This is a genomic window from Pseudonocardia sp. Ae717_Ps2, from assembly GCF_001932475.1.
Taxonomy (GTDB): Bacteria; Actinomycetota; Actinomycetes; order Mycobacteriales; family Pseudonocardiaceae; genus Pseudonocardia.
Map to the genome: position 1 here is coordinate 1234442 of NZ_MCIS01000001.1, position 56240 is coordinate 1290681.

The following is a 56240-nucleotide window of genomic DNA, read 5'->3' on the forward strand; positions in this document are numbered from 1 at the left end:
CGTGGTCAGGGAGCAGTCGAGGATGTTCTTCCGGTGCCCGGGGGACTCCATCCAGTCCGCGACCACGGTCGCGGCGTCCGGCTGTCCCATCGCGATGTTCTCCGCGCCGGGGGAGGGGTAGCCCGCCGCGGTGATGCGGTCGGCGAAGTCGCGCCCGTCGCGGCTGTCGTGGGCGAAGTAGCCCTGGGCCGCCATGTCCTCGCTGTGGCCCTGGGCGGCCGCGCTGATCCGCGGGTCGGCCCGCAGCGCGCCGCATCCCGCGGCGGCCCGCTCGGCGTTGGTGAGCGCGACGACCCGGGCGAGCTCGCCGGACAGCCCGGCCACGACACCCGTCGCCGACGGGGCAGCCGGGCGGGCCGCGGGGGCCTGACCGGCGGCGGGGCCGGTCGTCCTCGCGGCGGCCGCGGTGGCGGCGGCCTCGTGCGCGGCGAGCGCGTCGAGTGCGGTGCGGACGGAGGAGCCCGGGGCGGCCGGGGCCGCGGCGAGCGCGCCGCGGACGAGCGCGGCGCCGTCGACGGGGGCGCCGTCGACCGCGGGGCGCGCACCGGTGCCGGTCGGGGCCGTCGTCGCGTACGCGGCACCGACCGCCCGGAGGGGCACGGTGTCGGACGCCCGTCCACCGGCCCGTTCGGCGTCGGTCCAGCCGGCCGCGGTGAGCGCCGGTGCGGCGAGCGGGGCGGCCATGGCCAGCACGGCGCCGGCCCCCACCCCGCCGAGCACGGCGCTCGTGGCGCGCGGTGTGCGTCGTCGGGTCACGGCCGGTAACGTATCAGCACTGTGAGTGGCAACACAGATTCGACCGTTCGGCTGATCGCATGGGTCCAGGGGGAGGTACAGGGCGTCGGTTTCCGCTGGTGGACGCGGTCGCGGGCGCTCGAGCTCGGCCTCGTCGGCCAGGCCCGCAACCTGTCCGACGGCCGGGTCGCGGTGACCGCGGAGGGTGACCGCGCCTCCTGCGAGCGCCTGCTGGAGCTGCTGCGCGACGGGGACACCCCGGGGCGGGTGACGTCGGTGTCGGAGCAGTGGGCTGAGCCGTCCGGCGCATTCTCCGGGTTCGTCGAGGCCTGACCGCTCAGTTCTGTCGGTGCCGGGGTCTACACCTGTGTCCACACCGAAGCCGCCGACACCGATCCCCGGAGGTCCCGATGCCCGTCCAGATGACCCCGTACCTGCACTTCGACGGCCGTGCGCGCGAGGCGATGGAGTTCTACCGCTCCGTGCTGGGAGGGGAGCTGCAGATCATGACCTTCGGTGACATGGGGGCCGAGGGCCCCGTCCCGCCGCCGGACGGCGTGATGCACTCCTACCTCGGCACCCCCGACGGGTTCGCCCTGATGGCGTCCGACGGTGACCCGCAGCGCCCGACCGGGGCGCCCTCGGGCATCTCGGTCAGCCTCTCCGGCGACGAACCGGAGAAGCTGCGCGGCTTCTTCGCCGGGCTCGCCGAGGGCGGCGTCGTCGACGTCCCGATGGAGAAGCAGACGTGGGGCGACGAGTTCGGCCAGCTCACCGACCGGTTCGGGGTCCGCTGGCTGGTCAACGCCTCGGCACCGGCCGCCTGAGGTCCCCCGCTACCCTGTGGACCCCCGCGCACCTGGAGATCCCCGCCCGTGCACCTGAAGACGCTGACGATGAAGGGCTTCAAGTCCTTCGCCTCGGCCACCACGCTGCGCCTGGAACCGGGGATCACCTGCGTCGTCGGGCCGAACGGCTCGGGCAAGTCCAACGTCGTCGACGCGATCAGCTGGGTGCTCGGCGAGCAGGGCGCCAAGGCGCTGCGCGGCGGCAAGATGGAGGACGTGATCTTCGCCGGCACGTCCGGCCGCGCGGCGCTGGGCCGTGCCGAGGTCACCCTCACCATCGACAACTCCGACGGCGCCCTGCCGATCGACTACTCCGAGGTCTCGGTGACCCGGCGGATGTTCCGCGACGGCGCCGGCGAGTACGAGATCAACGGCTCCCGTGCCCGGCTGCTCGACGTGCAGGAGCTGCTCAGCGACTCCGGCATCGGCAGGGAGATGCACGTCATCGTCGGGCAGGGCCAGCTCGACGGGGTGCTGCAGTCCAAGCCGGAGGACCGCCGCTCCTACATCGAGGAGGCGGCCGGGGTCCTCAAGCACCGCAAGCGCAAGGAGAAGGCGCTCCGCAAGCTCGACGCGATGCAGGCCAACCTCACCCGGCTCACCGACCTCACCGCCGAGCTGCGCCGCCAGCTCAAACCGCTGGGCCGGCAGGCCGAGATCGCCCGCCGCGCCCAGGCCGTGCAGACCGAGCTGCGCGACGCCCGGCTCCGCCTGGCCGCCGACGACTACGTGACCCTGTCCGAGGAGACCCAGCGCGAGGAGGCGTCCCAGGAGCAGGCCCGGCGTCGCCGCGCCGAGGTCGAGGAGCAGCTCGACGTCGCCCGCGAGCGCCAGGAGGAGCTGGAGACCGCGCTCGCCGCGGACGCGCCGCGGCTGCAGCTCGCGCAGGACACCTGGTACCAGCTCTCCGCGCTGGCCGAGCGGCTGCGCGGCACCGTCCGCCTCGCCGAGGAACGCGTCCGCCACCTCACGTCCTCGGCCGAGGCCGGGCGCACCCCCGGCCGGGACCCGGACGAGACCGAGGCCGAGGCCGACGCGATCGCCGAGCAGGAGGAGGAGCTGGTCGCCGCCGTCGCCGAGGCCCGGCGCCGGCTCGACGAGGTCGTCACCGAGAAGGCCGAGCGCGAGCGGACCCTCGCCGCCGCCGAACGCGAGCACCTGGCCGCCGTGCGCGCCATCGCCGACCGTCGTGCCGGGATCGCCACCCTCGCCGGGAAGGCCGACGCGCTGCGCTCCGGCGTCGCCGCGACCGCCGAGGAGATCGAGCGGCTGTCCGAGGCGCTCGCCGAGGCGGGCGCCCGCACCGCCGAGGCCGAGGCCGAGCTGGAGACCGCGCGGGAGTCCCTCGGCGTCTCCGGGGACGCGGCCGACACCGACGCGCTGGCCACGCGGGTCGAGCAGGCCGAGGCCGCGCACCGCAGCGCCGCCGAGCGGGTCGCCGAGCTGGTCGCCGCCGAACGCGACGCCGAGCAGCGTCGCGCGCACTGGCGGGCCCGGGTCGAGGCCCTTCAGGTCGGCCTGGTCCGCCGTGACGGCACCGGCGCCCTGCTGGACTCCGGCGCCGACGGCGTGCTCGGCGCCGTCGCCGAGCTCGTCGAGGTCGAGCCGTCCGGTCGGGCGGCGGTCGCCGCGGCGCTGGGCGAGCTCGCCGAGGGCGTCGCCGTCGCCTCCGTGGTGTCCGCGGCCGACGCGCTGCGGTCCCTGCGCCGTGGCGACGCCGGCCGGGCCGCGCTGCTCGTCGGCGCCGGGTCCGCCGGGGCCGACCGCTCCGCCGGGCGGGTGCCGGTCCCGGTCCCCGATGGCGACCCGCCCGCCGGGCGCTGGGCGGCCGCGCTGGTCACCGCACCGCCCGCGCTCGCCCCGGCGCTGGGGGAGCTGCTGGCCGGGGTGGTCGTCGTCGACGGTCTGGACGCCGCGGCCACCGCCGTGGGGGCCCGGCCGGGGCTGACCGCGGTCACGACCGAAGGGGACCTGCTCACCGCACACGCCGCGCGCGGAGGCACCGGCGCCGGGGAGGGCGCGCTGCAGCTGCAGGCCGCCGTCGACGACGCGCTGGCCGCACGCGACGCCGTCGACGCCGAGCTGGAGTCGCTGCGCCCCACCCTCGACGGTGCCCGCGCCGAGGAGGCCGCCCGCGGCACCGACCTGACCGCGGCCCGCGCCGCGGTCGCCGACGCCGACCGTCGCCGCGCGGCCGCCGCCGCCCAGCTCGGGCGGCTCGAACAGGTCGTCACCTCGGCCCGCGCCGAGGCCCAGCGGCTGCGCGAGCGCCGCGACACCGTGGAGCGGCGGCGGTCGGACTCGCTGATCGAGCTGGAGGCCGCCGAGCACCAGCTGTCGCTGGCCTCCGACGCCCCGGTCGACGACGAGCCCGACACCGAGCTGCGCGACGAGGCCGCCGAGCGCGTGGAGGAGGTCCGCTCCGAGGAGGTCGAGTGCCGTCTCGCGCTGCGCACGGCCGAGGAGCGGGCCCGCGCCATCGCCGGGCGCGCGGAGACCCTGCGCCGCCAGGCGCACGGCGAGCGCGTCGCCCGGTCCCGGGCCGCCGCCGCGGCCGCCGAACGGGAGCGGGCCTCGGAGGTCGCCCGGCTCGTCGTCGACGCCGGGCACGTCGCCGCCGAGCGGATCGAACGCTCGCTGGCCGCCGCGGCCGCGGAGCGCGACGAGATCCAGGCCGCCCGCGCCGAACGGGAGCGCGCACACGCCGAGGCCCGCGACACCACCACGAAGCTGACCGCGCTGCTGGAGAAGCTCACCGACGCCGTCCACCGCGACGAGATGGTGCGCCAGCAGACCCGGATGCGGCTGGAGCAGCTGACCGAGAAGATCCTCGGCGACCACGGCATCGGCGTCGACGACCTCGTCGCCGAGTACGGGCCCGAGGTCCCGGTGCCGCCGTCGGCCGACGAGACCGCCGAGTACGAGGCCGCCCGCGAGCGCGGCGAGCAGGTGTCCGCGCCGCCGCCGGTCCCGTTCGACCGGCCCACCCAGGAACGCCGCCTCAAGCGAGCGGAGAAGGACCTGTCGCTGCTCGGCAAGGTCAACCCGCTCGCGCTGGAGGAGTTCGCGGCGCTGGAGGAGCGCTACAAGTTCCTGTCCACCCAGCTCGAGGACCTCAAGAACACCCGGCGTGACCTGCTCACCGTCGTCCGCGAGGTCGACGACAAGATCCTCGAGGTCTTCACCACCGCCTACCACGACGTCGCCGCCGAGTTCGAGACCGTGTTCGCGACGCTGTTCCCCGGTGGCGACGGCCGGCTCGTGCTCACCGACCCCGACGACATGCTCACCACCGGCATCGAGGTCGAGGCCCGCCCGCCCGGCAAGAAGGTCAAGCGGCTGTCGCTGCTGTCCGGTGGGGAGCGCTCGCTCACCGCGATGGCGCTGCTCGTCGCGATCTTCCGGGCCCGTCCCTCGCCGTTCTACGTGCTCGACGAGATCGAGGCGGCCCTCGACGACGTCAACCTGCGCCGGCTCATCTCGCTGATGGAGGAGCTGCGCACGACCAGCCAGCTCATCGTCATCACCCACCAGAAGCCGACGATGGAGGTCGCCGACGCCCTCTACGGCGTCTCCATGCGCGGCGACGGCATCACCCAGGTCATCTCCCAGCGCCTGCGACCCGCCTCCTGACCTGCTGACCGGCCCGTCCTGCGCGGCGCGTCGGCCGGGCGTGGCAGGGTGGCGTCGTGACCACGCAGACCCTCTGGATCGTCGTCGCGATCGTCGTGGCGGTGTTGCTGATCGCCGTCGTCGCAGGGCTGGTGATCGCCCGCCGACGGCGCATCAGCCTGCGGTCCGACGAGCAGCAGCGCGAGCTCGGGACCGGTACCGACGAGCCACCGCGCGCCGGCGGCGGCTACCAGGCCGGGAGCGGGTTCGCCTTCTCCTCCGGGACGGCCACCGCACCCGAGCGGCCGCGCGCCCCCGGCGACGACGCACCGACCGCCGCCACCCCGACCGCCACCCCGTCCGCCCCGGCGTCGCCCGCCGACGCCGCCGCCGACGCGCCGACGGCCGCCACACCGACCACCACCCCGTCCGCCCCGGAGGCCCCCGCCGAGGCCGCCGACGCGCCCACCGCCGACGAGGTCCGCACCCCGCCCGGTGGCACCCCCGTCGTCGACGTCGCCACCGAGGCCCGCACGCCGCCCCGCGGCGTCCCGGTCAGCACCGCACCGCCGGTCCCGTCGACCGCGCCCCCCAGCAGCCCGCCCGTCCCGACCGAGCAGACCGGGACCGTCACCGGCACCCCGGACGCCCGCGTCATCGACACGGCCGAGGCCAGCAAGGACCCGGCCACCCGGCAGCTCCGCCGCCCCGAGGGCCCCGCCGGGACCGCCGGGACCGACGCACCCGCGGCGAGCGCGCCCACCCAGCCGGTCGCCCGCCCGGAGGCCGCGCCCCCGCCGGCAGCACCCACCGCGCCGACTGTGCCGTCCGCGCTGACCGAGCCGTCTGCACCGACCGAGCCGGTCGCGCGCCCGGGGACGCCGGACACGCAGGCCCCCGGCACCCCCACCGAGGAGATCGCCCCGGCCGAGGGTCGGATCGGCCGGCTGCGCGGCAGGCTGTCCCGGTCGCGCTCCGGGCTCGGCCAGAGCCTTCTGGGCCTGCTCGGCGCGGGTGACCTCGACGAGGAGTCGTGGGAGGACGTCGAGGCCACCCTGCTGCAGGCCGACCTGGGGCCCGAGACGACCGCCGAGATCGTCGACGCGCTGCGCGAGCAGATCGCCACCCGTGGTGTCCGCACCGCCGAGCAGGCCCGCGCCGCCCTGCGTGACGTGCTCGTCGAGGCCCTCGGCACCGGCCAGGACCGCTCCGTGCACGCCCTGCCGCACGACGGGCGCCCCGCGGTGCTGCTGATCGTCGGGGTCAACGGCACCGGCAAGACCACCACCACCGGCAAGCTGGCCCGGGTGCTGGTCGCCGGGGGGCATCGGGTGACCCTGGGTGCGGCCGACACCTTCCGGGCCGCCGCCGCCGAGCAGCTCGTCACCTGGGGCGAGCGCTCCGGGGCGGGCGTCGTCCGCGGGCCCGAGGGCGCCGACCCGGCCTCGGTCGCCTTCGACGCCGTCACGCGCGGCACCGACGACGGCGTCGACGCCGTCCTGCTCGACACCGCCGGCCGGCTGCACACCAAGACCGGGCTGATGGACGAGCTCGGCAAGGTCAAGCGCGTCGTCGAGAAGCAGGCCCGGGTCGACGAGGTCCTGCTCGTCCTCGACGCCACCACCGGCCAGAACGGGCTGACCCAGGCCCGGGTGTTCGGCGAGGTCGTCGACGTCACCGGGGTGGTGCTCACCAAGCTCGACGGCACGGCCAAGGGCGGCATCGTGTTCCGCGTCCAGCGCGAGCTGGGCGTGCCGGTCAAGCTCGTCGGGCTCGGTGAGGGCCCCGACGACCTGGCCCCGTTCGAGCCCGCCGCGTTCGTCGAGGCACTGCTCGACTGAGGTCGTGGCGCGGGTCGCCCTCCCGGACGACCCGCGCCGTGCGCCACGTCACGAACCGGACCATTCGGATGACCTTCGGTCCTCCGGATCCGGTTGAGTAACGCAACCGTCATCTTGCTCGGCGCCCTGTTAACCGGTGCGAAACGGACAGGCGTCGAATGCGAAACACGCGATCATCATTCTTCCTCCCCAGTCGGACTAACGACAGACGTGGGAGGGACTAACCCGTGGAAGGCCTCAACAGCGGTGATACCGCCTGGCTCCTGACGAGCGCAGCACTCGTCATGCTCATGACTCCGGGGGTGGCGCTGTTCTACGGCGGCCAGGCCCGGTCCAAGAGCGTGCTCAACATGTTCATGATGTGCTTCAGCGCCCTGGGCGTCGTCGGTGTGCTGTGGATCCTCTACGGCTACTCGACGGTCTTCGGCACCGAGCTCGTCGGCGGCGGTCTGCTGGGCAACTCGGCCGAGTACTTCGGGCTCACCGCGCTGCTGCCCGACGACGAGGCCACCGAGACCTACCCGGCGCTGGCCTTCGTCAGCTTCCAGGGCATGTTCGCCATCCTCACCGTCGCCCTGATCGCCGGTGCTGCGGCGGACCGCATGAAGTTCGGCGCCTGGGTGCTGTTCTCCGGTCTCTGGGCCACGCTGGTCTACTTCCCCGTCGCCCACTGGGTCTTCGACCTGGAGCAGGGCTGGATCCCGGTCATCCTCGGCGCGAAGGACTTCGCCGGTGGCACCGCGGTCCACATCAACGCCGGTATCGCCGCCCTCGTGCTCTGCATCGTCCTGGGCAAGCGCCGCGGCTGGCCGCGTGAGGCCATGCGCCCGCACAACCTGACCATGGTCATGCTCGGTGCCGGCGTCCTCTGGTTCGGCTGGTTCGGCTTCAACGCCGGTTCGGCCACCTCGGCCGGCTGGGCCGCGGGCTACGCGTTCGTCAACTCCCTCGCCGCCACCGCCGCCGCCATCCTCGGCTGGCTGCTGGTCGAGAAGATCCGCTACGGCAAGGCCACCTCGCTGGGTGCCGCGTCGGGCATCGTGGCCGGTCTGGTCGCCATCACCCCGGCCTGTGCCTCGGTCTCCCCGCTCGGCGCGCTGGCCATCGGTGCCATCGCTGGTGCCCTCTGCGCCTGGGCCGTCGGCCTCAAGTACAAGCTGGGCTACGACGACTCCTTCGACGTCGTCGGCGTGCACTTCTTCGGTGGTCTCTGGGGCACCCTGGCCATCGGGTTCTTCGCCACCGACGTCGCCCCCGACGCCGTCAACGGCCTGTTCTACGGCGGCGGATTCACCCAGCTGGGCCTGCAGGCGGTCGCCGCGCTCGCCGTCATCGCCTACACCGCGATCGTCACCACGATCATCGTCTTCATCGTCAAGTTCACCATCGGCCTCCGGATCGACGACGAGGTCGAGCAGAGCGGCATCGACGAGGGCGAGCACGCCGAGACCGGCTACGAGTTCTCCGGCCTGCGCGGCGGCAGCGGCATCGGCTCCTCGCCGAAGCCCGCCACCGAGGCGAAGGCCACCCCCGCCGCGAAGCAGGAGGTCTGATCTGTGAAGCTCGTGACCGCCATCGTCAAGCCGTTCGTCCTCGAGGACGTCAAGGGCGCCCTGGAGCAGATCGGCGTGCTCGGTCTGACCATCAGCGAGGTCCAGGGCTACGGCCGCCAGAAGGGCCACACCGAGGTCTACCGGGGCGCGGAGTACTCGGTCGACTTCGTGCCGAAGGTCCGCGTCGAGGTCGTGGTCGACGACACGCTGCAGGACAAGGTCGTCGACGCGGTCGTCGAGGCCGCCCGCACCGGCAAGATCGGTGACGGCAAGGTCTGGGTGACCCCGGTCGAGACCGTGGTCCGCGTCCGCACCGGGGAACGCGGCGCCGACGCCATCTGATCGACGAACTCCTCGCGACGGCCCGTCGCGCTCCCTTCCCGGAGTGCGGCGGGCCGTCCGCCGTCCAGGCTCGAAACGGACATCACGACATGTATGCGGTCGACTACTCGAACGAACAGGAAGCGGGTGGCGCAGGGCGATGACGGTCCTGGGGTCGGGCGAAGCGGCGGACCTGGTCAAGGCGAAAGCGGTCCTCCTGGAATCCAACGGCCGGCACCACCACGGTCCGGAGGCGTTACGGGCCGCGCTGGTCGACCTGCACGACTTCTGGCTCTCCTCCCGGTGCGCAGCACTCGGGGTCGGCGGTGAGGGGAGCGGGACGGCGCTGGCGGCCGTCGGCGCGCTCGGCCGGCGCGAGCTCTGCCCCTGGTCCGATCTCGACCTCGTGCTCCTGCACGACGGCCGGACCGACGTCGACACGCTCGCCGAGAAGCTCTGGTACCCGCTCTGGGACGCCGGGATCGGCCTCGACCACTCGGTGCGCACGCCCGGCCAGGCCGTCCAGGTCGCGGCGACCGACCTGCGGGCGGCCTTCGGGCTGCTGGAGCTGCGGCACGTCGCCGGGGACGCGGCGCTCACCGGCAAGGTCCGCGACGCCGTCCGCACGGCCTGGCGGGCGGGGATGCGCAGCCGCTTCGACGAGATCGTCGACACCACCACCGACCGCTGGCAGCGCAACGGCGACGTCGCCCACCGCGTCGAGCCGGACCTGAAGAACGGCCACGGCGGCCTGCGGGACGTTCAGCTGCTCGACGCACTGGCCACCGCCCAGCTCGTCGACCGGCCGGGGGCCGACGTCGTCGCCGCCCGGTCGCTGCTGCTGGACGTGCGCACCGAGCTGCACCGGCTGTCCGGGCGGGCCCGCGACGTCCTGCGGGCCCAGGAGGCCGACGAGATCGCCGCGACCCTGGACGTCGGTGACCGTTTCGACCTGGCCCGCGCCCTGTCCGGAGCGGCCCGCGCGGTCGCCTTCGCGACCGAGGTCGGGCTGCGCCAGGCCCGCAACGCGTTGCCCCGCCGGGGACTCGCCGCGCTCCGCCGCGCGCCGGTGCGCCGGCCGCTGGACTCCGGCGTCGTCGAGCACGCGGGGGAGGTCGGGCTCGCCCGCGACGCGTCGGCGACGAAGGACCCGGCCCTGGTCCTGCGGGTCGCCGCCACCGCCGCCCGCACCGGGCTGCCGATCTCGGCGGGCACCCTGTCCCGGCTCGCCGACACCGCCCCCGAGCTGCGCGCGCCGTGGCCGCGGACCGCGCTGGCCGAGCTGCTCGCCCTGCTCGGGACCGGCAAGGCGGCCGTCGCGGTGATCGAGTCGCTGGACCGCACCGGGCTGTGGGGACGGCTGTTCCCCGAGTGGGGCGCGGTCCGTGACCTGCCGCCGCGGGACCGCACGCACGTCTGGACGGTCGACCGTCACCTCGTCGAGGTCTGCGCCGAGGCCGCCCGGCTCACCACCCGGGTGGCACGCCCGGACCTGTTGCTGGTCGGGGCGCTCCTGCACGACATCGGCAAGGGCCGCGGCGGCGACCACTCGGTGGTGGGGGAGTCGCTGGTCGGCCAGATCGGCGAGCGGCTCGGTCTGCGCGAGGGTGACCTCGTGCTGCTGGCGGCGATGGTGCGCCACCACCTGCTGCTGCCGCACACCGCGACCCGTCGCGACCCGGAGGACCCGGCGACGGTGTCGCGGGTGCTGGACACGCTGCGCGAGGCGGTCGCCCCCGGCGGCCGGGGCGACGCCGACGTGGCGCTGCTCGTCGAGCTGCTCGACGCCCTGGCCGAGGCCGACTCGCTGGGCACCGGGCCCGGTGTCTGGACCCCGTGGCGGCGGACCCTGATCCACGGGCTGGCCGGGCGCTGCCTGTCCGCGCTCGACGGCCGTCCGTTCGTCGAGCCCGGTCCGCCGGATCCGGCGCACCACGAGATGGTCGAGGCCGTGGCGGAGGGGGGACCGCAGGTCCGTTTCACCGGCGACGGCGACGTCTCCTCGGTCACCGTCGCGCTGCCCGACGGGCGGGGGGTGCTCTCGGCCGTCGCCGGGGTGCTGGCCCTGCACTCGCTGCAGGTGCACACCGCCGACGTGACCGTGTCCGACGGGGTGACGGTCGAGACGTTCGCGGTGACCCCGCGGTTCGGCGGTCTGCCCGACCCGGCGCTGGTCCGCTCGGACCTGACGCGGGTGCGTGCCGGAACCCTGGACCTGGCGCAGGCGCTGGCGCGCAAGGAGCGCGACTACGCGCCGTCGACGCCGGAGGTGGAACGGACCGCCCCGCCCCGGGTGCTGTGGTTCGACGACGAGGCCACCGGGGCGGTCGTGCTGGAGCTGCGCGGCACCGACCGCATCGGGCTGCTCCACCACGTCACCGCCGCGCTCGAACGGGCCGGGGTGGACCTCGTCTGGGCCCGGGTCGAGACGCTCGGCGCCTCGGTCGTCGACTCCTTCGGCATCGGCGGGTCCCCGGACGGGGCGGCCCGCGCCGCCATCGAGTCCGCGGTCCTCACGGTCGCCGCCGGGCAGGGCGAGGCCCACACGGGCACGTGACGCAGCACGGTGCGGCGCGGCGCGGCGCGGTGCGGCGCGGCGCGGTGCGAACGGAACGATTCGGGCGACCTGACCGTTTCACCACACATGACCACCGCCCGTGCCGTGCCGACCGGCGCCGTCCCGCCGACCCGCGCCACCGAGCACCGCCCCGCCGACCCCGGTCCGCCCGGCGGCCCCGGCGCGGCGCCGCGCGTCGGCCCGGTGGCCGGCACCCCGTCCGACGACGATCCGGCGGCGCCGCTGGTCGTCGTGCTGCCGGGGCGGTCGCTGCTGCTGGTCGCGGGCCTGCCGGGAGCGGGGAAGTCCACCCTGCTCGCCGGGCTCGACGCGCCGGCGGACACCCGGGTCCTCGACTCGGGGGCCACCCGGGCCACGCTGGCGCGGCTGCTCCCGGCCGCGACGCCGTACCCGGCGTACCGGTGGCTGACCCACCTGGCCCACCGCGCGTCGGTGGTAACGGCGGTGCTCGGGCCCGCGGGCACCGTCGTCGTCCACCTGCCCGCGACCTCGCCGCGGGTACGGGCCGCGGTGCGGGCACTGGCCAGGCTCGGCCGCCGCGCGCCGCACCTGCTGTGGCTCGACACCACCCCCGACCAGGCACTCGACGGCCAGCACGCCCGGGGACGGGTGGTCCGCTCGCGCCCGTTCGCGACGCACGCGCGGCGTGCCCGCGACACCGTCGACGCCCTGCGGGCGGGCACCGAGACCGGCTGGTCCTCGGTCCGCCGCACCGATCGCTCCGGTGCCCGTGGGGGACTGGCACTGGCCAAGTAGGCTGGTAAGGGTGTTCGACTCCCTCTCCGAGCGGCTCGGATCCACGCTGCGCGACCTGCGCGGCAAGGGCCGGCTCTCCGACGCCGACATCGACGCCACCGCGCGCGAGATCCGGATCGCGCTGCTGGAGGCGGACGTCGCCCTGCCGGTGGTCCGCGGTTTCATCGCGCGGATCAAGGAGCGGGCCAAGGGGACGGAGGTCTCCCAGGCCCTGAACCCGGCCCAGCAGGTCGTCAAGATCGTCAACGAGGAGCTCGTCGCGATCCTCGGCGGCGAGACGCGGCGGCTGAACCTGGCCAAGGAACCGCCGACGGTCATCATGCTGGCCGGTCTGCAGGGCGCCGGGAAGACGACCCTGGCCGGCAAGCTCGCCCGCTGGCTCCGGGGCCAGGGCCACACCCCGCTGCTCGTGGCGTGCGACCTGCAGCGTCCCAACGCGGTGAACCAGCTGCAGATCGTCGGCGAGCGCGCCGGCGTCCCGACCTACGCACCGCACCCCGGTGCCACCGGGTCCGGTGAGCTCCCCGAGGGCCCCGGCGACCCGGTCGGCGTCGCCCGCGACGGCATCGCGCACGCCCGTGAGAAGCAGTACGACGTGGTCATCGTCGACACGGCGGGCCGCCTCGGTGTCGACGAGGAGCTGATGCGCCAGGCGTCCGACATCCGGGACGCGGTACAGCCCGACGAGGTCCTGTTCGTCGTCGACGCGATGATCGGTCAGGACGCCGTGGCCACGGCCGAGGCGTTCCGCGACGGCGTCGGCTTCACCGGTGTCGTGCTGACCAAGCTCGACGGCGACGCCCGCGGTGGAGCCGCGCTGAGCGTCCGCGAGGTCACCGGCCAGCCGATCCTCTTCGCCTCCAACGGCGAGAAGCTCGAGGACTTCGACGTCTTCCACCCCGACCGGATGTCCTCGCGCATCCTCGGGATGGGCGACCTGCTCACCCTCATCGAGCAGGCCGAGCAGGTCTTCGACGCCGAGCAGTCCGCGGCCGCCGCGGCGAAGATCAGCTCCGGTGAGCTGTCCCTGGAGGACTTCCTCCAGCAGATGCTGCAGCTGCGCAAGATGGGGCCGATCGGCAACATCCTGAACATGCTCCCGGGGATGAACTCCGGGCAGGCGAAGGCCGCGCTGGAGCAGGTCGACGACCGTCAGATCGACCGCCTGCAGGCCATCATCCGTGGCATGACCCCCGCCGAGCGGGCGGACCCCAAGATCATCAACGCGTCGCGCCGCCAGCGCATCGCGAACGGGTCCGGTGTCTCCGTCTCCGACGTGAACGACCTGGTCAACCGCTTCTTCGAGGCCCGCAAGATGATGAAGCAGATGGCCGGCCAGTTCGGCTTCGGCGGTGGCGGGCGCAGCGCGACCAAGAAGGTCCCGAAGAACCCGCGCAAGGCTCGCCAGGCGAAGAAGGGCCGGCGCAGCGGCAACCCCGCGAACCGCGCGGCCGCCGGCGCGCCGGACCTGTCGAACCTGCCGCCGAGCCTCCAGCAGCTCCCGCCCGGGCTGGGCAACCTCGACCAGCTGCCGCCCGGGTTCGACCCGTCGAAGCTGAACTTCGGCAAGAAGAAGTAGCTAGGGTCGCCACCCATGACCGATCTCCCGGCCGTGGGGTGGCGGCTCCGCGGGACGCTGCTGGGCCCCGACGGTGCCGCGGGCACCGACCTGTACGTCGACGGCACCGGGCGGATCAGCCCGGAGCCGCTGCCCGGCGCCCAGGACCTGGTCACCGACGGCTGGATCGTCCCCGGTCTGGTCGACGCGCACTGCCACGTCGGGCTCGGGCCGAACGGCCCGGTCACCGACCTGGAGGAGTGCGCGGCCCAGGCACGCACCGACCGCGACGCGGGCACCCTGCTGCTGCGCGACTGCGGGTCCCCGGTCGACACCTCGCCGCTGCAGGCCCGCGACGACCTGCCCGAGATCATCCGCGCCGGGCGGCACGTCGCCCGCCCCAAGCGCTACATCCCCGGCCTCGCCGCCGAGCTCGACGACCCGCGCCTGCTGGTCGACGAGGTCCGGACCCAGGCGGCCCGCGGCGACGGCTGGGTGAAGCTCGTGGGGGACTGGATCGACCGTTCGGCGGGCCCCGACGACGCCGACCTCGCCCCGCTCTGGCCGGACGAGGTACTGGCCGAGGCGATCACCGCGGCCCACGGGGCCGGCGCCCGCGTCACCGCGCACGTCTTCGGCACCGAGGCGCTGCCCGGGCTGATCCGGGCCGGGATCGACTGCATCGAGCACGGCACCGGGCTCTCCGACGAGCTCATCGACGAGATGGCCGCCCGTGGCACCGCCCTGGTGCCGACGCTGATCAACGTCGAGACCTTCCCCGGCATCGCCGAGAAGGCGACGAAGTATCCCCGCTACGCCGGCCACATGCGTGACCTGCACACCCACGCCTGGGAGACCGTCGGACGCGCGATCGAGGCCGGGGTCCCGGTCTACGCGGGCACCGACGCCGGCGGCGGCATCCGGCACGGCCGGATCGCCGACGAGATCGCCGAGCTCGCCCGGGCCGGGCACCCGGACCCGATCGGGGCGGCGAGCTGGGCGGCGCGGTCCTGGCTGGGCCGCCCGGCCGGCCCGACGCCCGGTGCGCCTGCCGACCTGGTCGTGTACGACCGTGACCCGCGGGGGGATCTCGGCGTGCTGCGGGCCCCGTCGGTGGTCCTGATCCGCGGACGTCGGGTATCAACGGGGGCATGAGCAGTTCGCCCGGTTCGCCGCGGGGATCACGCGGAGCCTCCGCCGACGACCCGGACGGCTCGAGCCCGTCCGGGGCCGCGGCACCGTCGCCCGCCGGATCGTCGCCCGCCGGATCGTCGTCGCCCGCCGGACCGCCGCCCGCCGGGTGGCCGGGCGGGCCCGGGCCGAACGGTGCAGGCGGGCCCGGCCCGTACGGCCCGGGTGGGTCGACGCCGTACGGACCGGGTGGCCCGGCGCCCTGGGGGCCGGGTGGACCCGGGCAGCACGGCCCGGGCGCGCCGTACGGTCCGCCGCCGCGGCGCGGGCTGTTCGGGATCGAGCCGTCCCCGCCCCCGCCGCGCCCGTTCCGCGGGCTGCTCGCGTTCCTCGTGGTCGAGATCGTGTTCCTCGGCTCGTCGTTCCTGCTGGCCGTGGGCCTGGGGGAGGTCGACTCGGCACAGGAGGTCCTGCTCGCGATCGTCGTCCCGACGATCCTGGCCGCGCTCACCTGCGTCGTCTGGACCCGGGTGTTCGGCAGCGGTCCCGTCGCCGACCTGGGCCTGCAGTTCCGCTGGGAGGACGTCGGCATCGGGCTGCTGATCGGCGTCGCCGGGCTGTTCGTGACGATCCCCGCCGCGCTGGCCTACCTCTACCTGGTCGGCCCGGACCTCACGACCTCGGTCGGCGTCGCCTTCGAGGGCATCCGCACGACGTGGCCGGTCGCGCTGGCCGTGATGGTCGGCGTCGTCGTGATCGCGCCGGTCTGCGAGGAGATCGTCTACCGCGGCCTGCTGTGGAACGCCGTCGCCCACTGGATCGGCAACCGCTGGGTCGTGTTCGTGCTGACCACGGCGGTGTTCGCCCTGGCCCACCTGGAGTTCCTGCGTGCGCCGCTGCTGTTCGTCGTCGCGCTGCCGTTGGGGATCGCACGGCTGCTGACCGGCCGCGTCACCGCCGGGATCGTGGCGCACGCGGTCAACAACTTCCTGCCAGGGCTGGCCCTGGCCCTCATGCTGGTCGGGGCCTTTCCCGCGGTCTGAACGACGTCTGGCAGAATGGTCGATCGGGTCCGTGGCCGGCCCTCTACCTGCCACGGCCGACACCTACGAGTGAGCGAGCCCGTAACCCCACGCGAGGCAGGCTGACTCATCGCAGCACGAATCGACATTCGCGAGGAGCACCACAGCGTGGCCGTCAAGATCAAGCTGATGCGTCTGGGCAAGATCCGTCAGCCGTACTACCGCGTCGTCGTCGCGGACTCCCGTACGCGCCGCAACGGCCGGGCCATCGAGACGATCGGCAAGTACCACCCGAAGAACGAGCCGAGCCTGATCGAGATCGACTCGGACCGTGCGCAGTACTGGCTGGGCGTCGGCGCGCAGCCGACCGAGTCGGTGCAGAACCTGCTCGAGATCACCGGCGACTGGCAGAAGTTCAAGGGCCTGCCGGGCACCGAGGGCACCCTGAAGCCGCAGGCCGAGAAGGTCGACAAGCTGGCCCGCTTCAACGAGGCGCTGGCTGCGGCGAACGAGGAGCCGACCACCGCGGCCACCACCCCGAAGAAGAAGGGTGGCGACCGCGCCGGCAAGGCCGCTGACGCCGCCCCGGCCGAGGCCGCGACGAAGAGCGACGACGTCGCCGACGCGACCAAGGACGCGGCCGCGCCGGCCACCGAGTCGACCCAGTCGTGACTCTCATGGCGGACGCGCTCGAGCACCTCGTGCGCGGCATCGTCGACCACCCCGACGACGTCCGGGTGGACCTGGTCACCGGGCGTCGCGGTCGGATCCTCGAGGTCCGGGTGCACCCCGACGACCTCGGGAAGGTGATCGGCCGGGGTGGTCGCACCGCCACCGCCCTGCGCAACGTCATCGGTGGTGTGGGCGGTCGCGGCGTGCGCGTCGACGTCGTCGACACCGACCGGTGACGAGTTCCGCACCCGACGACGCCGGCCAGGTCCTGGTCGGCGTCGTCGTGCGTGTACACGGTCTGCGGGGTGAGGTCGTGGTCGAGCCCCGCACCGACGACCCGCGCACGCGGTTCGCGCCTGGTGCCGTCCTACAGGGCCACCGGACCCGCGGCGCGGGTCCCGGGCCGCTCACCGTCACCGGTGCGCGTGCCCACTCGGGTCGCTGGCTCGTGCTCTTCGAGGGCGTCGCCGATCGCGACGCCGCCGAGGCCCTGCGCGGGGTCCAGCTCAGGCTGCCGACCTCCGCGCTCGCCGAGCCGGAGGACCCGGAGGAGTTCCACGTCCACCAGTTGACCGGCCTGCGGGCCGAGCTGGCGGACGGGACCGCGGCGGGCACTGTCTCCGACGTCGTGCACGGGCCCGGCGGGTCCCTGCTGGTCGTCACCCGGCCCGCCGGACACGAGGCGCTCGTCCCGTTCGTCGAGGCGATCGTGCCCACCGTCGACCTGGCGGGGGGACGCGTGGTCCTCGACCCGCCCGACGGGCTGCTCGACCCCCAGGACTGATCGCGGCCCGGCACCCTCCCGTGGTGCCGGGCCGTTCTCGTGGCGCCGGTGTCAACCAAGGTTGACATCGAGTGCGTTGTCAACCTACATTGACACCATGAGCGATGCGACGGCGGTGGCCGCGGCGGCGTCCAGCACGGATCCGGCCGTGGGGCTGCGGGCGGTGGTGGCCCTGCGTGAGCTGCAGGAGTCCCTGGAGGAGCTGCAGGTCACCAACGCCCGCGACCAGGGGTGGTCCTGGCAGCAGATCGCCGACGCGCTGCGGATCAGCCGGCAGGCGGTGCACAAGAAGTACCGCCGGCTCGGCCTGTAGAGGGGGAGACACACATGTTCGAACGGTTCACCGACGAGGCCCGCAGGGTCGTCGTCCTGGCCCAGGAGATCGCCCGGACGAGGTACGCGGGGCGGATCGGGCCGGAGCACCTGCTGCTCGGGGTCCTGGGGTGCCCCGGTACGCCGGGGGAGGAGATCCTCTCCGCGGCCGGGGTCGACGCCCGCACCGTCGCCGAGGAGCTCGACCGGGTGGACGGCGCGCCCGGTGGCGACGCCGACGCCCTCGCCACCCTGGGCATCGACCTCGACGCCGTCCGGAACGCGGTGGAGGCGGGCTTCGGCCCCGGCGCGCTCGACCGACCGCGGCGCGAGCGGTGGCGGGCCGGGCACATCCCGTTCGAGAAGTCGTCGAAGAAGGCGCTCGAGCTGGCGCTGCGCGAGGCGGTCCGGCTGGGCGACCGGTTCATCGGGACCGAGCACGTCCTGCTCGGGCTGCTGCACCCGGACACCACGGCCTCACAGGTGCTCGACCGGTGCGGGGTGACGCTGTACGGCACCCGGGAGGCCGTGGAACGGCGGCGGCCCCGCCGGGCCGGCTGAGCCACCTGGCCGGGTCGCCCGTCCGGACGTCGACGCGCAGGTCATCGGCGTTCACGTCGTCGCTGCTCAGTCGTCGGCGCTCAGTCGTCGGCGCGGTCCGGGTCGTCCGGGTCCTCCGTCGGGTCGACCCTGGTCTGGGCCGAGCGCACCCCGTCGGTCTCCGACAGCGCCGCGGCCAGTCCGTTCAGGTCACCCCGGCCGTCGAGCCGCAGGGTGAGCGCGGCGACCCGGCCGCCGTCGTCGGTGTACGAGCCGCGGTGCACGGACACCCCGGCGACCGAGAAGCCGGCCGCGGTGCAACGCTCCAGGACCCGGCGGAGCACGCCGTGGCCGTCGTCGTAGCGGATCCGCAGCACCGGCGGGCGACGACGGTGCCGTCGCACCACCCGCGCAACCGGCTGCAGACCGCGGGTGACCAGGAAGTGCGCCGCCGTCGCCAGGACGGCCAGCGGGGCCAGGCCCGCGCCGCACGCCGTCCCGACCGCGGCGGCCAGCCAGATCGTGGCCGCGGTGGTGAGCCCGCGCACCACGTCCTGCCGGACGAAGATCAGCCCCGCGCCGATGAACCCGATCCCGGACACGATCTGCGCCGCGATCCGGGACGGGTCCAGGGCGACGTGCTCGGTCGTGAGCAGGTCGGCGAAGCCGTACTTCGAGATGACCATGAACACCGCCGCGCCGACGCCGACCAGCACGTGCGTGCGCAGTCCGGCGCTCTTCGCCCCGGCCTCGCGTTCCAGACCGATCGCCGTCGTCAGCAGTAGGGCGAGCAGCACCGGCGGCAGCAGGCTCCACTGCGCCGCCGTCGACCAGAGCGGCTCGGTCCAGGATTCCGACATGCGCGACCTCCTTCGGGGCGGGGGGACGGGCGCCTGCGACGATCCGCGCCGTGCGGATCGACGTCGTGACCATCTTCCCGTCCTACCTGCAACCGTTGCGCGAGGCACTGCTGGGGCGGGCGATCGACCGCGGGCTGCTGGACGTCGCCGTGCACGACCTGCGGGACTGGACCCACGACGTGCACCAGGCCGTCGACGACTCCCCGTACGGCGGCGGGCCGGGCATGGTCATGCGCCCCCAGGTGTGGGGCGAGGCCCTCGACGACGTGCTGGCCACCCCGGACCTGCCCGCCCGGCTGGTCGTCCCCACCCCGGCCGGGCGGGCGTTCACCCAGGCCACCGCGCACGCCTGGGCCGCCGAGGAGCGGCTGGTGTTCGCCTGCGGCCGCTACGAGGGCATCGACGAGCGCGTGCTGCTCGACGCCCGGGCCCGCGGCATCACCGTCGACGAGGTCTCGATCGGGGACTACGTGCTCGTCGGCGGGGAGGTCGCGGTGCTCGTGATGGTCGAGGCCGTCGCCCGGCTGCTGCCCGGCGTGCTGGGCAACCCGCGCTCGGCCGCCGAGGACTCCTTCTCCGACGGGTTGCTCGAAGGCCCGTCCTACACCCGTCCCGAGGTGTGGCGGGGGCTGGCCGTGCCGGAGGTGCTCCGCGGCGGGAACCACGCCGCGATCGCCCGCTGGCGCCGCGACCGGGCCCTGGAACGGACCCGGGACCGGCGCCCCGACCTGCTCGACGCGCTCGGGCCGGACGCCCTGGACGCCGCCGACCGCGCGGTGCTCGCCGCCGGGCGCCCCGACGACGACGCCGACGGCCCCACCGGCTGAGCGTTCCCGCCGGTCGCGTCCCCGGCCCGGCACCGCGGGGCCGGCCCAGGGCCGTGCGGGGGACCGTCCGGCCGTCGCCCGGCGGGCCCCCACCGGCGACCGGCGGTGCCCGGTGCGTCCGGTACGACCGGCCCCGCGGAGCCGTTCCCGGAGGCCCCGGACCACCGGGTGTCCGGGGCGATCTGCCCGTCTGGCACCATGGACGGGTTGCCAGCGCCGCGTGTGGCGCCCGGTGACGGTCACGTGTGCCCCCGGTCCCGCCGGTGGTGCCGGCCGTACCGAGCCCGCCACGTGAGGAGCGTCGTCGCCAGTACGGCACGACCGCCCCGTGGCCCGGGCGCGATCCCGGATCGACCCGGGACCGGCACCGCACGACCCGCACGAACGACACACGAGGACGGACCGTCGACATGAACACCCTGGACGCACTGGACGCGGAGACCCTGCGCTCCGACATCCCGAACTTCCGCCCCGGGGACACCCTCAAGGTGCACGTGAAGGTCATCGAGGGCAACCGCACCCGTACCCAGATCTTCCAGGGCGTCGTCATCCGTCGCCACGGCTCGGGTGCCCGCGAGACCTTCACCGTGCGCAAGATCTCGTTCGGCGTCGGCGTCGAGCGCACCTTCCCGGTGCACACGCCGAACATCGAGAAGATCGAGGTCGCCACCCGCGGTGACGTCCGCCGGGCGAAGCTGTACTACCTCCGCGACCTCCGCGGCAAGGCCGCGAAGATCAAGGAGCGCCGGGAGACCACCGCGTCCTGACCGTCACCCAGTCGTGACGGACCGGTGACGTAATCTCGAAGCGTGGCCTTCCCCGAGCTCCCCGACGACCGCCGGGCCCGCCCCCGGCGGTATCGCGGCAGCGATGTCCCCGAGCGCCCCGGTCGGCGGCGGGCCCCCGAGGACCCGCCGCAGACCGGTGGCGAACCGGGTGGTGACGAGCCGCAGTGGCTGCTCGGCACCGCATTGCAGCACGGGGTGCCCGCCCGGGACGGCTCCGCGGACGGTGAGCCCGAGGGCGCACCGCGCGGGGTCCGTACCCGGCACACGGGCCCGGAGGACGGCGCTGACGGCGCAGGCCCCCGTGGACGTCGCTACCGCAACGGGTTCGACGAGCTCGCCGCCGGGCGCTCAGGTCGGCACGGCGTCGACGGGGCCGCCCCGGCCCCCGCGGACCGGCCCGCCCCGGCCACCGAGGGTCCGGACACGCTGCAGGCCCGCTACGCCGCCCGGCTGAACCGGCCTGACGGCCCCGAGGCCGGCGCCGCACCGAACGGCAGGTCGTGGCCACCTCCCGGCAGCCGCCCGGAGCACGCCCCGGAACCCCGGTACCCGGCATCGCCGGCCGGACGCCCCGAGGGCGCCGGCCGCCACGGCATCCGCCCGGCCCCCGACCAGCCCCTTCCCGACGGCGGGCACGGTCGTCGCGCCGCCGGGTACGACCCGAACAGCGCCGCCGGTCTCGACCCGAGCCGTACTGCGGGGTTCGATCCGAACCGTGCCGCGGGGTTCGACCCGAGCCGTCCTGCCGGGTTCGAACCGAACGCCGCCCCGCCCGTCCGCGGCCCCGGGGCACCTCGTCGCAACGGCCGGCCGGAGGGCCGTTCCCCCGAGGGCCACGCGCCCGACGGGTACGGCCGCCCCGACCCGCGTGGTCGTGGGGCCGGCCGCCCGCCGCTGCGCGGCCCGTCCGGCGAGTACACCAACGGTGCCCACCCGGACCAGCGCCCCGACGGAGCCGCCCCCGGTCAGCCGGACGGCACCGGTGCGTTCGGCGGTCCCGAGCGGTCCGCTCCGCGCGCCGGCCGCCGCCCCGCCGGGCCGCTCGCCGACGGCGCCGTCCCGCCGTCGCGCCGTCCCGTCCCGCCGCCGGTCGACGGCGTCCCGACCACACGTCGCCCCGTCCCGCCGGACGCCGACGCGACCACGCGCCGCCGGGTGCCGACCGAGGCCGACCCGCGGCGTACCCGCGCCGCCGCGGCCCCGGCCGGCGACGACGTCGACCCCGGCGCCGACCCCGAGACCGCCGCCGTCCCGCACCCCGGCTCCGATGCGCCGCCGCGGCCCCCCCGACGCCGCCGTCCGGCGGCCGCGTCGCCGGAACCGCCCGAGGAGCCCGACGAGAACCCCGCCGAGATCCCTGCCGAGCCGGAGGACGGGACGGACGAGCCGGAGCGCGCCACGGGTGGACGCGCCGCACGCCGCAACCGCCCCGTCGGCATCGGCGGCCGGATCGCCGCGCTCACCGGGCGCGGTTCCGCCGCGGCCGCTGCGGGTGAGGAGAAGCCCAAGACGGCGTTCTGGAAGGAGATCCTGCTCCTGGCCGGGGTCGCCATCCTGCTGACGGTCCTCATCCAGACCTTCCTCGCGAAGGTCTACGTCATCCCGTCGAGCTCGATGGAGACGACGCTGCACGGCTGCACCGGCTGCAACAACGACCGGGTGCTCGTCGACAAGGTCACCTACAACTTCACCGACATCAGCCCGGGCGACATCGTGGTCTTCCGCGGCACCGACGGCTGGGCCAGCGAGACCTACAGCGGCGAGGGCAGCGAGAACCCGCTGGTCAAGGGCATGCAGACGCTCGGCTCGCTGGTCGGGATCGCCCCGCCGGACGAGAAGGACTTCGTCAAGCGGGTCATCGCCGTGGGGGGCCAGACCGTCTCCTGCTGCGACGCGCTCAACCAGGTCGTCGTCGACGGGCAGCCGCTGACGGAGCCCTACATCTACTACCTGCCCGAGGCGGGTCCGGCCCGGCAGATCCCGTTCGGCCCGATCACCGTCCCCGAGGGCCAGTACTGGATGATGGGCGACTCGCGGAACAACTCCGCGGACTCCCGGGCGGCGGGGCACGGCCCCATCCCCGAGGCCAACATCATCGGCAAGGTACGGCTGATCGTGCTGCCCTTCGACCGGTTCGGCTGGGTCAGTGCGGTCGACCCGCAGACCACGGCCGACGCGGCCGGGCTGCCGGGGCTGCCCGACGGTCTGCCGCTGGCACTGGGCATCATGGGGACACTGCCGCTCGCGGCCGGTCGCCGACGGGCCCTGCTCGCCCGCGCCGAGGCCGAGCGGTTCCTGCCCGCGACGCGCCCCCCGCACGGGTGGCGCCGGAGAACCTGACCGGGAGCACCGTGCCGGTTCCGCCCACCCGCGCCCGTCCCGCCGGACGGCCGCGTGCCCGCCGACGCCCCGTACGGGTCCTGCCCGACGGGCTGCGTCCGCCGCGTGCCGTCGTCCGCGACGGCGGCACCTGGACCCTGCAGACGGTCCTGCAGCGCCACGGGCTCGGCCCGGTCGCCGGCGTCGACGAGGCCGGTCGCGGTGCCAGCGCCGGACCGCTGGTCGTCGCCGCGGCGGTGCTGCGGCCCGCGGACGCGAAGGCCCTCGACGGGCTGACCGACTCGAAGCTGCTGACCCCGGCCGCCCGTGACCACTGGTACGACCGCATCCGGGCCCGGGCGCTGGACCACGCCGTCGTCGTGATCCCGGCGGCGGAGGTCGACCGCCGCGGGGTGCACGTGGCCAACATCGAGGGCATGCGTCGCGCGGTGGCCGCGCTGACCGCGGTCACGCCCGGCTACGTCCTGACCGACGGCTTCCCGGTCCGCGGCTTCGGCAGCCCGGCCCTCGCGGTGCCGAAGGGCGACCGGGTGGCGGCCTGCATCGCGGCGGCGTCGGTGCTGGCCAAGGTGACCCGGGACCGCATCATGACCGCACTCGACGCCGAGCACGACCGCTACGGCTTCGCGGTGCACAAGGGCTACAACACCCCGGACCACGAGGCCGCGCTGCGCGCACACGGGCCCTGTCCGGAGCACCGGTTCTCCTTCGCGAACGTCGCCGCGGTGGCCGGGCGCGAGGCCCCGGCGGGGCTGGTCCACAATGGGGCGCTCCCCGAGCAGGAACCCGACCCCGGAGACCCGGGGGACACGGTCGGGGCGTGGGAGCCGTTGGAGATCGTCACAGGAGGAGCGGGCCGGTGAGCGCCGAGGATCTCGAGAAGTACGAGACCGAGATGGAGCTCACGCTCTACAAGGAGTACCGCGACATCGTCGCCCAGTTCTCCTACGTCGTGGAGACGGAGCGCCGGTTCTACCTGGCCAACTCCGTCGACGTCGCCCCGCGCAACGCCGACGGCGAGGTCTACTTCGAGGTGCGCATGTCCGACGCGTGGGTGTGGGACATGTACCGCCCGGCGCGGTTCGTCAAGAACGTGCGGGTCGTGACGTTCAAGGACGTCAACATCGAGGAGCTCGACACCCCGGACCTGCGGCTCCCCGACGACGACCAGTTCCCGGGCTGAGCGGGTAGCAGACCCCACCGACGGTTCCACCGTCCCGGCCGCGCGGCCGACGGTGCCCGTCCACAACCGGCGGATCCGTCCACAGCCGGCCGATCCACCCCCGCGACGGGCCCACCCGGCCCGATCGTGGACCCATGGCAGCGAAGGACGAGCTCGGGCGCCGCGGTGAGGACACCGCCGCCGAGTACCTCGAACGGGCACACGGGATGGTCGTGCTCAGCCGCAACTGGCGGTGCACGCACGGCGAGATCGACATCGTCGCGGTCGACCCGCAGCAACGGCTGGTGTTCTGCGAGGTCAAGACCCGTTCCGGTCTCCGCTACGGCGAACCCGCCGAGGCGGTGACCCCCCGCAAGACACGCCGGATCCGGATGCTGGCCAAGGCGTTCATGGCCGCCCACCGGGTCAGCTGGGTCGAGATCAGGTTCGACGTCGTGGCGGTCCTGATCCGACCCGGCCGGCCGGTCACCCTCACCCACTACCCGGCGGCGTTCTGATGCGGCCCCCGGCACGCATCTGGTCGGTCGCGCTGCACGGCGTCGACGGCGTCCCCGTCGAGATCGAGGCGGTCATCGGCGGCGGGATGCCCGGCGTGCACCTCGTCGGCCTGCCCGACGCCGCGCTCAACGAGTCCAAGGACCGGGTGCGGTCCGCGATCGTGCACTCCGGCCGCACCTGGCCCAACGAGCGGATCGTGCTCGCCCTCTCCCCGGCGACACTGCGCAAGACCGGCAGCCGCTTCGATCTCGCACTGGCGCTCGGCGTCCTGGTCGCCGCGGACGCGGTGCCGCCCGACCGGCTGCGCGGCACCGTGCTGCTCGGCGAGCTCGCTCTCGACGGCAGGCTGCGCCCGGTGCGCGGCGTGCTGCCCTGCCTGCTCGCCGCGCGGGACGCCGGGATGATCCGCGCCGTCGTGCCCCGCGCCACGCTCGCGGAGGCCGCGCTGGTCGACGGCATCGAGGCGTTCGGCGCCGACAGCCTCGGCGACGTCCTGGACTGGGCGACGGGCAACCGGCTGCTGCACCGGCACGACGGCGGACCGGAGGAGGCCCCGGCCGCCGTGGCCCCCGAGCTGGCCGACGTGCTCGGCCAGCACGACGCCCGGCGCGCCCTGGAGATCGCCGCCGCCGGCGGGCACCACCTGCTGATGGTCGGCCCGCCCGGCACCGGCAAGACGATGCTCGCCCAGCGGGTGGTGGGGCTGCTGCCCGAGCTCGACCGCTCCGAGGCGCTGCAGCTCGCCGCGATCCGCTCGGTGGCCGGGCGGCTCGGCGACACCGGGGCGCTCAGCACGTGCGCGCCGTTCGTCGCGCCGCACCACTCGGCGTCGACCGCGGCGCTGCTCGGCGGGGGAAGCGGCGTCGCCCGGCCCGGCGCGGTGTCGCTGGCCCACCGCGGGGTGCTGTTCCTCGACGAGTGCCCGCACTGGCCCGCCTCGGTCCTCGACGGGCTGCGCACCCCGCTGGAGGAGGGCGAGGTCCGGCTGTCCCGCGCCGACGGCACCGTGCGCTATCCGGCCCGTTTCCAGCTCGTCCTCGCAGCGAACCCGTGCCCGTGCGCCCCGCCGATCGACCGTGACTGCACCTGCCGCCCCGACGTCCGCCGCCGCTACCTGTCCCGGCTGTCCGGTCCGCTGCTCGACCGGGTCGACCTGCGGGTGGCGATGGAGCCGGTGACCGCGCTGCGGGTGACCGAGCAGCGGGGCGAGGACACCGCGACCGTCCGCCGCCGGGTGCTCGACGCGCGTGCCGCCGCCGTCGCGCGGTGGTCGGAGCACGGGTGGCGGTGCAACGCCGAGGTGCCCGGCCCCGCCCTGCGGACCCGCTTCCCGCTGCCCGCCCGCGTGATCGCACCGCTGGAGGCCCGGTTGCGCGCCGGTGACCTCAGCGCCCGCGGCGCGGACCGCGCGCTACGGGTCGCGTGGACGCTCAGCGACCTCGCCGGGGCCGACCGGCCCGACCGCGGTCTGGTCGACGCGGCGCTGTACTTCCGCGAGCGGGGTGCCGCGTGAGCGCCCCGGGCCCGGCCGCCGGCACGGGCACCGACATCGCCCGGGGCACCGACATCGGCCGGGGCGTCGGCAGGGTGCCCGAGGAGGTCCTGCGCGCCCGCGCCTACCTGATGCGCTGCGTCGAACCCCCGAACCGGCACCTCGTCGCGCTGGTCGACCGGTACGGGCCGGTCGAGGCGGCCGACCGGCTGCGCCGCGGCGCGGTCCCCGACGAGCTGCTGCGCGCCGCCGCGGCCCGGCGGGGCACCGACCGGTCCGAGGCCGACCTGGAGGAGGCCGCCCACGCCGGGGCCCGCCTGCTCGTGCCGGAGGACCCGGGGTGGCCGTCGTGGCCGTTCCGGTCGTTCGCCGAGGCCCCGCGGGCCGACCTCGCGCCCCCGATCGCGCTGTGGGCCCGCGGGCCGGGGGAGATCGCGACGCTCGCCGACCGGTCGGTCACCGTCGTCGGCTCGCGCGCCGCGACCCCGTACGGGTTGGGCGTGGCCGCGGACTTCTCCGCGACCCTGGCCCGGCGCGGCGTCGCGGTCCTGTCCGGCGCCGCGTTCGGCATCGACGCGGCCGCGCACCGGGGGGCCCTCGCCGTCGACGGTGCGACGGTCGCGGTCCTGGCCTGTGGCCCGGACCGGGTCTACCCGGCCGCGCACACCGGTCTCCTGGAACGGATCGCCGCGACCGGTCTGGTGCTCACCGAGTACCCGCCCGGCACGATCCCCGGGCGGCTGCGGTTCCTGGTCCGCAACCGGCTGCTGGCCGCACTCGGTGTCGGGACCCTCGTCGTCGAGGCCGGGGCGCGCAGCGGGACGAAACGGACCGCCGCCGACGCGACCGCGCTCGGGCGCCCGCTGATGGCGGTGCCGGGCCCGGTCACGTCGGGGATGTCGGTCGGCTGCCACGAGCTGGTTCGCTCGCACCAGGCGGGCCTCGTCGGGCGGCCCGAGGACGTCCTGGAGGTCGTCGGCCGGCTGGGCGTGGACCTCGCCTTGCCGCCGCAGGGGGAGTCCCGCCCGACCGACGGGCTCGACCCGCGGGTGCTCGCGGTCCACGACGCGCTGCCCGCCCGGGCCGCGTGGCCGCCGGGACGGATCGGCGAGGCCGCGGGCGTCGGCCCCGACGAGCTGCGCGCGGCGCTGACCGAGCTGGAGGACCGTGGGCTCGCCGAGTACCACCAGGGGCTGTGGCAGCGCCCGGCACGCCGGGCGGGTCCTTGACCGGCGGCCCTCAGCAGCGGACCGTCCGGTCATGGCGCGCACAGAGTCCACCGGTCCCGCGGCGCCCTCCGGTCCCGCGGCGTCCTCCGATCCCGCAGCCGAGCCGGGCCCCGGCGCGGTCGCGCGTCCCGACGACCGGACCCGGACCGAGGCCGACGGCCCGCCCGCGGACCGGGCGGGCGCTCGTGCTGCAGGCGACCGGACCGCCACCGGTGACGGGCTCGCCCCGGACGTCGCCGCCGCGCTCGAGGAGTTCACCGGGCACCTTCGCCTCGAGCGGAACCGCTCGCCGCACACCGTCCGCGGTTACCGCTCGGACCTCACCGACCTGCTCCGTGGTCTCCCCGGCCTCGGCGCGCTCGACCTGGACCACCTGCGTCGGCGGCTCGGCGCGACGCACGCCGCCGGCGCCGGGCGGGCCACCGTCGCGCGGCGCACCGCCGCGGCCCGTACGTTCTGCGCCTGGGCGGTGCGCACCGGGCGGCTCGACCACGACCCGGCGGCCCGCCTCGGGTCACCGCGCGCGGGCACCGTCCTCCCGGAGGTACCCGCCGCGGCGGAGACCGCGGCGGTGCTGGACGCGGTGACCTCGGGCGCGGCGGAGGACGCCCCGGAGGCCCTGCGCGACCTGCTGGTCCTCGAACTGCTCTACGCGACCGGGATCCGGGTCGCCGAGCTGTGCGGACTCGACGTCGGTGCGATCGACGAGTCCGCCCGTACGTTGCGGGTCCGGGGCAAGGGCGACCGGGAACGGACCGTGGTGTTCGGGGTCCCCGCCGCGCGCGCCCTGCGCCGCTGGCTCGACCACGGCCGACCGGCGCTGGCGACCCCGTCGTCGCCGCCGGCACTGCTGCTGGGCGTGCGGGGCGGGCGGCTCGACCCGCGCGTCGCGCGGACCGTCGTGCACCGCGCGATCCGGGCGGTACCGGGCGTCCCCGACGTCGGGCCGCACGGTCTGCGGCACGCCGCGGCGACGCATCTGCTCGAGGGCGGAGCCGACCTTCGTTACGTACAGGAGTTACTCGGTCACGCTACGCTGTCGACCACGCAGCTCTACACGCACGTGACCGTCGACCGGTTGAAGGTGGTTCATGACCAGGCGCACCCTCGGGCGTGAGGTGTCCCCGACGACACCGCGCCGGCCCGACGCGTTCCCCGCCGCCCTGGCCACGGCCCTCGACCGGGTCGCCGCGGGGGCCGACACACCCCGCGCGGCCGTCCTCGGACCGGTCCCCGACCCACCCGGGTCCCCGCGTCGCGGTCCCCTCGAGGCCACCTCGGGGCAACCGTCGGCGGACGTGGCCCCGGGGTGCATCGCGCTGGTCCCGTCGACGGGCGGGTCGCCCCGCGACACGCCCGACGGCGTCCGAGGTCACCTGAACGAGACCGTCGAGCCGGCGGTCGTGCCGCTGTGGCGCGAGTTCCTCGCCACCCGCGCCCCCGCCGCTCGGCGACGCCTGGTCGAGCACCACGCCCCGCTGGTGCGCGGCGTGGGCACGAAGCTGGCGGTACGGCTGCCGTCGTCGATCGAGCTGGCCGACCTGCTCCAGTCCGGGACGTTCGGCCTGATGGAGGCCGTCGACCGGTTCGACCCCGCCCGCAGGATCCGCTTCGAGGCCTATGCGGCCCAGCGCGTCCGGGGCGCCATGCTCGACGAGCTGCGCGCCCAGGACTGGGTGCCCCGCACCGTGCGGGCGCGCAGCCGCGAGGTCGAGCGGGCCCGCGAGGCGGTGCAGCTCCGGGCCGGGCGCCCCGCGACCGACGGGGAGCTCGCCGCGGAGCTGGGCGTCGCGGTGCGCGAGCTCCGTCAGGCCCGGCGGCCGATGTACCTGGTCAGCGCCGAGGACCTCGGTGCGGGCGGTTCCGCGGGCTCGCCGCTGTCCACGCTCGCGGCCGACGACTCGGTGGACCCGGTGACCGCGGCGGTCCGGCGGGAGACCGGGGCGGAGCTGCGTGCCGCGATCGGTCTGCTGGGGGAGCGGGACCGGCTGGTCCTGCACCTCTACTACGTCGAGAACCGGACACTGGCCGAGATCGGCGGGATCCTCGGGGTCACCGAGTCCCGGGTCTGCCAGCTCCATGCCCGGACGATCACCCGCCTGCGGGCCTCGTTGGAGCCGGCGCTGGCGGGCTGACCTCCGCCGGAGCGTCCTCCGTGGGCTCGGGTGCCCCCTCCCAGGGCAGCAGCCGCACCCGGGGAGGGCGCAGCAGTACCAGCGGATCGAGGTGGTCGAGCCGCTCCCGTCGCACGCCCCAGTGCAGGCAGGCCGCGACCGGGCATCCGGTGTGCCCGGGTTCCAGCGTCCCCACCGGGTCGCCCCCGGCGAGCCGCGCCCCGGCCACGACGCCGGCGGTCACCGGCTCGTAGGTGCTCCGCAACCCGTCGGGGTGGTCGACCGAGACGACGCCGCGCCCGGCGATCCGGCCGGCGAAGACGACGACCCCCTCCCGCGCGACGAGCACCGCCTGTCCGGGGGAACCTGCCAGGTCGGCGCCGCGGTGCCCGCGGCCGTAGCGGAACGCGGGCTTGCGGAACACCGCCGTGACCGCCGGGGGCGGGAGCAGGGGCCACGCGTAGTCCGCCCCCGGTGCCGGGATCCCCGCCCCGGGTGGCCGCGGCGGTGCGGGCGCGGGGCCGACCCCGTCCGGGGGGCCGCCCGGAGCGGGTTCGACGGGCGCGGGGTCGACGGACGCGGGCGCCGCGGACGCAGGTGCGGCGACCGCCGCCCCCGGCGGCACGAGCGCGACACCGATCACCACCACGGCGAGCAGCACCGCCCCCGCCCGCAGCCCGGCCCGCCATCCCGGCGGGCGGGACACGGGGCGCGGGCTCCGGGGCAGGTCGTCGAGCGGGGGAACGGACGGGACGGGCAGAGGCACCCGTCCAGCCTGCGGCGGCGACCGCTCGTCGCCGGGGTGGACCGCCGTCCTGTGGACGTACCGGCCGGTTGTGGACAGCCGCCGTCGGAACCGGGCTCCGCCGCGATCGGCCCGGAGGCCCCGGCGTACACTGGATCCCGCACCACGTCCGTCGTGGTGACTTCGCGCGCCCGCTCGCCCGTCGCGCCGTTCCCCAGGGTACGGCGTCGGGAGCGGAGGCCGGGCGGTCCTGCGATCCCGACGTCACGCTCACGTGTGGCCAGGGGGAGCGGGTCCGGCTCCGCCGCGGGCGCCAGGGTGGTCCACCGACCGGTGGGCCCACGAACCGCCTGCGCGGCACCCGCCGCGCCCGACCGAGAGGTGAACGCAGGCCATGGCCGTCGTCACCATGAAGCAGCTGCTCGACAGCGGCGTGCACTTCGGGCACCAGACCCGTCGCTGGAACCCGAAGATGAAGCGCTACATCCTCACCGAGCGCAACGGCATCTACATCATCGACCTCCAGCAGACGCTGTCGTACATCGACCGCGCCTACGAGTTCGTGCGCGAGACCGTCGCGCACGGCGGGACGATCATGTTCGTCGGCACCAAGAAGCAGGCCCAGGAGGTCATCGCCGAGGAGGCGGCCCGGGTCAACATGCCGTACGTCAACCAGCGCTGGCTGGGTGGCATGCTCACGAACTTCCAGACCGTGCACCGTCGCCTGCAGCGCCTCAAGGAGCTCGAGGCGATGGAGCAGAACGGTGGCTTCGAGGGCCGCTCGAAGCGCGAGATCCTCACGCTGACCCGTGAGAAGGACAAGCTCGAGAAGACCCTCGGCGGTATTCGCGACATGTCCAAGGTCCCGTCCGCCGTCTGGATCGTGGACACCAAGAAGGAGCACATCGCCGTCGGCGAGGCCCGGAAGCTCAAGATCCCGGTCGTCTCCATCCTGGACACGAACTGCGACCCGGACGAGGTCGACTTCCCGATCCCGGGCAACGACGACGCGATCCGCTCGGCCGCGCTGCTGACCAAGGTCATCGCCAAGGCCGCCGCCGACGGTCTGGTCTCCCGTGGCCAGCGCCGTGGCGAGGGTGGCGAGGCCGCCGCCGAGCAGCCGCTCGCCGAGTGGGAGCAGGACGTCCTGGCGGGCAACGAGGTCGGCTCCGACGGTGCCAGCCTCTCCGCCGCCGGTGGCGACGGTGCGGCCGCTGCGACCGCCCCGGCGTCGACCAGCAACGGCACCCAGAACTGAGTACGCGCACCGGGCGGGCCCGCTTCCGTGGGCCCGCCCGGTGCGACCCGGTGACCCATTCCCGTCACGACCCAGAGGACGAGAGACACCCGATGGCGAACTACACCGCCGCCGACGTCAAGCGGCTCCGTGAGCTCACCGGCTCCGGGATGATGGACTGCAAGAAGGCGCTCGAGGAGTCCGAGGGCGACTTCGACAAGGCCGTCGAGCTCCTCCGCATCAAGGGCGCGAAGGACGTGGGCAAGCGCGCCGAGCGCGCCACCGCCAACGGCCTGGTCGTCGCCGACGGCGGCACCCTGGTCGAGCTGGACTGCGAGACCGACTTCGTCGCCAAGTCCGACGACTTCATCGCGCTGGCCGAGAAGATCCTGGCCGCCGCGGTCGCCGAGAAGCCGGCCGACCTCGACGCGCTGCGCGAGACCAAGCTCGACGACGGCACCGTGGGCGAGGCCGTGCAGGCCCTGTCCGCCCGCATCGGCGAGAAGTTCGAGCTGAAGCGCTACGCCCGGGTCGACGGCCAGGCCGCCGTCTACCTGCACAAGCGCGCCACCGACCTGCCCCCGCAGATCGGCGTCCTGCTCGCCTACGAGGGCGACGACGCCGAGGCCGCCCGCGGTCTCGCGATGCAGGTCGCGGCGGCCCGGCCGGAGTACCTGACCCGTGAGCAGGTCCCCGCCGAGATCGTCGAGAACGAGAAGAAGATCGCGGAGGCGACCGCCCGCGAGGAGGGCAAGCCCGAGCAGGTCCTGCCCCGCATCGTCGAGGGCCGGGTCAACGGCTACTACAAGGACGTCGTGCTCCTGGAGCAGGCCTCCGTGGTCGACCCGAAGAAGTCGGTCAAGGCCGTCGCCGACGAGGCGGGTCTGACCATCAACGACTTCGTCCGTTTCGAGGTCGGCCAGAACTGATCCTCCCCGCCCCCGCCCGGGTGGTGCTCCGCGCACCGCCCGGGCGGCGGGTGAGAGGATCGTGACCGCCAGCGAGTACGACCAGGCCGGGGGATGCAACCGTGATCGAGGAAACCCTCTTCGACGTCGAGGAGAAGATGGAGAAGGCCGTCACGGTCGCCCGTGACGATCTGGCGTCGGTGCGTACCGGCCGGGCCACTCCGAACATGTTCTCCAGGATCGTCGTGGACTACTACGGCGCGTGGACCCCGCTGAACCAGCTCGCCTCGGTGTCGATCCCCGAGGCGCGGATGGCGGTCATCAAGCCCTACGACGCCAGCCAGCTCAAGCAGCTCGAGAAGGCGATCGCCGACTCGGACCTCGGCGTCAACCCGTCGAACGACGGGCAGATCATCCGCGTGATCATCCCGCAGCTCTCCGAGGAGCGGCGCCGGGACATGGTCAAGGTCGCCCGGGGCAAGGGTGAGGACGCGCGCGTCGTGCTCCGTGGCCTGCGCCGCAAGGCGATGGACGAGCTGCACCGCATCCAGCGTGACGGCGAGGCCGGCGAGGACGAGGTCGCCCGCGCCGAGAAGGAACTGCAGGGCGTCACGGACCGCTACGTCGCGCAGATCGACGAGCTGGTCAAGAACAAGGAATCCGAGCTCCTCGAGGTCTGAGCCCGGTGCCCTCCTCCTCCGACGCCGCCGTCCCCGTGACCTCCGACCTCCCCGGTGACGGGCCCGCCGGCGTGTCGGCGACCCCGGACGTGCCGAAGCCCGTCCGGGGACAGAAGGGGTACAAGCGGTCCCGGCTGGGTCGCAACCTCGTCGCGGCGATCGCGGTCGGCGTCGGGCTCGGCGTCGTCATCCTGCTGAGCCTGCTGATCCATCGTCAGGGCTTCGTCCTGGTGCTCGCCTGCGTCACCGCGGTCGGGACCTGGGAGCTCGCGGGTGCGCTGCGCCGGGGCGCCGACATCCGCGTGTCGTTGCCGGTGCTGCTGGTCGGCGGTCAGGCCGTCGTCTGGTTGTCCTGGCCGTTCGGCCTGCACGGCGCCGCGATCGCCCTCACCGCCACGGTGCTGGGCTGCCTGCTGTGGCGGATGCGGAGCGGGGCGGCGCACTTCGTGCGCGACATCAGCGCCTCGCTGTTCGTCGCCGTCTATGTGCCGCTGCTGGTGGCCTTCGCCGTGCAGCTGACCGTCGCCCCGGACGGCGTGGGCCGGGTCCTGACCTTCCTGCTCTGCGTGGTCGCCTCCGACGTCGGCGGGTACGCCGCGGGCGTCGTCGCGGGCCGGCACCCGATGGCCCCCACGATCAGCCCGAAGAAGTCCTGGGAGGGCTTCGCGGGCTCGCTGATCGCCGGCATGGCAGTGGGCTCGCTCTGCATGGGGCTGCTGCTCGACGCGCCCTGGTACTGGGGACCGCTGGTCGGCGCGCTGCTCGTCGCGACGGCCACCCTGGGCGACCTCGTCGAGTCGCTGGTGAAGCGCGACATCGGGGTCAAGGACATGGGCAACCTGCTGCCCGGGCACGGCGGTCTGATGGACCGTCTGGACTCGCTGCTGCCGGCCGCGTTCGTCGCCTGGGCGATCCTCGGGATCGTCGTCCCGATCGCGTGAGGCGCACCTACCAGGGGTTCGGCGGACAGCCGAAGCCCGGCCCGGCCATCCCCAGCCCGAACATCTGGAACCGGCCCGAGGTCTACGAGACCGAGAACCGCGCCCAGGACGCCGACGGCGAGCTCTGGGCGGCGCTGTGGGCCGAGACCGGGGGCTGGGCGGGCGCCGACGTCGTCGACGTCGGCTGCGGCGACGGCTTCCACCTGCCGCGCTTCGCCGAACGGGCCGCCACCGTCACCGGTGTCGAGCCGCACCCGCCGCTGGTCGAACGGGCACGTCGGCGCGTCGCCGACGACCCCCGCATCACCCTGCACACCGCGGGCGCCGAGCGGCTCCCGTTGCCGGACGCGAGTGCCGACCTGGTCCACGCCCGCACCGCCTACTTCTTCGGGCCGGGCTGCGAGCCGGGGCTCGCCGAGGCCGAGCGGGTGCTCCGCCCGGGCGGGGTGCTCGCCGTCGTCGACCTGGACTTCACGGCGCGGCCCTATGGGACGTGGCTGCGCGCGGACCTGCCGCGCTACGACGCGCCCGCGGTCGACCGGTTCTTCGCCGCCCACGGCTTCGCGCTGCGCCGGGTCACCTCGACCTGGCGGTTCGACTCCCGCGCGGACCTGGAGGAGGTCCTGCGCATCGAGTTCTCCCCGCGCACCGCGCGCCGGGCGATCGACGACGTCGCCGACCGCACCGTGCGCGTGGGCTACCGGCTCCACACCCGGCGCCGCGCGGACGGCCTCGTGCTGCCGTCCTGAGCCGCGGCGCCGGGAGCGGGCTCAGGACAGGGTGATCGACCCGTCCGCGACGGTGACCTGCCGCGGGTCGAGCGGCCGCTGGGCCGGTCCGTCGAGGACGGCGCCGTCGAGGGAGAAACGGCTGTTGTGGCACGGGCAGACGATCTGCCCGTCGGTGATCTGGCTGACGGCGCAGCCCTGGTGCGGGCAGACCGCGGACAGCCCGGTGAACGTCCCCTGCTGCAGCTGGGTGACGACGACCTGGGCGTCGGTGAAGATCGCGCCGCCGCCGACCGGTACCGCGGACGCCGGGCCGAGGACGGTGCCGGGGGAGCCCTGCGGGGCGTCCCCGCTCTGGGCCTGACCACCGTTGTCGGTGGTGGTGGAACCGCTGCCGCCACCGCAGGCGGCGACCGCGCCGATCGCGGCCACGCCGGCGCCGGCGATCATCGCGCGGCGACCGAGGGCGGGACCTCCGGCGCGCGGGGCGGGCTCGGGGTCGGTGGAGGACGTCGTGGGGAGGGTCATGGCTCTCCTGGGGGAGGCCGGGCGGGGCCCGGCGGTGTGGTGGTGGCGGCCCGGGGGTTCGGGGACCCGGGCACGTGACGAGCCTCCCATGATGTCCGGTTCGAGGGAGGACGGGTGTGTCGTTCCGCCACACCCGCGCCGTGTCCCGGGGCGCTCTCGCTACCGTGGGTGCATGCCGTACACGATGCGCCAGCCGTCGCTGGGCGTTCCCGTGCCGAGTCTGGAGATCGTCCTGGGCCTGCTCGCCTGGGCGGTCGGCGCGGGTGGCCTCGGGAACGGGTTCGCCACCGTCCTCGTCGCGCTCGGGATCTTCCTGACCGCGTACCTGTGGATCGTGCGCCGGCGCAACGCCGCGATGGCGGTGACCCTGCACCCCGAGCGCAAGCGCCGGATGCAGCGGCTGATCGTGATCGGCGTCGCGGGGATCGTGCTGCTGCCGTTGCTGCTGTCCCTGGTCGGCTACGGCGAGCTGTCCACCCCCCTGTCCGCCGCGCTCGTCGGGGTGCTGCTGATCCAGGCGTCCACCGTGCTGGAGGAGCGCAGCCTCGTCGCGACCGGCGGCCTGGTCCTGCTCATCGCCGCGTTCGGCGCCTTCCTGGCCCTGACCTACCAGGGGCAGGGGACCGGGTCCGCGGTGCCGGTGACCGGTCTCTGCGCCGGGATCGTGCTGTGGGTCGCGGCCGCGCGCAGGCTCGGGATCCTGGAGGACCTGTCCCGGCGCTTCAACGTGCGGATCCCCGGGATCCGCTGACCCGCGACCGGGCTGGCACACTGGGGGGTGCCATGTCCAGCCTCCCGCTCGTCTTCGACGCACCCCGCCGCGGTACTCCGCCCCGCCACCTCGCCGACCTCGACCCGGCCGACCGTGCCGCCGTCGAGCAGGAGCTCGGCGTACCGCGGTTCCGCCTCGACCAGTTGGCCCGCCACTGGTTCGGTCGTCTCACCGACGACCTCGACGCCATGAGCGACCTCGGCGGTGACGTCCGGGAGAAGCTGCGTCCGCTGCTCCCGCCGCTGGTCACGCCGTTGACCGAGAAGGCGTGCGACGGCGGCGCCACCCGCAAGACGCTGTGGCGCGGCCACGACGGCGTGCTCGCCGAGAGTGTCCTGATGCGCTACCCGGACCGGGCGACGGTCTGCATCTCCAGCCAGGCGGGCTGCGGGATGGCGTGCCCGTTCTGCGCGACCGGCCAGGGCGGTCTGCAGCGCAACCTGTCGACCGCCGAGATCGTCGACCAGGTCCGCCGCGCCGCGGCCCAGGCGCGCGACGGGGTGCTGGACGAGCCGACCCGGTTGTCGAACGTCGTGTTCATGGGGATGGGCGAGCCGCTCGCCAACTACAAGCGGGTCGTCGCCGCCGTCCGCCGGATCACCGAGCCCGCCCCGGACGGGCTGGGCATCTCCGCCCGCGGGGTCACCGTGTCCACCGTCGGGCTGGTCCCGGCGATCGACCGGCTCCGCGAGGAGGGCATCCCGGTCACCCTGGCGATCTCGCTGCACTGCCCGGACGACGAGCTGCGCGACACCCTCGTCCCGGTCAACAACCGGTGGAAGGTCGCCGAGGTCCTCGACGCGGGCCGCCGCTACGCCACCACGACCGGCCGCCGCGTCTCCATCGAGTACGCGCTGATCCGTGACGTGAACGACCAGCCGTGGCGCGCCGACATGCTGGGGAAGGTCCTGCGGCAGCACATCGGGACCTCGAGGGTGCACGTCAACCTGATCCCGCTGAACCCGACGCCGGGCAGCGAGTGGGACGCCTCGCCCAAGCCCGTCGAGGAGGAGTTCGTGCGCCGGGTCCGCGCGGCCGGCGTCGCCTGCACCGTCCGCGACACCCGCGGCCAGGAGATCGACGCGGCCTGCGGCCAGCTCGCCGCCTCGCACCCGGGCTGACCCGCCCGGCGGCCCCTCGTGCCGCTCGCCGCGTCGCATCCGGGCCGGTCTCCGCCCGGCGGCCCCCTCGCGCCGCCGGGCAGAGCCGCTCAGAGCCGGTCGCCGGTCTCCGGGTGGAACAGGTGCAGCCCCTCGGTCGAGGGCGTCAGCGCCACCCGGTCCCCGCGCCGTGCGCCGGTGCGTCCCGCGGTCCGCACGACGACGGCGTCGTCACGCGAACCGGTCAGCGAGGCCGTCGCCGACAGGTCACCGGCGACCTCGGCGAGGGTGCCGTAGAGGTAGGCGTCCGATCCCAGCTCCTCGACGACGTCGACCCGGGCCGGGATGCCCTCGCCGCCGTCGGGGGAGACCGTCCACTGCTCGGGACGGATGCCGAGGGTCACCTCGGTGAGCCGCTGCGCCCCGATCGTCGACCGGGCGTCCTGGGGCAGGGCGATCTCCCGCCCGGCCAGGGTCACCCCGCGCTCGGTCACCCGCGCGGTGAACAGGTTCATCGCCGGCGAGCCGATGAACCCGGCGACGAACGCGTTCTGCGGCCGGTCGTACAGGTCGGCCGGGGTGGCGAACTGCTGCAGCTTGCCGTCGGCCAGCAGCGCGACGCGGTCGCCCATCGTCATGGCCTCGACCTGGTCGTGGGTGACGTAGACGGTGGTGACGCCCAGCCGCCGCTGCAGCGCGGCGATCTCGGTGCGGGTCTGCACCCGCATCTTCGCGTCGAGGTTCGACAGCGGCTCGTCCATCAGGAAGACCCGCGGCTCGCGCACGATCGCCCGGCCCATCGCGACGCGCTGGCGCTGGCCGCCGGACAGCGCGCGCGGCTTGCGGTCGAGGTAGTCGGTCAGGCCGAGGATCTCGGCGGCCTCCTTGACCTTGACCGCACGCTCGGCCTTGTCGATCCCGGCCATCTTGAGCGGGAACGCCATGTTCTCCCCGACGGTCTTGTTCGGGTAGAGCGCGTAGTTCTGGAACACCATGGCGATGTCGCGGTCGCGCGAGGGCACCCCGACCATGTTCTCGCCGTCGATCCGGATCGAGCCGCCGTCGATCTCCTCGAGGCCCGCGAGCATCCGCAGCGCCGTCGACTTGCCCGATCCGGACGGCCCGACGAGCACGACGAACTCGCCGTCCTCGATCGTCAGGTCCAGCCGGTCGACGGCAGGCTTCGCCCCGGGGGTGTAGATCCGAGATGCCTGGTCGAACACCACGTCAGCCACGGCGGGCTCCCATCCTGTTCACGAACACGATCACTTGACGGCCCCGAAGGACAGGCCCTGGACCAGCTTGTTCTGGGCGATCCAGCCGGCGATGACCACCGGCAGCGCGGCCACGGTCGCCGCGGCGCACAGGCTGGCGAAGTAGAGGCCCTCGGAGGTGATGAACCCGACGAGGTACACGGGCACGGTCGCGGCCCGGGAGGCGGTGAGGTTCACCGCGAAGAAGAACTCGTTCCAGGCGAAGATCATGCAGATCAGCGCCGTGGCGGCCATGCCGGGCGAGATGATCGGCAGCACGACCTCGCGGAGCGAGCGCCACAGCGACGCGCCGTCCATGCTCGCGGCCTCCAGGAGCTCCTTGGGGACCTCCAGGAAGAACGACCGCATCATCCACACCGCGATCGGCAGGTTCATCGCCGTGTAGAGCACGACGAGCGTCCAGATGTTGTCCAGCGCGCCCAGGTAGTTCACGACGACGTAGATCGGCACGATCGCGGCGACGACCGGCAGCATCTTGGTCGAGATGAAGAAGAACAGCACGTCCTGGGTCTTCTTCACGGGCCGCAGCGACAGCGCGAACGCGGCCGGGGTGCCCAGCAGGAGCACCAGGACCGTCGAGGCGACCGTCGCGAACAGCGAGTTGAGCAGGTAGGGCCCGACGCCGCCGCCGAACACCTCGGCGAAGTTGTCGAAGGTGGGTGCGAAGAACACCGTCGGCGGGATCGTGACGGCCTGCGCCTCGGTCTTGAAGGCGGTCATCACCATCCACAGCACCGGGAAGAAGAACCCGAGCCCGACGATCCAGGCCAGGACGCCCAACAGCGGCCCGGCCCCGCGCGGGGCCTTCCGCGGCGTCGTCGCGGGGGTGGAGGTCCGTTCGGCGACTGCGGTCATCACGCCTCCTCGGCGGCGGAGAAGCTGCGGAAGATCAGACGCAGCGCCAGGGTTGCCACGATGATCGTCGCCACCACGGTGACCACGCCCATCGCGGCGGACTCACCGATGTCGAAGCCCAGGAACGCCCGCTGGTAGATGTAGAACGGCAGGTTCGCCGACGCCGTACCCGGACCGCCCTGGGTCATCATGTAGATCGTGTCGAACGTGTTGACCAGGTAGATCGCGCCGAGCACGACACCCAGCTCGATGAACCGCTGCAGGTGCGGCAGCGTCACCTCGCGGAACACCGCGAACCCGGTCGCCCCGTCCATCCGGGCGGCCTCGAGGACCTCCTGCGGCTGCGAGCCGAGCCCGGCGAGGATCAGCAGCATCATGAACGGCGTCCACTGCCACACCAGCGCGATGATCACCGCGGCCCGCGGGAAGGTGGACACCCAGTCGGTCTGCCCGGCGCCGAACGGCGAGAGCAGGAAGTTCACCAGGCCGTAGGTGGGGTCGAACAGGACCGACTTCCACAGCAGGGCACCGGCGACCGGGGTGATCAGGAACGGCGTGATGATCAGCGTCCGGACGATGCCGCGGCCCAGGAACGCACGGTTGAGCAGCAGCGCGATCAGCAGCCCGAGGACCATCGCGATGGCCACCGACCCCAGGGTCAGCAGGATCGAGTTCAGCGCGACCCCGCGGAACTGCGAGTCGGTGAACACCGTCGCGTAGTTCTCCAGCCCGACGAAGCGCTGGCTGCCGGGGCGTACCAGGTTCCAGGACTGCAGCGAGTACCAGATCGTCACCAGGAACGGCAGCTGCGTGATGATGATCGTGAAGATCAGCGCGGGCAGCAGCGGGGCCCGGCGGATCCAGCCGTCGCGGCGCTGTGCTGCCGGCGAGGTCTGCCGTTCCGGTGCCGCCTGCGGTGGTGCCTCTGTGGTCGTCACCGGTCGCCCCCGCTCTGCTGGTAGGACTCGCCGACGGTCTCGGCGTAGCTCTGGGCCTCGTCGAGGGCCTCGTCGGCGGTCTGCTGTCCGGCGATCGCCGCGGAGATCTGCTGGCTGACCCGGGTCCCCAGGTCCTGGAACTCGGGGATCCCGACGAACTGCAGCCCGGTGTACGGGACGGGGTCGCGCGTCGGCCGGTCCTGGTCGGCGGCGTTGATCGCGGCAATGGTCTGCGGCGCGTAGGCCTTCGACGCCGCGACGTACTCGGGGATCCGGTAGGTCGACTGGCGGGCGCCGGGCGGGACGGAGGTCCAGCCGAGGTCCTCGCCGACCATCTCCTGGTACGGCTTGGACGTCATCCAGGACAGGAACTTCCAGGTCGCGTCGACCTGCTCGGGGCCCTTCTCCGCGGTGGTGCGGGGGATGGCCAGCGCCCACGAGTACAGCCAGCCCGAGGACAGGCCGTCGACGCCGGTCGGCGCCGGCGCGTAGCCGACCTTCCTGGCGACGTTGGACTGGGCCGGGTCCTCCAGCAGGCCCGCGGCGACGGTGGCGTCGAACCACATCGCCGTGTTGCCCTGGCTGAACTGGTTGCCGCACTCGGAGAACCCGGAGCCCGCCGCACCGGCCTGGCCGTCGCGACGGAGGAGATCGACGTAGAAGTTGACCGCCTTGCGCACCTCGGGCGAGGTCAGCTGTGCGTTCCAGTCCTGGTCGAACCAGCGACCACCGTAGGAGTTGATCATCGCGTCGACCGGGGCCATGACCTCGCCCCACCCGGGCTTGCCGCGCAGGCAGATGCCGCCACGGCCCTGCTGGCGGTCGGTGAGGCGGTCGGCGAACTGCGCCACCTGGTCCCAGGTCGGCTTCGCGGGCATGGTCAGCCCGGCCTGGGCGAAGAGGTCCTTGCGGTACATCAGGAACGCGGACTCGCCGTAGAACGGCACCGAGTACATGTGCCCGTCGGGGCCGGACAGGGCGCCGCGGATCGTCGGGATGAAGTCGTCGCGGTCGTAGCCGGGGGTGGCGTCCATCAGCGGGTCGAGGTCGACCAGCCAGCCGTTGCGGGCCCACTGGGGGGTCTCGTAGTTCGAGATCATCACGGCGTCGAACTCGTCGCCGCCGGTGGCGACCGACTCGGTGATCTTCGCGCGGGCCTCGTTCTCCGACAGGCTGACGAAGCGCACGGTGATGCCGGGGTTCTCGGCCTCGAACCGCGGGCTGAGCTCGATCGCGTCCTCCATCTGGGGGTTCGACACGATCGCGATCGTCACGATCCGCGTACCTTCGGGCAGGCCGAACGTGCCGGCACCGGCGCAGCCGGTGAGGGCGAGGCCGATGACCGCCAGTAGCGCGGTGAGAACGGCGGGACGCGACCTGGTTCTCGGGCGCACGGGCACTCTCCTCGTCGAGGGCTCCGACGGGTGTGCAACGGTGTGATCCGGGACACGTCCGTCCGGTATGACCGGTGCACGGTAAGTGCGGAGCAACCGCTTGCGCAACCGGTTGCCTGTAGCCTGTCGCCAACCCGTGACCCGCGTCGGAGGTGTGTGATCGCGACCATGGCCGAGGTCGCCCGGCTCGCCGGGGTGTCCACCGCGACCGTGTCCCACGTCCTCAACGGCACCCGGCCGGTCCGGGAGGCCACCCGCGAGCAGGTGCTCGCCGCGATGGCGCAGGTGCAGTACACGCCCAACGCCGCGGCCCGCTCGCTCGCCACCTCCCGCACCCGCACGCTCGGGCTCGCCCTGTCGGCGATCTCCAACCCGTACCTGGGCGAGCTGCTGCACGCGGTCGAGGACGAGTCCGCCGCGGCCGGGCACACCCTGCTGCTCGCCGACCCGCACGACGACCCGGGCTACGAGGCGACGGCCGTCACGCAGCTCCGCAGCCGCGTCGACGGCGTGCTGTTCGCCCCCTCGGGCGACTCCACCGCGACCTTGGAGGCGCTCGCCGCGCAGGGCGTGCCGACGGTGCTGGTCGACCGGATGCTCGACGGCGTCCTGGACGAGGTCGGCTCGGAGAACGTGGAGCCCGTCGCGGGGCTGGTGACCCACCTCGCCGAGGCTGGGCACGGCCGGATCGGCTTCGTGATGGGTCTCCCCGGGCTGTCGACGACCGTCGAGCGGCTGGAGGGCTACCGGCTCGGGATGCGCCGGGCGGATCTCCCGCCAGGGCCGGTGGTGGAGGGACGCTCGGACAGCGAGCCCGCCCGTGCCGTCGTGCGCGAGCTGCTGGCCTCGCCCGACCGGCCCGCCGCGCTGGTCACGGGCAACAACGCGATGACCATCGGCGCTGTCCAGGCCGCCCACGACCTGGGGCTCACCATCCCCGGGGACCTGGCGCTGGCCGCCTTCGACGACTTCCCGTGGGCGGACGCGTTCAGCCCGCGCCTCACCGTCGTCGCGCAGCCGTTCGCCGACATCGGGCGCGAGGCGGTCCGGCTGCTGCTGCGCCGCATGGCCGAACCCGACGCCGAGCGGCGTTCGCTGCGGCTGCCGACGACCTTCGTGCACCGGGAGTCCTGCGGCTGCCGGCCGTGATCGCCGATCACCCGTGCCCGGCGAGGACCTCCGCGAGGTCGAAGGTCACCGGGCGCTCCAGCTGCTCGTAGGTGCACGAGGCGGGGTCGCGGTCCGGGCGCCACCGCACGAACTGGGTGGTGTGGCGGAACCGCTGGCCCTCCATGTAGTCGTAGCGGACCTCGACCACCCGCTCCGGGCGCAGCGGGACGAAGGAGAGGTCCTTGCCGGCGTTCCACCGGCTCGTCTCGGACTTGCGCGGGGTGCGCTCGCCCTCCAGCTGCTTCGCCCAGGCCCACGGGTGGTCGTCGAAGTCGGTGACCAGCGGCTGCAGCTCGGTCATGAGCTCGCGTCGGCGCGCCATCGGGAACGCCCCGACGACGCCGACCGACACCAGCACGCCGCGGGCGTCGTGCAGGCCCAGCAGCAGCGACCCGACGGCGTCCGGCCCGGACTTGTGCACCCGGTACCCGGCGACGACACAGTCCGCTGTCCGCTCGTGCTTGATCTTGGTCATGACGCGCTTGTCGGGCTGGTAGGTCCCGGCCGGGTCCTTGGCGATCAGGCCGTCGAGCCCGGCGCCCTCGAACTTCTCGAACCAGCGGCGCGCGGTCCCGGTGTCGTCGGTGATCGGGGTGAGGTGCACCGGCGGGGCGACGCCGGCGAACGCCTCCTCCAGCAGCGCGCGGCGCTCGGCGAACGGGCGTGCGGTGAGGTCGTCGTCGCCGAGGGCCAGCAGGTCGAAGGCGACGAACGACGCCGGCGTCTCGGTCGAGAGCAGCGTCACCCGGCTGACCGCGGGGTGGATCCGCTGCTGGAGCGCCTCGAAGTCCAGCGCGTTCCCCGAGGCGACGACGATCTCCCCGTCGACGACCGCGCGCGGCGGGAAGTGCTCCCGCACCGCCTCGACGACCTCGGGGAAGTAGCGGGTCATCGGCCGCTCGTTGCGGGAGCCGATCTCGACCTCGTCGCCGTCGCGGAAGACGATCGAGCGGAAGCCGTCCCACTTGGGTTCGTAGAGCCTGCCGTCGGGGATGGACGGGGCGGGCTTGGCCAGCATCGGCTTCACCGGGGGCATCACGGGCAGGTCCACGGCGGGGAGTCTCCTCTCGGGGCGCGGGCGCGGCATCCCGGCTCGCCCGTCCGTGGACAGACCGTTCGCGCGCCCGGAATCCATCGGTCCCGGGCGGCGGGCCCCGGTGCGGTCGTGGTCGGATGACCCTCGTGCCCCGCCTGCCCGACCGCGACGCCCTCGACCGCGCCCGGGACTCCACGATCGACGACGTCCTGCCCGGCCCGGACGACCCGCCGCTGCGGGTGCTGTTCTGCGGCATCAACCCGGGCCTGGTGTCGGCGGCGACCGGGCACCACTTCGCCCGCCCCGGCAACCGCTTCTGGCCGGTCCTGCACTCCTCCGGGTTCACCCCGCGCCTGCTGGCGCCCGCGGAGCAGGGCGAGCTCGCGGGGCTCGGTCTCGGCATCACGAACATGGCGCCCCGGGCCACCGCCCGCGCCGACGAGCTGACCGACGACGAGCTCGTCGCCGGTGGGGTACGGCTGCGGGCGCTGGTCGCGGCGCGGGAACCGGCGTGGCTGGCCGTCGTCGGGATCGGTGCCTACCGGACCGCGTTCGGGCGACGCGGCGCGGTGGTGGGGGAGCAGGCGGAGCGGCTGGGTGCGACCGGGATCTGGGTGCTGCCGAACCCGTCGGGGCTCAACGCGCACTGGTCGCGCGCGGCGATGGTCGCCGAGTTCGCGAGACTGCGGGCCCGCGCCCAGGAGCCCGGGCCGGGCCAGGTGTCCTGCTAGGACTCCGGGGTCGTCGCGCGCAGGAACAGCCCGAGCGCCAGCCCGACGACGAGGAAGAGCAGCAGCCACCACCACGTGCCCGACAGCACCCACACGGCGGACCCGACGGCGAGGCCGCCGCCGATCCCGTACCCGAGCCGGGTCAGTCTGTCCTTGCGGGGCCCGTCGTCCATGGGCGCCGAGCCTAGCGGGCGCCCGCGTCGAGATCGGGCAGATCGGGTGTCGCGGCGCCGTCGCGCTCGTCCCGGGCGGCCCACTCCAGCAGCGGCTCGATGCCGAACACGGCCTCGTCGATGCCGGCGTGCAGGTCGCCCAGCTCGGCGTAGCGCGCCGGGACGGTGGCGATCGTGAAGTCCCGGGGCTCGCAGTCGTCGATCTCGTCCCAGGTCACCGGGGTCGACACCCGCGCGTCGGGGGTGCCGCGCACGGAGTAGGCGCAGGCGATCGTGTGGTCGCGGGCGTTCTGGTTGTAGTCGACGAACACCGTCGACGGGTCGCGGTCCTTGCGCCACCACGACAGGTCGACGCGGTCGCAGCGACGCTCCACCTCGCGGGCGAAGGCGTGCGCGGCGCGGCGGACGTCGGCGAACCCGTGGTCGGGTGGGATGCGCACGTAGACGTGCAGCCCGGAGCCGCCGGAGGTCTTCGGGAAGCCGGTCGCGCCCAGTTCGTCGAGGACCTCGCGGACGACGCCGGCGACGCGGCGGACGTCGGCCCAGGACGCCTGCGGCATCGGGTCCAGGTCGATGCGCCACTCGTCGGGGGACTCGACGTCGGCCGCGCGGGAGTTCCAGGGGTGGAACTCGACGGTGGACATCTGCACCGCCCAGACGACGTCGGCCGGGTGGGTCACGCACAGCTCGTCGGCGGTGCGGTTGTACCGCGGGAAGGTCACGCGGACGGTGCGGACCCAGTCGGGGGCGCCGCGCGGCAACCGCTTCTGGTGCACCTTCTCCCCGGTGACACCGGTGGGGAAGCGGTGCAGCATGCACGGCCGGTCGCGCAGCGCGCGGACCACACCGTCGCCGACCGCCGTGTAGTACGCGGCCAGGTCCCGCTTGGTCTCGCCCCGCTCCGGGAAGTAGACGCGGTCGGGGGTGGACAGCCGCACGACCCGGTCGCCGATCGTCAGCTCGACCGGCTCACCCGCGTCGCGCGCCATCCGGCGTCGGCCCGGTGCCGCGCCTCAGAGACGACGGCGGCGCTGGTGGAGCGGGTACGCGATCGCGCCGATGAAGCAGACGACGGCGGGCACCGCGGAGAACAGGAACTCGGTCCAGCTCACCGGGTGGCCGATCGTGAACAGCAGCAGCACGACGCCGACCACGGCGGCCGCGATCGGCACGCCCCGGTGGAAGTTCTGGTGCCAGCCCCAGTCGACCGAGGGCTCGTCCGCCGGGTCGATCCCGGACGCGACGGCGATCTCGCGGGTCTTGCTCGTCGTTGCGCTGTGCGCGACTGCCTTGCTGGCCACCGTGTGTCCTCCTGGTCCGGCTCCGTGCGGGGTCATCGTCGCACAGCTCGCGGGGCGAGGATGATGTGCCGTGATGAAGTCACTCGTCGTGTTGGGCAGCACCGGGTCGATCGGTACCCAGGCCCTGGACGTGATCACCCGCGCCGGCGGGTTCACGGTGTCCGGGCTGGCCGCGGGCGGATCGGACGTGGACCTGCTGGTGGCCCAGGTCCGTGCGCACCGCGTCCGGCGGGTCGCGGTCGCGTCCGCCGCCGCGGCGGTGCGGCTGCGGGCGGAACTGCCGGGCGTCGAGGTGCTCGACGGCCCGGACGCCGCGACCGAGCTGGTCACGGCGTGCCGCGCCGACATCGTCCTGAACGGCATCACCGGCTCCCGCGGCCTCGGCCCGACCCTGGCCGCGCTCGCCACCGGCGCCCGGCTCGCGCTGGCGAACAAGGAGTCGCTGGTCGCAGGCGGTCCGCTGGTGTCGGCGGCGGCCGCACCGGGGCAGATCGTGCCGGTCGACTCCGAGCACTCCGCGCTCGCGCAGTGCCTGCGCGGCGGACGGGAGTCCGAGGTCGACCGGCTCGTCCTCACCGCGTCTGGCGGCCCGTTCCGCGGACGGACCCGCGCGGAGCTGGCGGGCGTCACGGTCGAGCAGGCCCTGAAGCATCCGACCTGGGACATGGGCCCGGTCATCACGATCAACTCGGCGACGCTGGTGAACAAGGGTCTCGAGGTGATCGAGGCGCACCTGCTGTTCGGGGTGCCCTACGACCGCATCGACGTCACCGTGCACCCGCAGTCGATCGTGCACTCGATGGTCACCTTCACCGACGGCTCGACGATCGCCCAGGCGTCGCCGCCGGACATGCGGCTGCCGATCGCGCTGGCGCTCGGCTGGCCGGAGCGCATCGCCGGCGCCTCGGCGCCGTGCCGCTGGGACACCGCGCAGAGCTGGACCTTCGAGCCCCTCGACGACGACGCGTTCCCCGGGGTGCGCCTGGCCCGCGCCGCCGGCACCGCGGGCGGCTGCCTGCCCGCAGTGCTCAACGCCGCCAACGAGGAGCTCGTCGAGGCGTTCGTCGCCGGGACGATCGGCTACACCGGGATCACCGACCTGCTCGGCGAGGTGCTGGAGGCGGCCGACGCCTGGACGGGTGACCCGGCTACCGTGGACGACGTGCTGGCTGCCGAGACCTGGGCCCGGGCCCACGCGCGCGAGAAGGCCCACGAGCGGGAGAAGACGCGGTCGTGACCATCGTGTGGACGGTCGTCGGGATCGCGATCTTCTTCTTCGGGCTGCTGCTGTCGATCGCCTGGCACGAGCTCGGGCACTTCGCGACGGCCCGCTGGTTCGGGATCAAGGTCCCGGAGTTCATGGTCGGGTTCGGCCGCACCGTCTGGTCGGTGCGCCGCGGCGAGACCGAGTACGGCATCAAGGCCATCCCGCTGGGCGGCTACGTGCGCATGATCGGGATGCTGCCGCCCGCGAAGGGCGGCACGCTGGGCCGCAACCGACGGACCGGCCCGTTCCAGGGGCTGATGGACGACGCGCGGCGCCAGAGTCAGGCCGACGTGCTGCCGCAGGACGCGGACCGGCAGTTCTGGACCCGGTCGCCGTGGAAGCGGATCATCGTCATGTTCGCCGGGCCGTTCATGAACCTGATCCTGGCGGTGGTGCTGTTCTCGCTTGTCCTGATGGGGATCGGCGTGCCTGCGGCCACCACCCAGATCGAGTCGCTCGAGAAGTGCGTGCTCCCGGCCGTCGCGGTCCAGAACGGCGTCCCGAAGGAGTGCCCGGCCGGAGCGCCGCTCGCGCCGGCGCTCGCGGCCGGGGTCCAGCCCGACGACCGCATCCTGTCCGTCCGCGGACAGGAGTTCGGCCCGGACGACGGGACCGCCCTGCAGGACGCGATCCGCGCGTCGTCGGGACCCACGCAGATCGTCGTCGAGCGGGCAGGCCGGCAGATCCCGCTGACCGTCGACGTCATCCCGAACGTCCTCCCGGCCCGGGACTCGGCCGACCCGTACGCCACGGTGACGGCGGGCTATCTCGGTGTCGCCCTCGACACGAAGTACATGCAGCTCGGCCCGGGCGACGTGGCCGCGCAGATCGGCAACGGCGTCGTCCGCACGGCGGAGGCGATCACCCAGATCCCGGCCCGCGTCCCGGCCCTGTTCGGAGCCGCGTTCCTCGGCGAGGAGCGGAGCCAGGACAGCCCGATGGGTGTCGTCGGCGTCTCGCGGATCGGCGGTGAGATCCTCGCCCAGCAGGACGTCCCGTGGCAGGCCGACGTCAGCCGATTCCTGATGATGCTCGCCGCGGTGAACCTGTCGCTGTTCCTGCTGAACCTGCTCCCCGTCCCGCCGCTGGACGGCGGCCAGATCGTCCCGGCGATCTGGGAGGCGATCAAGCGGAACACCGCGAAGCTGCTCGGACGCCCCGACCCCGGGCCGGTCGACGCGGCGAAGCTGCTCCCGGTCGCCTACGTGTTCGTGATCGTCTTCCTGGGGTTCTCGGTCATGGTCGCGATCGCCGACATCGTCAACCCGGTGCGGCTGTTCGGGTGAGCGCAGCACCCGAGGGCGCCCGTCCGCTGGCGGTCTTCGACATCGACGGCGTCCTCGCCGACGTCTCGCACCGGCTGCACTACCTCGACGTGCACCGGTGGGAGACGTTCTTCGCCGCCGCGCACGCCGACCCGCTGCTCGACGAGGGCGCCGAGCGGCTGCGCGCGGCCCAGGCCGAGTACGACGTCGTCTACCTGACCGGCCGCCCCGAGCGGAACCGCAGGTTGACCGAGACCTGGCTGGAGCGCGTCGGCCTGCCGACCGGGCCGCTGTTCATGCGCCCCGACGACGACCACCGCCCCGCCCGCTACGTCAAGCGCGAGGTCCTGCGGCTGCTCGCCCGCGAGCGGGAGATCGCGATGATCCTCGACGACGACCCCGCCGTCGTCCGGATGCTGGCCGACGACGGCTGGCCGGTCGAGCTGGCGACCTGGCTGCCCCACAGCTCGACGCTGCAGGATGCGCAGGAGAAGCACGGCCGCACGTGAGTGCCCCTCCTCACCGGGTACGGCGGACCGTGCCACACGGTGGGATAGTGGAGGTCGTGAGCGTCTCCCTGGGTATGCCGTCCGCGCCCGCGCCGACCCTGGCCCCGCGCCGGAGGACCCGGCAGCTCCAGGTCGGCCCGGTCGGTGTCGGATCCGACCACCCGATCTCCGTCCAGTCCATGACGACCACCCTGACCTCCGACGTCAACGCGACCCTCCAGCAGATCGCCGAGCTGACCGCGGCCGGCTGCGACATCGTGCGCGTCGCCTGCCCGTCGGCCGACGACGCGGAGGCCCTGCCCGCGATCGCGCAGAAGTCGCAGATCCCGGTGATCGCCGACATCCACTTCCAGCCCAAGTACGTGTTCGCCGCTATCGAGGCCGGCTGCGCCGCGGTGCGGGTGAACCCGGGCAACATCCGCAAGTTCGACGACCAGGTCAAGGAGATCGCCCACGCCGCGAAGGACCACGGCACGCCGATCCGGATCGGGGTCAACGCGGGCTCGCTCGACAAGCGACTGCTGGAGAAGTACGGCAAGGCGACGCCCGAGGCGCTCGCCGAGTCGGCCTTGTGGGAGGCGGGCCTGTTCGCCGAGCACGACTTCCACGACATCAAGATCTCGGTCAAGCACAACGACCCGGTCGTGATGGTGCGGGCCTACGAGCTGCTCGCCGAGCAGTGCGACTACCCGCTGCACCTCGGCGTCACCGAGGCCGGGCCCGCGTTCCAGGGCACGATCAAGTCGGCCGTCGCGTTCGGGGCGCTGCTGCGCCAGGGCATCGGCGACACCATCCGGGTGTCGCTGTCCGCGCCGCCGGTCGAGGAGATCAAGGTCGGCCAGCAGATCCTGGAGTCGCTGAACCTGCGCCCGCGCAAGCTGGAGATCGTGTCCTGCCCGTCCTGCGGGCGGGCCCAGGTCGACGTCTACACCCTCGCCGACGAGGTCACCGCCGGACTGACCGGCATGGAGGTCCCGCTGCGCGTGGCCGTCATGGGCTGCGTCGTCAACGGCCCGGGTGAGGCCCGCGAGGCCGACCTCGGCGTCGCCTCCGGCAACGGCAAGGGGCAGATCTTCGTCAAGGGCGAGGTCATCAAGACCGTCCCCGAGCACAAGATCGTGGAGACGCTGATCGAGGAGGCCATGCGGCTCGCCGAGGAGATGGGCGAGAGCGCGGAGGGCGTGACGGGTGAACCCCAGGTGACCGTCGGCTGAGCGAGTACCGGTACCGGACGGGCCTCGACGTGGCATCATGAACCCGTGCTGAGGGTGGCCGGGGCACGGCTTCTCGACGATCGTCACCGCTCCGGGGTGCACGACGTGCTCGACGCCGACCCCGTCGCCGCGTGCATGGTCGCCTCCCGCATCGAGGCGGTCGGCCTCGACCCGTGGCGGCTGGGCGGTGAGCTGTGGTCCCACGGGGCCCCGGCGGACGGTCTGTGCTTCTCCGGGGCGAACCTGGTGCCGCTGCGCGGTGACCGGGCGGCGCTGCGTGCCTTCGCCGACCGCGCGCGCCGGGCCGGGCGGCTGTGCTCGTCGCTGGTGGGGCGGGCCGAGCTCGTCCTGCCGCTGTGGGAGGAGCTCGCACCGGGCTGGGGCCCGGCCCGCGAGATCCGGCCCGACCAGCCCCTGATGACGCTCGAACGGCCGCCGATGGTCGCGCCCGACAGCCGGGTGCGTCCGGTCCGCATCTCCGAGCTGGACCGGTACCTGCCGGCCGCCATCGCGATGTTCACCGAGGAGGTCGGCGTCGACCCCCGCGAGGGCGACGGCGGGGCGGGCTACCGGGCCCGGGTCGCCGAGCTGATCACCTCCGGGCGGGCGTTCGCCCGGTTCCACGACGGCGAGGTCGTGTTCAAGGCCGAGATCGGTGCCCTGTCGCGCACCGTCGGCCAGATCCAGGGGGTCTGGGTGAACCCGGCCTGGCGGGGACACGGGCTCGGCACGGCCGGGACGTCGGCGGTCGCGGTCGCGCTCGCCGGAATGGGCCGGCGCGCCAGCCTGTACGTCAACGCCTTCAACGCCCCGGCCAGGGCCGCGTACCAGCGGGTCGGGTTCGTGCAGGTCGCGCGGTTCGCGACCGTCCTGTTCTAGACCCGGTCGGGTACCCCGACTTGACCGTGCCGTAGCGGCACGGTGTCGACTCGGTGCCTGCCGCGGGCATCCGCCCCGGCGCCACCGCACCGGGGAGGCCCCGTCGTGTCCCGTTCCCGCTCCGCAGCACCCGTCACAGCGGGGAGCCCGTCGAGTCCCGGGTGGGGGGAGATCGTCGTCGGGCTGGTCGTGCTGGCCGCGGTGGCCTACGGAGGTGGGCCGCTGGTGCTGCGGACCCTCGACCTCGGGCCGCTCGCGGGAGGCCTGTTCCTCGCGGCCCTGTCGGGGATCGCGGGCATCGCCGGTTTCGCCGCGGCCGTCGCCGTCCGGCGTCGCCCGCTGCCCGAGTTCGGCGTGCGGGCGACGACCGTGCGCTGGCTGGTGATCGGCGCGGCCGGGGCGATCCTGGCGTTCGTCGTCAGCAGGCTGCTGGCGATCGGGATGGTCCTGGTCGGGATCGAGCCGGAGAACATCCAGGGCGCCTACGCCGACGCGGGCAGTGGCGGGGCGTGGTCGGTGGCGTTGTCGCTGCTGTTCCTCGCGGTGCTGACCCCGCTGGGGGAGGAACTGCTGTTCCGCGGGGTGGTCACCTCGGGGCTGCTGCGCTACGGGGCGGTCGTCGGTGTGGTGGGCAGCGCCCTGGTGTTCGCGCTGGCGCACGGGCTGAACGCGGTGTTCGTGACCGCGCTCGTCGTCGGTCTGGTCGCGGGGGAGCTGCGACGGCGCAGCGGCTCGGTGTGGCCCGGGGTGGTCACGCACGTGGTGCACAACACGATCGCCCAGGTCGTGGCGTTGGCGTTCGCCGGGGTGCTGTGAACGACGGATCCGTACCAGGCCCCTGACGGCGCCGATGCGTGCACGACGAGGACATCTCTCTCCGGGAGCGGGGCTCCCACCGGGTGGGGTGCTCGCCGAGCTCGCCTCCGCGAACGGGCCGGCGCCCGGACACCCGGGCCTCACACCGGGGGCGGCATACTCGGTGATCGTGATCGCCACCCTGCGGAAGCGCCCCCTGGTCCTGGCCGCCGCGATCGTCGTGCTCGTCGCGGTGGGTGTCGTGGTGGCGCTGCTGCGCCCCTGGGGTGGCGCCGGGACGACCGCCGAGCGGTACGTGACCGCGTGGGCCGCCGGTGACGCGCCGGGTGCCGCCGTCTACACCACGGACGCGGAGACGGCGGGCGCCTACCTGCAGAAGGCCCGCGACGACCTCGCGCCGACCGGGATGACCGCGCGGATCACCGGCACCCGCACCGACGGCGACCGCGCCACGTCGACCGTCGAGGTCGCCTGGGACCTGGGGCAGGGCCGGGCCTGGAACTACACGCTCGACCTGCCGCTCGTCGCCGCCGACGACACCCCCGGCAACGACACCGGATGGGCGGTCGACTGGTCGCCCGCCGCGTTCGCGCCGGGCCTCACCGACGGCCAGCGGCCGGTGACCCGCACCGTCACCGCGGCGCCCGCGCCCGTGCTCGACGCCGGTGGGGCCACCCTGCTCGCGCCCACCCCGGTCGTCACCGTCACCCTGGACAAGGCGCAGGTCGAGCAGGCCGCGAGCGGTCTCGGCTCCGCGCTGGGGTCGATCGACCCCGCCATCACCGCGTCGAGCATCAGGGCGGGCGCGAACGCCGTGCCGGACGGGCAGGCCTACACCGTCGTCGTGCTGCGGGAGCCCGACTACCAGCGGGTCCGGGACCGCATCTACGACCTGCCCGGCGTCCGTTTCGTGTCCTCGACCCGGCTGCTGCCGCCCGACCAGGGCTTCGCGGGCCAGCTGATGCAGGGCGCCCGCGCGGACATCGAGAAGGCCGCGGGCGGCACCCCCGGCTGGTCGGTCGACGTCGTCGGCCCGCGCGGCGAGACCGTCCGCTCGGTCGCCGGGCAGCCCGCCGGGCCCGGGAGGCCGGTCACCCTGGAGCTGGACCGCACCGTGCAGAACGCGGCGCAGGACGCCGTCGACGCCGACTCCCGGCAGGCGATGATCGTCGCGATCCGGCCGTCCACCGGGGCGGTGCTCGCCGTCGCGCAGAACGCCGCCGCCGACCGTGACGGCGCACTGGCCCTGACCGGCCGCTACCCGCCCGGCTCCACGTTCAAGATCGTCACCGCGTACGGGGCGATGCCGGCGGAGAACCTCACCCCGCAGTCCCCGGTCGAGTGCCCGGGCACCACCGTGATCGACGGGCGCACCATCCCCAACGAGAACTCCTTCGTCCTCGGCACCGTGCCGCTGACCGAGGCGTTCGCCCAGTCCTGCAACACCACGTTCTCCCGGCTGGCGCTCGGGCTGCCCGCCGACGGGCTGCCGACCGCGGGGAAGGCGCTCGGCTTCGGCGCGGACTGGAAGATCCCCGGGATGACGACGATCACCGGCACCGTCTCGCCCGCCACCGACGACCTGCAGCGGGCCAGCGACGGCTTCGGCCAGGGCGACGTGCTCGCCTCCCCGTTCGGCATGGCGATGGTGTCGGCGACGGTCGCGCACGGTGCGCCCGTCACCCCGTCGCTGATCCGCGGCACGACGACCGAGGCCGCCGTCGCGCCGGGCACCCCGGACCGCGCGGTGCTCGACCAGCTGCGGCCGATGATGCGCGCCGTCGTCACCTCCGGGACGGCGCGGGCCGCCGCCGGGCAGGGCGAGGTCTTCGGCAAGACCGGCACCGCCGAGTACGCGGGCCCCGACGGCAGCAACCGGTCGCACGGCTGGTTCACCGGCTACCGCGGTGACCTGGCCTTCGCCACCCTCATCGTCGACGGCGGGTCCTCGGGGCCCGCGGTGCAGATGACGGCGCGGTTCCTGTCGGGCCTCCCGCGCTGAGCGACCCGGGAGGGACCGGCCGGGCGGCGGCGGGCCGGCGCCGCGTGGGGCGTCCTACCCTGGTCGTCGTGCACCCCAGCCGGATCCCCGCCCTGGCGTTCGTGGCCGACCTCGTCGCCGTCGTGGTGTTCGCCGCCGTCGGGAGGATGAGCCACGCCGAGGCCGACAGCGTGCTCGGCCTGCTCGGCACCGCGCTGCCGTTCGCGCTGGGTGCCGCGGCGGCCTGGGCGACGCCGTGGGTGCGGTCGGCGCCGGCGTCGCTGCGTGCCGGGACGGTCGTGCTCGTCGGGGCCGTGGTCGTCGGGCTCCTGCTCCGCCTGGGGTTCCTGGGGCGGCTGCCGCTGTCGTTCGCCGTCGTCGCGACGATCTCGCTCGCGGTGCTGCTGCTGGGCTGGCGGGGGATCTCCGCGGCCGTCGCGCGGCTGGGGGCCCCGCGCACCCCGACCCGCTGACCGAGCCGGACGTACGATGGGGTCATGTCGACCCGCACGCTGCTCGTCCCCGGTACACCGACCCCGAGTCGCGAGGTGCCGGCGCACATCCCGCGTCCGGAGTACGTCGGCAAGCCGGCCCCGGCGCGCAGCCGTCGCGGCGACGTCCAGACGCCCGAGACGATCGAGCTGATGCGGCACGCCGGGAAGATCGCGGCCCGGGCGCTGCAGCTCGCCGGTGAGACCGTCCGCCCGGGCATCACCACCGACGAGATCGACCGCGTGGTCCACGAGTTCCTCGTCGACCACGACGCGTACCCCTCGACGCTGGGCTACCGCGGCTTCCCCAAGTCCTGCTGCACCAGCCTCAACGAGGTCATCTGCCACGGCATCCCGGACACGACCGTGATCAACGACGGCGACGTGGTCAACGTCGACGTCACGGCGTTCGTCGGCGGGGTGCACGGCGACACCAACGCGACCTTCCTCGCCGGTGACGTGTCGGAGGAGGCACGGCTGCTCGTCGAGCGCACCCGCGAGGCCACGATGCGCGCCATCAAGGCCGTCCGTCCCGGGCGCGAGCTGAACGTCGTCGGCCGGGTCATCGAGTCCTACGCCAGGCGCTTCGGCTACGGCGTCGTCCGCGACTTCACCGGCCACGGCATCGCCCACGAGTTCCACTCCGGGCTGGTCGTGCTGCACTACGACCAGCCCGACGTGCACACCGTCCTCGAGCCCGGGATGACCTTCACCATCGAGCCGATGATCACCCTTGGCGGGATCGACTACGACACCTGGGACGACGACTGGACCGTCGTCACCAAGGACAAGTCGTGGGTCGCGCAGTTCGAGCACACCATCGTCGTGACCGACGACGGCGCGGAGATCCTGACCCTGCCCTGAGCCCGTCGCCCCGGCCTGCGCGGCCGGGGCGCCCGGGTCAGGCCGCGGTGCGCTCGCGCAGCAGGGCCAGCGCCTCGTCGGCGTGCTTGTTCATGTCGGTCTCGGAGCCGATCTCGGCGAGGATCCGGCGGTCCGGCCCGATCACGAACGTCTTGCGGCGGGTGTGGAAGTTCCCCGGGAGCCAGGCCCGGTAGGCGCCGAAGGACTTCGCGACGGTGTGGTCGGCGTCGGACAGGAGCGGGAAGCCGAAGCCGTTCGCGGCCGCGAACATGTTCTGCTTGTCCGGCCGGTCCGAGGAGATCCCGACCGGCTGCGCGCCGACCTCGGCAAACTCGGCCGCGAGGTCGCGGAAGTGGCAGGCCTCGGCGGTACAGCCACCGGTCATCGCGGCCGGGTAGAAGAACAGGACGACGGGCCCGGCGGCCAGCAGGTCGGACAGCCTGCGCGGTGTGCCGGCCTCGTCGGGCAGCTCGAAGTCGGTGGCGGTGTCGCCGACGGCCATGGTGTCTCCTCGGGTCGGGGGTGCGGGGTGGGTCAGGAACGTGGGGGCAGCGGGAGGAACCCGCTGGTGCGGCGGACGTAGTCGGCGTAGCCGGGGCGCCGGCCGGCGATGTCGCGTTCCAGCAGCGCCGCGCCGGTGCCCTTCACCAGGTTCGCGGTGATCACGGCGACCCCGACCAGGCCGATCAGACCTGCCGGGTGGTGCAGCGCGAGGATGCCCAGACCCCACCAGACGCAGGCGTCGCCGAAGTAGTTGGGGTGGCGGGTGTACCGCCACAGCCCGCGGTCCATCACCTCGCCGCGGTTCGCGGGATCGGCGGTGAACCGGGCCAGCTGGGCGTCGCCGAC

General features: G+C 74.3%; 58 protein-coding genes (2 of these 58 running past the window's edge). 44 read left to right on the plus strand and 14 right to left on the minus strand.

What is annotated here, in order from left to right; translation table 11 throughout:
• Positions 1-756: the 5' portion of a CAP domain-containing protein gene (locus Ae717Ps2_RS38865; protein ID WP_075554074.1), read on the minus strand. Its footprint begins 51 nt before the window's first position; 756 of the gene's 807 nt are visible here — the first part of the coding sequence; the start codon lies at positions 754-756; its stop codon lies beyond the left edge, outside the window.
• A 21-nt stretch (positions 757-777) separates the two neighbouring features.
• Here Ae717Ps2_RS38865 and Ae717Ps2_RS05975 point away from each other — a divergent pair, with 21 nt between their 5' ends.
• From Ae717Ps2_RS05975 to Ae717Ps2_RS06050, 16 genes are all read left to right on the plus strand, one after another.
• Positions 778-1068, plus strand: coding sequence for an acylphosphatase (locus tag Ae717Ps2_RS05975; protein ID WP_083695697.1), 291 nt, complete (start codon positions 778-780; stop codon positions 1066-1068).
• A 77-nt stretch (positions 1069-1145) separates the two neighbouring features.
• Entirely contained in the window at positions 1146-1562 is a 417-nt protein-coding gene (locus Ae717Ps2_RS05980) for a VOC family protein (RefSeq protein WP_075333117.1), read from the plus strand.
• A gap of 48 nt (positions 1563-1610) precedes the next feature.
• Entirely contained in the window at positions 1611-5216 is a 3606-nt protein-coding gene (smc, locus tag Ae717Ps2_RS05985; protein ID WP_075333118.1) for a chromosome segregation protein SMC, read from the plus strand.
• Between the two features lie 56 nt (positions 5217-5272).
• The gene (gene ftsY / locus Ae717Ps2_RS05990) at positions 5273-7036 is read left to right on the plus strand and encodes a signal recognition particle-docking protein FtsY (RefSeq protein ID WP_075333119.1); all 1764 of its coding nucleotides are present in this window, start codon (positions 5273-5275) and stop codon (positions 7034-7036) included.
• 227 nt (positions 7037-7263) lie between these two features.
• Positions 7264-8589, plus strand: coding sequence for an ammonium transporter (locus Ae717Ps2_RS05995; RefSeq protein ID WP_075333120.1), 1326 nt, complete (start codon positions 7264-7266; stop codon positions 8587-8589).
• A 3-nt stretch (positions 8590-8592) separates the two neighbouring features.
• A complete protein-coding gene (locus tag Ae717Ps2_RS06000; protein WP_020624117.1) occupies positions 8593-8931 on the plus strand; it encodes a P-II family nitrogen regulator in 339 nt (112 codons plus the stop codon).
• 139 nt (positions 8932-9070) lie between these two features.
• On the plus strand, positions 9071-11467 hold the full coding sequence (locus Ae717Ps2_RS06005; protein WP_075333121.1) for a [protein-PII] uridylyltransferase: 2397 nt from the start codon (positions 9071-9073) through the stop codon (positions 11465-11467).
• 87 nt (positions 11468-11554) lie between these two features.
• Positions 11555-12244 carry an AAA family ATPase gene (locus tag Ae717Ps2_RS06010; protein ID WP_083695699.1) on the plus strand — a complete coding sequence of 230 codons (690 nt, stop codon included), beginning with the start codon at positions 11555-11557 and terminating at the stop codon, positions 12242-12244.
• 10 nt (positions 12245-12254) lie between these two features.
• Positions 12255-13823: a signal recognition particle protein gene (gene ffh / locus Ae717Ps2_RS06015; protein WP_075307605.1), complete on the plus strand. Its 1569-nt coding sequence runs from the start codon at positions 12255-12257 to the stop codon at positions 13821-13823.
• Between the two features lie 15 nt (positions 13824-13838).
• Complete coding sequence (locus Ae717Ps2_RS06020; protein ID WP_075333122.1) at positions 13839-14957, plus strand: amidohydrolase family protein; 1119 nt, start codon at positions 13839-13841, stop codon at positions 14955-14957.
• Positions 14954-15976 (plus strand): CPBP family intramembrane glutamic endopeptidase, encoded by a 1023-nt coding sequence (locus Ae717Ps2_RS38100; protein WP_084786443.1) that lies wholly within the window; start codon positions 14954-14956, stop codon positions 15974-15976. The genes Ae717Ps2_RS06020 and Ae717Ps2_RS38100 overlap by 4 nt, the downstream gene beginning before the upstream one ends.
• 147 nt (positions 15977-16123) lie before the next feature.
• Positions 16124-16627, plus strand: coding sequence for a 30S ribosomal protein S16 (gene rpsP / locus Ae717Ps2_RS06030; RefSeq protein ID WP_075307601.1), 504 nt, complete (start codon positions 16124-16126; stop codon positions 16625-16627).
• A gap of 5 nt (positions 16628-16632) precedes the next feature.
• Positions 16633-16863 carry an RNA-binding protein gene (locus Ae717Ps2_RS06035; protein ID WP_149663515.1) on the plus strand — a complete coding sequence of 77 codons (231 nt, stop codon included), beginning with the start codon at positions 16633-16635 and terminating at the stop codon, positions 16861-16863.
• Complete coding sequence (gene rimM / locus Ae717Ps2_RS06040) at positions 16860-17411, plus strand: ribosome maturation factor RimM (RefSeq protein ID WP_020625232.1); 552 nt, start codon at positions 16860-16862, stop codon at positions 17409-17411. The genes Ae717Ps2_RS06035 and rimM overlap by 4 nt, the downstream gene beginning before the upstream one ends.
• Before the next feature lie 97 nt (positions 17412-17508).
• A complete protein-coding gene (locus Ae717Ps2_RS06045; RefSeq protein ID WP_020625233.1) occupies positions 17509-17724 on the plus strand; it encodes a helix-turn-helix domain-containing protein in 216 nt (71 codons plus the stop codon).
• 14 nt (positions 17725-17738) lie between these two features.
• Positions 17739-18284: a Clp protease N-terminal domain-containing protein gene (locus Ae717Ps2_RS06050; protein ID WP_075307599.1), complete on the plus strand. Its 546-nt coding sequence runs from the start codon at positions 17739-17741 to the stop codon at positions 18282-18284.
• An 80-nt stretch (positions 18285-18364) separates the two neighbouring features.
• Here Ae717Ps2_RS06050 and Ae717Ps2_RS06055 read toward each other — a convergent pair whose 3' ends face one another.
• The gene (locus Ae717Ps2_RS06055; protein WP_020625235.1) at positions 18365-19123 is read right to left on the minus strand and encodes an MgtC/SapB family protein; all 759 of its coding nucleotides are present in this window, start codon (positions 19121-19123) and stop codon (positions 18365-18367) included.
• A gap of 50 nt (positions 19124-19173) precedes the next feature.
• Between Ae717Ps2_RS06055 and trmD the strand changes: the two genes are divergently transcribed.
• The 10 genes from trmD to Ae717Ps2_RS06105 all read left to right on the plus strand — a co-directional run bounded on the left by trmD (position 19174) and on the right by Ae717Ps2_RS06105 (position 29615).
• A complete protein-coding gene (gene trmD / locus Ae717Ps2_RS06060; RefSeq protein WP_075307597.1) occupies positions 19174-19950 on the plus strand; it encodes a tRNA (guanosine(37)-N1)-methyltransferase TrmD in 777 nt (258 codons plus the stop codon).
• Positions 19951-20360: 410 nt separating this feature from the next.
• Positions 20361-20717, plus strand: coding sequence for a 50S ribosomal protein L19 (gene rplS, locus Ae717Ps2_RS06065; protein ID WP_060714490.1), 357 nt, complete (start codon positions 20361-20363; stop codon positions 20715-20717).
• A gap of 42 nt (positions 20718-20759) precedes the next feature.
• The gene (lepB, locus tag Ae717Ps2_RS38870) at positions 20760-23078 is read left to right on the plus strand and encodes a signal peptidase I (RefSeq protein ID WP_233147465.1); all 2319 of its coding nucleotides are present in this window, start codon (positions 20760-20762) and stop codon (positions 23076-23078) included.
• Positions 23079-23170: 92 nt separating this feature from the next.
• Entirely contained in the window at positions 23171-23941 is a 771-nt protein-coding gene (locus Ae717Ps2_RS06075) for a ribonuclease HII (protein WP_083696300.1), read from the plus strand.
• A complete protein-coding gene (locus Ae717Ps2_RS06080; protein ID WP_020627284.1) occupies positions 23938-24261 on the plus strand; it encodes a DUF2469 domain-containing protein in 324 nt (107 codons plus the stop codon). Before Ae717Ps2_RS06075 ends, Ae717Ps2_RS06080 begins: the two co-directional genes overlap by 4 nt.
• A 134-nt stretch (positions 24262-24395) precedes the next feature.
• Complete coding sequence (locus Ae717Ps2_RS06085; RefSeq protein WP_020627283.1) at positions 24396-24758, plus strand: YraN family protein; 363 nt, start codon at positions 24396-24398, stop codon at positions 24756-24758.
• The gene (locus Ae717Ps2_RS06090; protein WP_075333123.1) at positions 24758-26272 is read left to right on the plus strand and encodes a YifB family Mg chelatase-like AAA ATPase; all 1515 of its coding nucleotides are present in this window, start codon (positions 24758-24760) and stop codon (positions 26270-26272) included. Before Ae717Ps2_RS06085 ends, Ae717Ps2_RS06090 begins: the two co-directional genes overlap by 1 nt.
• Entirely contained in the window at positions 26269-27480 is a 1212-nt protein-coding gene (locus tag Ae717Ps2_RS06095; RefSeq protein WP_233147466.1) for a DNA-processing protein DprA, read from the plus strand. The genes Ae717Ps2_RS06090 and Ae717Ps2_RS06095 overlap by 4 nt, the downstream gene beginning before the upstream one ends.
• Before the next feature lie 31 nt (positions 27481-27511).
• On the plus strand, positions 27512-28597 hold the full coding sequence (locus Ae717Ps2_RS06100; RefSeq protein WP_083702278.1) for a tyrosine-type recombinase/integrase: 1086 nt from the start codon (positions 27512-27514) through the stop codon (positions 28595-28597).
• Positions 28572-29615, plus strand: a complete 1044-nt coding sequence (locus Ae717Ps2_RS06105) for a FliA/WhiG family RNA polymerase sigma factor (protein WP_083695702.1) — start codon at positions 28572-28574, stop codon at positions 29613-29615. Before Ae717Ps2_RS06100 ends, Ae717Ps2_RS06105 begins: the two co-directional genes overlap by 26 nt.
• On the opposite strand, the gene Ae717Ps2_RS06110 is transcribed toward Ae717Ps2_RS06105, so the two are convergent.
• Positions 29572-30360 carry a M23 family metallopeptidase gene (locus tag Ae717Ps2_RS06110; RefSeq protein ID WP_233147467.1) on the minus strand — a complete coding sequence of 263 codons (789 nt, stop codon included), beginning with the start codon at positions 30358-30360 and terminating at the stop codon, positions 29572-29574. The two genes, Ae717Ps2_RS06105 and Ae717Ps2_RS06110, sit on opposite strands and share 44 nt — an antisense overlap.
• A 373-nt stretch (positions 30361-30733) precedes the next feature.
• Between Ae717Ps2_RS06110 and rpsB the strand changes: the two genes are divergently transcribed.
• The 5 genes from rpsB to Ae717Ps2_RS06135 all read left to right on the plus strand — a co-directional run bounded on the left by rpsB (position 30734) and on the right by Ae717Ps2_RS06135 (position 34854).
• Positions 30734-31597, plus strand: coding sequence for a 30S ribosomal protein S2 (rpsB, locus tag Ae717Ps2_RS06115; RefSeq protein WP_060711374.1), 864 nt, complete (start codon positions 30734-30736; stop codon positions 31595-31597).
• A gap of 92 nt (positions 31598-31689) precedes the next feature.
• Positions 31690-32505: a translation elongation factor Ts gene (gene tsf, locus Ae717Ps2_RS06120; RefSeq protein ID WP_020622048.1), complete on the plus strand. Its 816-nt coding sequence runs from the start codon at positions 31690-31692 to the stop codon at positions 32503-32505.
• Between the two features lie 101 nt (positions 32506-32606).
• A complete protein-coding gene (frr, locus tag Ae717Ps2_RS06125) occupies positions 32607-33164 on the plus strand; it encodes a ribosome recycling factor (protein ID WP_020622047.1) in 558 nt (185 codons plus the stop codon).
• Positions 33165-33169: 5 nt separating this feature from the next.
• Complete coding sequence (locus Ae717Ps2_RS06130) at positions 33170-34105, plus strand: phosphatidate cytidylyltransferase (RefSeq protein ID WP_020622046.1); 936 nt, start codon at positions 33170-33172, stop codon at positions 34103-34105.
• Positions 34102-34854: a class I SAM-dependent methyltransferase gene (locus Ae717Ps2_RS06135; RefSeq protein WP_083702279.1), complete on the plus strand. Its 753-nt coding sequence runs from the start codon at positions 34102-34104 to the stop codon at positions 34852-34854. Before Ae717Ps2_RS06130 ends, Ae717Ps2_RS06135 begins: the two co-directional genes overlap by 4 nt.
• Before the next feature lie 21 nt (positions 34855-34875).
• On the opposite strand, the gene Ae717Ps2_RS06140 is transcribed toward Ae717Ps2_RS06135, so the two are convergent.
• Positions 34876-35361 carry a Rieske (2Fe-2S) protein gene (locus Ae717Ps2_RS06140; protein ID WP_075333124.1) on the minus strand — a complete coding sequence of 162 codons (486 nt, stop codon included), beginning with the start codon at positions 35359-35361 and terminating at the stop codon, positions 34876-34878.
• A 172-nt stretch (positions 35362-35533) separates the two neighbouring features.
• Between Ae717Ps2_RS06140 and Ae717Ps2_RS06145 the strand changes: the two genes are divergently transcribed.
• Positions 35534-36112 (plus strand): hypothetical protein, encoded by a 579-nt coding sequence (locus tag Ae717Ps2_RS06145; RefSeq protein ID WP_020622044.1) that lies wholly within the window; start codon positions 35534-35536, stop codon positions 36110-36112.
• 32 nt (positions 36113-36144) lie between these two features.
• A complete protein-coding gene (rlmN, locus tag Ae717Ps2_RS06150; RefSeq protein ID WP_075333125.1) occupies positions 36145-37254 on the plus strand; it encodes a 23S rRNA (adenine(2503)-C(2))-methyltransferase RlmN in 1110 nt (369 codons plus the stop codon).
• Between the two features lie 89 nt (positions 37255-37343).
• On the opposite strand, the gene Ae717Ps2_RS06155 is transcribed toward rlmN, so the two are convergent.
• From Ae717Ps2_RS06155 to Ae717Ps2_RS06170, 4 genes are read right to left on the minus strand one after another with little or no spacing between them, the layout of a single operon-like run.
• Entirely contained in the window at positions 37344-38468 is a 1125-nt protein-coding gene (locus Ae717Ps2_RS06155) for an ABC transporter ATP-binding protein (protein WP_075307587.1), read from the minus strand.
• A gap of 30 nt (positions 38469-38498) precedes the next feature.
• On the minus strand, positions 38499-39362 hold the full coding sequence (locus tag Ae717Ps2_RS06160; protein WP_020622041.1) for a carbohydrate ABC transporter permease: 864 nt from the start codon (positions 39360-39362) through the stop codon (positions 38499-38501).
• Positions 39362-40300, minus strand: coding sequence for a carbohydrate ABC transporter permease (locus tag Ae717Ps2_RS06165; protein ID WP_020622040.1), 939 nt, complete (start codon positions 40298-40300; stop codon positions 39362-39364). The genes Ae717Ps2_RS06160 and Ae717Ps2_RS06165 overlap by 1 nt, the downstream gene beginning before the upstream one ends.
• Positions 40297-41694: a sugar ABC transporter substrate-binding protein gene (locus Ae717Ps2_RS06170; protein WP_075333126.1), complete on the minus strand. Its 1398-nt coding sequence runs from the start codon at positions 41692-41694 to the stop codon at positions 40297-40299. The genes Ae717Ps2_RS06165 and Ae717Ps2_RS06170 overlap by 4 nt, the downstream gene beginning before the upstream one ends.
• Before the next feature lie 168 nt (positions 41695-41862).
• On the opposite strand from Ae717Ps2_RS06170, the gene Ae717Ps2_RS06175 reads away from it, so the two are divergent.
• Entirely contained in the window at positions 41863-42843 is a 981-nt protein-coding gene (locus Ae717Ps2_RS06175; RefSeq protein ID WP_198932143.1) for a LacI family DNA-binding transcriptional regulator, read from the plus strand.
• Positions 42844-42850: 7 nt separating this feature from the next.
• Here the strand turns inward: Ae717Ps2_RS06175 and Ae717Ps2_RS06180 are convergent, their stop codons facing one another.
• Positions 42851-43915 (minus strand): ATP-dependent DNA ligase, encoded by a 1065-nt coding sequence (locus Ae717Ps2_RS06180; protein ID WP_020622036.1) that lies wholly within the window; start codon positions 43913-43915, stop codon positions 42851-42853.
• A gap of 122 nt (positions 43916-44037) precedes the next feature.
• On the opposite strand from Ae717Ps2_RS06180, the gene mug reads away from it, so the two are divergent.
• The gene (gene mug / locus Ae717Ps2_RS06185; protein ID WP_075307583.1) at positions 44038-44631 is read left to right on the plus strand and encodes a G/U mismatch-specific DNA glycosylase; all 594 of its coding nucleotides are present in this window, start codon (positions 44038-44040) and stop codon (positions 44629-44631) included.
• Here mug and Ae717Ps2_RS37225 read toward each other — a convergent pair.
• The 3 genes from Ae717Ps2_RS37225 to Ae717Ps2_RS06195 are packed head-to-tail and all read right to left on the minus strand — an operon-like array spanning position 44628 to position 46105.
• Entirely contained in the window at positions 44628-44804 is a 177-nt protein-coding gene (locus Ae717Ps2_RS37225; protein WP_158071462.1) for a hypothetical protein, read from the minus strand. The genes mug and Ae717Ps2_RS37225 overlap by 4 nt on opposite strands.
• 11 nt (positions 44805-44815) lie before the next feature.
• Complete coding sequence (gene ligD, locus Ae717Ps2_RS06190; protein ID WP_075307581.1) at positions 44816-45793, minus strand: non-homologous end-joining DNA ligase; 978 nt, start codon at positions 45791-45793, stop codon at positions 44816-44818.
• A gap of 24 nt (positions 45794-45817) precedes the next feature.
• Positions 45818-46105 carry a DUF2631 domain-containing protein gene (locus tag Ae717Ps2_RS06195; RefSeq protein WP_020622032.1) on the minus strand — a complete coding sequence of 96 codons (288 nt, stop codon included), beginning with the start codon at positions 46103-46105 and terminating at the stop codon, positions 45818-45820.
• Between the two features lie 73 nt (positions 46106-46178).
• On the opposite strand from Ae717Ps2_RS06195, the gene dxr reads away from it, so the two are divergent.
• The 9 genes from dxr to map all read left to right on the plus strand — a co-directional run bounded on the left by dxr (position 46179) and on the right by map (position 55391).
• On the plus strand, positions 46179-47342 hold the full coding sequence (dxr, locus tag Ae717Ps2_RS06200) for a 1-deoxy-D-xylulose-5-phosphate reductoisomerase (RefSeq protein WP_020622031.1): 1164 nt from the start codon (positions 46179-46181) through the stop codon (positions 47340-47342).
• Positions 47339-48658 (plus strand): RIP metalloprotease, encoded by a 1320-nt coding sequence (locus tag Ae717Ps2_RS06205; protein ID WP_075333127.1) that lies wholly within the window; start codon positions 47339-47341, stop codon positions 48656-48658. The genes dxr and Ae717Ps2_RS06205 overlap by 4 nt, the downstream gene beginning before the upstream one ends.
• Positions 48655-49146 (plus strand): nucleotidase, encoded by a 492-nt coding sequence (locus tag Ae717Ps2_RS06210; protein WP_020622029.1) that lies wholly within the window; start codon positions 48655-48657, stop codon positions 49144-49146. The genes Ae717Ps2_RS06205 and Ae717Ps2_RS06210 overlap by 4 nt, the downstream gene beginning before the upstream one ends.
• A gap of 56 nt (positions 49147-49202) precedes the next feature.
• Complete coding sequence (gene ispG, locus Ae717Ps2_RS06215) at positions 49203-50360, plus strand: flavodoxin-dependent (E)-4-hydroxy-3-methylbut-2-enyl-diphosphate synthase (protein WP_043276332.1); 1158 nt, start codon at positions 49203-49205, stop codon at positions 50358-50360.
• A gap of 45 nt (positions 50361-50405) precedes the next feature.
• Positions 50406-51239, plus strand: a complete 834-nt coding sequence (locus tag Ae717Ps2_RS06220) for a GNAT family N-acetyltransferase (protein ID WP_043276319.1) — start codon at positions 50406-50408, stop codon at positions 51237-51239.
• Between the two features lie 105 nt (positions 51240-51344).
• Positions 51345-52055 carry a CPBP family intramembrane glutamic endopeptidase gene (locus tag Ae717Ps2_RS06225; RefSeq protein ID WP_075307577.1) on the plus strand — a complete coding sequence of 237 codons (711 nt, stop codon included), beginning with the start codon at positions 51345-51347 and terminating at the stop codon, positions 52053-52055.
• A 169-nt stretch (positions 52056-52224) separates the two neighbouring features.
• Positions 52225-54057: a penicillin-binding transpeptidase domain-containing protein gene (locus Ae717Ps2_RS06230; RefSeq protein ID WP_158071463.1), complete on the plus strand. Its 1833-nt coding sequence runs from the start codon at positions 52225-52227 to the stop codon at positions 54055-54057.
• A 68-nt stretch (positions 54058-54125) separates the two neighbouring features.
• Positions 54126-54509 carry a DUF3054 domain-containing protein gene (locus tag Ae717Ps2_RS06235; protein WP_233147468.1) on the plus strand — a complete coding sequence of 128 codons (384 nt, stop codon included), beginning with the start codon at positions 54126-54128 and terminating at the stop codon, positions 54507-54509.
• 24 nt (positions 54510-54533) lie between these two features.
• Positions 54534-55391 carry a type I methionyl aminopeptidase gene (gene map / locus Ae717Ps2_RS06240; protein ID WP_075307575.1) on the plus strand — a complete coding sequence of 286 codons (858 nt, stop codon included), beginning with the start codon at positions 54534-54536 and terminating at the stop codon, positions 55389-55391.
• Positions 55392-55428: 37 nt separating this feature from the next.
• On the opposite strand, the gene Ae717Ps2_RS06245 is transcribed toward map, so the two are convergent.
• Positions 55429-55893, minus strand: a complete 465-nt coding sequence (locus tag Ae717Ps2_RS06245) for a peroxiredoxin (protein WP_075307573.1) — start codon at positions 55891-55893, stop codon at positions 55429-55431.
• Positions 55894-55925: 32 nt separating this feature from the next.
• Positions 55926-56240, minus strand: the end of a protein-coding gene (locus tag Ae717Ps2_RS06250) for a DUF1295 domain-containing protein (RefSeq protein ID WP_075307571.1). 486 nt of this gene lie beyond the right edge of the window; 315 of the gene's 801 nt are visible here — the last part of the coding sequence; the start codon falls outside the window, past its right edge; the stop codon is at positions 55926-55928.

What these genes read in the sequence shown, in the direction of transcription:
- Ae717Ps2_RS05980 (WP_075333117.1), top strand. Translation starts at nt 1,146, where the DNA reads ATGCCCGTCCAGATGACCCCGTACCTGCACTTCGACGGCCGTGCGCGC.
- Ae717Ps2_RS06005 (WP_075333121.1), top strand. Translation starts at nt 9,071, where the DNA reads ATGACGGTCCTGGGGTCGGGCGAAGCGGCGGACCTGGTCAAGGCGAAA.
- Ae717Ps2_RS06010 (WP_083695699.1), top strand. Translation starts at nt 11,555, where the DNA reads ATGACCACCGCCCGTGCCGTGCCGACCGGCGCCGTCCCGCCGACCCGC.
- Ae717Ps2_RS06020 (WP_075333122.1), top strand. Translation starts at nt 13,839, where the DNA reads ATGACCGATCTCCCGGCCGTGGGGTGGCGGCTCCGCGGGACGCTGCTG.
- Ae717Ps2_RS38100 (WP_084786443.1), top strand. Translation starts at nt 14,954, where the DNA reads ATGAGCAGTTCGCCCGGTTCGCCGCGGGGATCACGCGGAGCCTCCGCC.
- Ae717Ps2_RS06035 (WP_149663515.1), top strand. Translation starts at nt 16,633, where the DNA reads ATGGCGGACGCGCTCGAGCACCTCGTGCGCGGCATCGTCGACCACCCC.
- Ae717Ps2_RS06045 (WP_020625233.1), top strand. Translation starts at nt 17,509, where the DNA reads ATGAGCGATGCGACGGCGGTGGCCGCGGCGGCGTCCAGCACGGATCCG.
- Ae717Ps2_RS06050 (WP_075307599.1), top strand. Translation starts at nt 17,739, where the DNA reads ATGTTCGAACGGTTCACCGACGAGGCCCGCAGGGTCGTCGTCCTGGCC.
- Ae717Ps2_RS06055 (WP_020625235.1), bottom strand. Translation starts at nt 19,123, where the DNA reads ATGTCGGAATCCTGGACCGAGCCGCTCTGGTCGACGGCGGCGCAGTGG.
- rplS (WP_060714490.1), top strand. Translation starts at nt 20,361, where the DNA reads ATGAACACCCTGGACGCACTGGACGCGGAGACCCTGCGCTCCGACATC.
- Ae717Ps2_RS06085 (WP_020627283.1), top strand. Translation starts at nt 24,396, where the DNA reads ATGGCAGCGAAGGACGAGCTCGGGCGCCGCGGTGAGGACACCGCCGCC.
- Ae717Ps2_RS06090 (WP_075333123.1), top strand. Translation starts at nt 24,758, where the DNA reads ATGCGGCCCCCGGCACGCATCTGGTCGGTCGCGCTGCACGGCGTCGAC.
- Ae717Ps2_RS06100 (WP_083702278.1), top strand. Translation starts at nt 27,512, where the DNA reads ATGGCGCGCACAGAGTCCACCGGTCCCGCGGCGCCCTCCGGTCCCGCG.
- Ae717Ps2_RS06105 (WP_083695702.1), top strand. Translation starts at nt 28,572, where the DNA reads ATGACCAGGCGCACCCTCGGGCGTGAGGTGTCCCCGACGACACCGCGC.
- rpsB (WP_060711374.1), top strand. Translation starts at nt 30,734, where the DNA reads ATGGCCGTCGTCACCATGAAGCAGCTGCTCGACAGCGGCGTGCACTTC.
- tsf (WP_020622048.1), top strand. Translation starts at nt 31,690, where the DNA reads ATGGCGAACTACACCGCCGCCGACGTCAAGCGGCTCCGTGAGCTCACC.
- Ae717Ps2_RS06140 (WP_075333124.1), bottom strand. Translation starts at nt 35,361, where the DNA reads ATGACCCTCCCCACGACGTCCTCCACCGACCCCGAGCCCGCCCCGCGC.
- Ae717Ps2_RS06145 (WP_020622044.1), top strand. Translation starts at nt 35,534, where the DNA reads ATGCCGTACACGATGCGCCAGCCGTCGCTGGGCGTTCCCGTGCCGAGT.
- rlmN (WP_075333125.1), top strand. Translation starts at nt 36,145, where the DNA reads ATGTCCAGCCTCCCGCTCGTCTTCGACGCACCCCGCCGCGGTACTCCG.
- Ae717Ps2_RS06160 (WP_020622041.1), bottom strand. Translation starts at nt 39,362, where the DNA reads ATGACCGCAGTCGCCGAACGGACCTCCACCCCCGCGACGACGCCGCGG.
- Ae717Ps2_RS06175 (WP_198932143.1), top strand. Translation starts at nt 41,863, where the DNA reads ATGGCCGAGGTCGCCCGGCTCGCCGGGGTGTCCACCGCGACCGTGTCC.
- mug (WP_075307583.1), top strand. Translation starts at nt 44,038, where the DNA reads ATGACCCTCGTGCCCCGCCTGCCCGACCGCGACGCCCTCGACCGCGCC.
- Ae717Ps2_RS37225 (WP_158071462.1), bottom strand. Translation starts at nt 44,804, where the DNA reads ATGGACGACGGGCCCCGCAAGGACAGACTGACCCGGCTCGGGTACGGG.
- ligD (WP_075307581.1), bottom strand. Translation starts at nt 45,793, where the DNA reads ATGGCGCGCGACGCGGGTGAGCCGGTCGAGCTGACGATCGGCGACCGG.
- dxr (WP_020622031.1), top strand. Translation starts at nt 46,179, where the DNA reads ATGAAGTCACTCGTCGTGTTGGGCAGCACCGGGTCGATCGGTACCCAG.
- map (WP_075307575.1), top strand. Translation starts at nt 54,534, where the DNA reads ATGTCGACCCGCACGCTGCTCGTCCCCGGTACACCGACCCCGAGTCGC.
- Ae717Ps2_RS06245 (WP_075307573.1), bottom strand. Translation starts at nt 55,893, where the DNA reads ATGGCCGTCGGCGACACCGCCACCGACTTCGAGCTGCCCGACGAGGCC.